The sequence below is a fragment of the Psychrobacter sp. bablab_jr014 genome (genome assembly GCF_016464015.1).
Classification (GTDB): domain Bacteria; phylum Pseudomonadota; class Gammaproteobacteria; order Pseudomonadales; family Moraxellaceae; genus Psychrobacter.
In genome coordinates this window covers 57,672-115,342 of record NZ_JACDXT010000001.1, presented here as the reverse complement: position 1 = coordinate 115,342, position 57,671 = coordinate 57,672, and the positions used below count along the sequence as shown (strand labels likewise).

Genomic DNA, 57,671 nt, shown 5'->3' with positions numbered 1-57,671 from the left:
GCCTATGTGGGCGAGGAGTTTGAGGGCAAGGCGCTGACCAGCCTGATGTCTTTTTATGTGTCAGGCACAGTCTTTGGCGGCTTTATGGGGCGTTTTTTACTGGGGCATATGCACGAATGGATCGGCTGGCGTAATGGCTATTATGTGATGGGTGTGATGACGCTCATCGGTGCGGTATGGGCAGCTAAGACCTTGCCGCAGTCGCGCCGCTTTGTACCCAATGCCAACTTTGCCTCCGCCATACAGACCCTTGGCGCGCATTTAACCAACCGCTATGTGGTGACCGCCTGTTTATTGGGCGCATGCGTGCTGTTTTCACTGGTTGGCTGCTTTACCTTTATCAATTTGCATTTGGCAGAATCTCCTTACTTTTTGAGTACTGGAGCGTTGGCCAATATCTTTGCCGTTTATCTGATTGGTGTGGTCATTACGCCGCTATCGACGCGCTTATTGCAGCGTTTTGGAGCAGCGCGTACCGTGCGAGCTGCGGTGATGATGTCGATGTGCGGCGCACTGATTACGCTCGTGTCGCCGCTGTGGGGCATCGTCGTTGGTTTGACGATTATGTCTTCAGGCGTCTTTATTACGCAGTCGGCGACCATCAGCTATATTGCCGTAAATGTCAAAACAGGACGCTCATTGGCATCAGGTCTGTACTATATGGCGTATTACGCGGGTGGTACGATAGGTGCGTGGGCATGCGGCATAGCGTATGCCGCGGGCGAGTGGGGTTGGACGGTGGCGCTGCTCTTATGCGTGCAAACCTTAGCCTTATTAATCGCAAGTTTTGGCATGATTAAGACCAAACGCGCCCGCTAATGGATTGCTTGTTTTTATTTTATATTCAACACGCCCTATATCAAGACAATAAAGCGCGCTGTCAGCGTATCAGAAGAAGACCTTGGCGAGTATGACAAAGCGCAAACGCGTACGGGCAAGGATGTCTGTATTAGCCGCTTTACTTTGCAGTTACTTTTTCATACCATCAACGTGTTAGTGATTTTTTGCAGGCGCTTGTCTGCTTTTAATCGCTTGACAATGATGTCACTGCGCCCTGCGCTTATACAAGGAAGTTGCCCATGTCTTTAGCCTATATGGCTGCGCCTGATGCGTACGTCTATCCACTACTTATCAAACAGCTGTTAAACCGCGCTAAGACGGTCTCTTTAGACCAAGAAATTATCTACGCGGACAAGCACCGCTTTCGTTACGCCGATTTTTTTGGCCGCATTGCCAAATTGGCGAATGTGCTGGCTGGTCTTAATCTCGAAGCAGGTGATGTGGTCGCGATCATGGATTGGGACAGCCATCGTTATCTTGAATCCTACTTTGCTGTGCCAATGTCGCAATATGTTTTGCAAACCGTCAATATCCGCTTATCTCCAGAAAAAATCCTCTATACCATCAATCATGCCAAGCCCAAAGTTTTACTGCTCAATTCTGAATTTGCGCCGCTGGTCAAAGACTATCAATTTGACAACTCCAGCATCGAGCATATTATTTGGCTCGATGACAATGGCGTGAGTGCAGACAGTGTGTTTGACGCTTCGCAGACGCGCTTGATAGGCGAGTACGAGACGCTACTTGATAACGCCAGCGATAGCTTTGATTTTCCCGATTTTGACGAAAACACCATCGCTACCACTTTTTACACCTCAGGCACGACAGGCGATCCTAAAGGCGTATTTTTTAGCCATCGTCAGTTGGTACTACACACTATGGCGGAGGCCGCGTCGCTCGGTATTCTGCCTGACAAGCAAGGCGTGAGCTATGGTGATGTGTATATGCCTATGACGCCGATGTTTCATGTACACGCATGGGGATTTCCGTTTACTGCCACCATGATGGGACTCAAACAGGTATATCCAGGACGCTATGTCCCCGAGCGTTTGCTCGACTTGATAGTCAACGAAAACGTTAGCATCACCCATTGTGTGCCAACGATCTTACAAATGCTGCTGAAAGAAGCGCAGAGTCAGACTGTGACATTTAATGGCTTAAAAATGATTATTGGTGGCTCGCGCTTGACCGAAGGCTTAGCAAAGACGGCGTTGGCACAAGGCATTGAAGTATACACAGGCTATGGCATGTCTGAGACCGCACCACTGATTAGCTTAAGTGACTTTAGTCTTAATGAAGCAGAGAAAACGGCAGAGGACGACATTAACCGCCGCTGTATGACGGGCAAACCCATTTTAATGGTCGATGCCAAAATCTGGGGAGAGGACTACACGCAGCCACTCATTGGCGAAAACAAAACGGGCGAGCTGGTCTTACGTGCCCCATGGCTCACACAAAGCTATTTTAAAAACGAGGATAAGGGCGCGGAGCTGTGGGCGCATGGTTACATGCACACTCAAGACATCGCCTATATGACCAGTGCAGGTACAATAAAAATCACTGACCGCTTAAAAGATGTGATTAAATCAGGCGGCGAGTGGATTTCTTCTTTAGAGATAGAGACCATTTTGTCTTTACATCCTGCTGTCGCGGACGTATCTGTCATTGGCGTGCGTGATAAAGAGTGGGGCGAGCGTCCCTTGGCATTGGTGGTGCTCAAACCTGACTGCCAAGACACTACCGCCGCAGACATTGCCAAAGTCGCTGAGCAAGCAGTCAGCCGTGGCATCATTCCAAAGTATGGCGTACCCAGTCAGTTTAAATTCGTAGATGAGTTGCCTAAAACCTCGGTCGGCAAGCATGACAAAAAAGTCATGAGAGAGATGTATGGTGATGGCTAATAGCAGCGTTTACTGTGGCTGAGGCTAAGAGATATAGGAGCGTTTATATAAAGACAGAGACTCATTTGTGTACGCATTTGGTAAATAACGTAACAATCGCTCAATTTTGCAAGAAAGTATGCCAAAATATTACTTGAGTGACCATTTGACGGCCTTTTACACGTATTTGGCGTACGCCGATTGTAATGCCATAGAGTATGTAAAAGTATAGACACATTTATCCAAGGAACAATCACAAAAAAGTAGGAAGAAAGTGAATAACCGCTTGATATCCCGCGGATTGTGACGCTTGTTTTTACCTTTATTTAACATGAAAGGAACAAGATAACCATATTGGTAGCATTCCTTACAATATCCCTGTAATGGTTACACAATGGCAAATAAAATCACGATTTAGTAGCGTGACTTTTGGCAGCAAACTTGTTTTAATCTGCTGCATAAGGTGATTGTTTAAAATTCAAGCGAAAAAGGCAGCACCGTTGTTAGTCTTAGACATTTTTTAGTCTTAGACATATTGTTCTATATTTGAGGAGCACGACATGAAATTAGTTAAATTGACCGCTGTATCTGCAGCTGTATTGGTATCTACTGCGGCAATGGCTGCTGAGCCTGTGGCTTATGGCTATAATGAAGATGCGGGCGTTGTTCGTAATACTACTGGTGCTGTTGTTGGTGGTACCAAGACTTTCTTTGATACGGTTACACATCCAGCCGCAGTAAGTGCTGAAGTAGGTACACTAGGTTATGGTGCAAACGTTGCTTGGGGTCTGAACGATAAGACTGAAATCCAAGCAGGTTGGGCAGGTGGCGATGTTGCTGATTTATTTGGCGGCGACTTTGATGCAAACGACGTAAACTACGATGTAGATACAGATTTCAGCAACCCATACTTAGGTGTGCAGCTACGTCCAGCAGCCAACTGGTTCACAGTAGGTGCAGGTATCATTGTTCCTGACAACGATATTACTGCTACTGCTAATGCAGAAGACGCAGGTGAAAATGGTTATTATCCAGTAGACGGCGCCCGCTATTATGTAGGTACGCCAAATGCTGACGCAGATTTTGACTTAACTCGTGGTGATTTAGCTGAAGTTGGCAGTGTAACTGCTGAGTTAGAACACCGTAATAAATTAGCTCCTTATGCTACCATTGGCTTCCGTCCAAACATCACCAATAACTTTGGTGTATTCGGCGAGCTAGGTGCAGCATATCTAGGTAAAACTACTGCTAAAGTGAACGCCAGCGGCGCAGGTGGTGCATTGGCTGAGGAAAAAATTAAGCAAGAATTAGAAGATGAAGACTACCTAGAGTGGATGCCAATCGTTAAATTAGGTGCGACTTACCGCTTCTAATAAGTGACTGGTTGATACCAAGACAGAAAAAGCGACCTAGTGGGTCGCTTTTTTTGTGCGTGATGGTTTTTAAAATTGTGTTAAGCAGTGTTTTGATAAACGATTGCCATACTGGACGTATGCGTGATATGCACAGTATGACTATCTAGTATCAAGCTGATCGGTGCAGTTGGTTTGTTGCTGACAGTAATCAACGCTGCGACCAAATGTGGATAATAGATACCCAAGCCTTGCGCCAGCGTATACTGATGGATTTTAATCAAGCTTTCTTTAATTTGCCACAGCCATTGACTGACCTGTGCACGCTCATTAATCGATAACGCTTGCAGCTGGCGAATATCATCAGCATGATAAAAACGCTGGGCAATGCGCCATTTGACGGCTTGTGTTTCTATATCGATGCCTACTGCGCCCATTTTGGATAATGCCACCGCAACCGAATCACCTGAATGACTAAAACAAACGTAATAGCCTGTGTTTACCAAGCGGTAGGGAAAGCGGCTGTCATTAAGCGTATCAACGATAGCTAAATCGTCCAATAAATAGCGCAGTAATGAACGCACGCCTGCACGTTGTCTTTGACGCTTTTGGCGGACTTGTGTGGGCGCATCTTGTTCGATGGGTAGTATATATTGCCATAAGCACTGAGACAGTGTCTGGCGAGTGTATTTGTCACTTACAAACGGTACTTGCCAATGTATATAGGCTGGAGACGCAACTGGCATGAGCTTTGCGCTGGCGTAATGGGTATGATCATTTAGGCGCGTTACGCTTATAGAAGATAGATCAAAGGGCAGGGCGTTGGCAGTCATAGGCACATGATACAGTCAAAAAGGCATAAAAAAACCCAATCATGGTAGCATGATTGGGTTTTTTTGAGCTGAGTTTTTATAGCGGTTTATAAATGCAAAGCCGCTAATTCAGTCATCACTTGCCAATTAATAAGACAGTTCAGCGCGGCGGTTTTGAGCATAGGCCGCTTCGGTCGTGCCTGTCGCTACAGGACGCTCTTCACCATAGCTAATGGTTTGGATATTGGCAGTCGATACACCTTGGCTGGCAAGATAGTTGGCAACTGAACGCGCACGACGCTCGCCCAATGCCATGTTGTACTCACGACTACCACGCTCATCGGTGTGACCTGCAATCATCACGCCAGCGGCTGGGTTGCTGCGTAGGAGGTTGGCATGTTGGCTAAGAACGGCAACCGCTTCGGCATCAAGCGCGCTACTGTCAAAAGCAAAGTTTACAACAGCTTGTAAGTTGTCTGCCGCAGTGACAACAGCGTTTGGATTATCAACAACTACGGCACCTGCATAGCCAACTTGGCCTGCGGGTACGCCAAGTGGTGCTACCACAACTTCTGACGTTGTGCGCTTGGTTGCACAGCCTGTTGTGATAGCCACAGCAGTAGATAATGCGGTTAACGCAGCGATTTTAGCAATACGTGTAGACATGGTTTTCTCCTGAATTTTAACAGCGGTATGTTTTATAATCTGACTTATAATGAATGCGCTACAATAGCTACTCATATTAAAATCAGTGTTAATTTATGTAAGTAGCATTACTGTAAATAATGTCAAAGTTTGCTGAGTATTACAATATAACTTTGGTAGCAAAAATGACATTTAAATACGTACATAATGCTCAATATTTTTATTAAGGTATATTTTTTCTATCATGCATTTATTATCAGCTATACGCCAGTGCTGCTACATGCTAGGGTAAGGACAAAGACGCAGGTTAAATGCCCGCGTTTTTATTTTTTATCGCCACGTTTTTTATCATAATTATAGGAATGACCATGGCTAATAATGACTCTCAAATCATCGATACTGCTGTACCTGATGCGCCTGCGCACCAGCCTGAACCACAAAAAATATATCTGCGTGACTATGAAGCACCAAAATATACAATCGAAAATGTCGCGCTGGATATTCGTCTGTTTGAAGACGATGCGACGGTCGAAGGACGTCTACAAATCACGCGAGACGTGGCAGGCGAGGTGTCGCTGTACGCAGAAGATATGCACATTGAGGCGCTGTATATTGATGATGCGCGTGTGAATGACAGCGCTTATACGCACAGCGATGGCCGCTTGACGCTGCATGATGCGCCAGCGACATTTGAGCTACGCACAGAGGTGCGTATTTGCCCGCAGACCAACACGATGCTAGAGGGCTTATATAAAGCAGGTACGGGGGACGAGACCATGTTCGTCACTCAATGTGAGCCTGAAGGTTTTCGCAGAATCACGCCGTATCCTGACCGCCCTGACGTATTGTCGGTATTTACCACACGTTTGGAAGCGGACAAGCGCTATCCGACGCTACTTGCCAACGGTAATTTGGTTGAGCAAGGCGAGGTGGCGGACGCGCCTGAGCGCCATTACGCCATCTGGCATGACCCCACGCACAAGCCCAGTTACTTATTCGCCTGCGTGGTGGCGAATCTAGACGTATTGACCGACCATTACACCACGAGCGATGGACGCGAGGTGTTGCTTGAGGTGTATGCCAAGGCGGCAGACATGGATAAATGTCACGTGGGTATGCAAGCGCTCAAAGACGCCATGGCGTGGGATGAAGACAACTACGGCTGTGTTTATGATCTCGACCGTTATATGATTGTGGCGGTCAGTCAGTTTAATATGGGTGCGATGGAAAATAAGGGCTTAAATATCTTTAACACCGCGTGCGTGCTCTCAAGCCCTGAAACCACGACCGATGCACGCAGCTTTAATGTCAAAGCCGTCATCGCGCACGAATATTTTCATAACTGGACGGGCAACCGCATCACCTGCCGCGATTGGTTTCAGCTGTGCTTAAAAGAAGGCTTTACCGTGTTTCGCGACCAGTCGTTTTCTGCCGATCAGCAGTCAGCAGCGGTGCAGCGTATTGACGATGTCGCGACCTTGCGTGCTTACCAGTTTAATGAAGATGCAGGTCCACTGGCGCATCCTGTACGTCCTGAGAGCTTTGTTGAGATTAATAATTTCTACACCACGACAGTATATGAAAAAGGCGCAGAAATCGTGCGTATGCTCGCTAATATGCTGGGTAAAGAAAAATTCCGTCAAGGTACGGATGAATATTTCCGCCGTTACGATGGGCAGGCGGTGACGGTTGAGGACTTTTTATCGGCGCTGAGCGTTGCCGATGAGCGTGTATTGTCGTTTATCGATTGGTATCGTCAGCCAGGCACCCCTGTGGTCTCAGGGCATCAAAATTATGATGCCGAAACGCAAACGCTTGAGATTACCTTGACGCAAAAGACGCGCCATGTAGCTGGTTTTGACGCACCAAAGGCACTACCCATTCCTGTCGCAACGGCTGTGTTTGATAAAGACTCAGGGAAAATCGTCGCCGAAGACATGCTGCTGCTCGATAAAGAGACGCAGACTTATCGCTTTGATAATATCACGGGCGCGCCTGTGGTATCGCTACTGCGCGACTTTAGCGCGCCTGTGCAGCTGAACTTTGACTATCAAGATGCCGACTTGGCGTTCTTATTGACGCATGAGACCAATGGTTTTAACCGCTGGCAGGTGACGCAAATGCTGGTCAATCGCATCTTGCTACAAAACCATGCACCAGCAGTTTATCTAGATGCATTAGCAAACACGCTACCAAACTTAGCAAAAGAAGACGCCATGCTGGCGGCGCGTCTGCTCGATATTCCATCTCCGCGCGAGTTGGCATCGGGCATCAGCACCGATTACGATCCAGATGTGGTCAAAGCCAAGCGCGATGGCTTGTATCAGCAAGTCGCGACGCATTTGGCGGACGTGTGGCAGCCACTTTATGAGTCAATGCCTATCACTGACTATGATGACAGCGCCGAGGCGCGTAGCATGCGTGCGCTGCGTAATGTGGTGTTAGATATGGCATTAACCGCAGGTGTTAATAACGCGGCAGAGTGGACGGTGCAGCAGTATGAGTCGGCGGCCTGTATGACTGAACGCTTTGGCGCGCTCAAGGTCTTGGTGGATCATCAAGTATCAGGCTACGAGGCGCAGCTGCATGACTTTTATGAGCGCTTTAAAGCCGATGACTTGGTCATTGATTTGTGGTTTAGCGCGCAGGCATCGGCAGAGCAAGTCAGTGTTGCTGACATCGAGGCACTGCTCGCGCATCCTGACTTTGATTGGAACACGCCCAACCGTGTGCGCTCAGTCATCAGCGCCTTTACCACCCAGCCTACGGTCTTATGGACGCCTGAAGGCTTGGACTTATACACCCAAGCAGTGGCAAAGCTGGATGAGAGCAACCCTGTGATTGCCTCACGCTTGGTACAAGTGCTGGCTCGTTGGTACACTTTAGTACCGAGTAAACGCGAGATGGCGCAGCGTCATTTGCAAGCGCTTAGAGACAAAGCGCAATCTAAGCACGTGCGTGAAAGCTTGGACAGTGTATTGGGCGCGGCAAACCGCTAATTTTGGTGAAAGGTGATAACTATACGGTGCTGCTGAAACCATAGGGCAGCGCTCTATACTTAACGATACATCCTTATCGTGAAATCGTTTTTTATCAGGCAATAATTGTAAAATCCCAGCCAAAAAAAAGCCCATCGTCTGTGATGGGCTTTTTTGTGTGTTATGCAATTAACGGTTTGGCAATACGTCTTTGATGGTGTCGCGCAAGTTGTTTAGCGCGGCGACCGTGCTTTCCCAGTCAAGGCAGCCATCGGTGATTGATTTGCCGTATTCTAACTTGCTGAGGTCAGCAGTTAAGTCTTGGCGCCCGCCTTTTAGGTGGCTTTCAATCATCAGACCAATGATAGATTTGTTGCCATTGGCGATTTGCTCAGCCACGTTTTGGATGACCATCGGCTGCAAGTATGGGTCTTTGCCTGAGTTGGCATGACTTGAGTCAATCATAATTTTGGTGCTGGTTTTGCCTTTTTCTAGCTCGTTTTCTGCTTGGGCAACCGCCGTTTCATCATAGTTTGGCTTGCCGTTACCGCCGCGTAGTACCACGTGCGCGTATGGGTTGCCTTTTGATTTGATGATAGACACTTGACCGTCTGAAGACAGACCAAGGAAGCTGTGACCTGCTTTGACCGCTTGCATGGCGTTAACCGCAACTGTCATACCGCCATCAGTACCGTTTTTAAAGCCGACTGGGCAAGACAAGCCTGAGCTCATTTCGCGGTGCGTTTGGCTCTCGGTGGTACGCGCGCCAATCGCTGACCAGCTGATTAGATCTTGGATGTACTGCGGCGTATTTGGGTCAAGCGCTTCGGTGGCACAGGGCAGACCTTTTTCATTGAGGTCAATCAATAGCTTACGCGCGGTACGCAGGCCTTTTTCAATATCAAAGCTGTCGTTCATGTCAGGGTCATTAATCAAGCCTTTCCAGCCGACGGTGGTACGCGGCTTTTCAAAATAGACACGCATGACGACAAAGATAGAGTCTTCAATCTCTTTTGCCAATGTGGCTAAGCGGTCGGCATACTCGTGCGCGGCCTTGATGTCATGGATGGAGCAAGGGCCGATAACCACAAAGATACGCTTGTCTTTGCCATCCAAAATGTTTTGGATGGTTTGGCGACCGTGCAATACAGTATTGTATGCTGCGTCGGTGAGTGGTAGCTCTTTTTTTAGCTCGCTTGGGGTAATCAAAGGAATGAATTGTTCAATATTCACGTCATCAATATCTGCATTATGAGTAGCTGGTGTTGTCATGATTATCTGTCGTCTAGCTAATGAATAGGAGTAATCCATTATGCGGACAAAACCTGAGGTTGACAAGCGTTGTCGCAAGTTAATTCCCTGATAACTGGAATGTGAAAAACAAAACTTTGTTATACTTGCGGGTTATTTCCCCTTTATATTGATTGCATCAGACATTAAGAGCCTGCTATGAGTGATTCGACATCCTTGCCCGCTGTGCCAAATGCCGCCACAGCATCCAACCCGCCATTGATTATTGGTATTGTCGCTGGTGAAGTGTCAGGCGACAGCTTGGGCGCAGACTTTATGCGGCAAATGAATGCGCTGCGCGGCGATATCGTGTGGGTCGGTGTTGGCGGTGACAAGATGCGTGCTGAAGGGCTGCACAGTATTTTTCCGCTAGAGCGCCTTGCGGTCATGGGCTTGGTGGAAGTGCTCTCTCAGTTGCCCGATTTGCTCCAAGCGCGCCGTGAGCTGCTGGAGGCATTTGCCAAAGAAAAGATTGATTGGTTCGTTGGCGTAGATGCGCCTGACTTTAACCTGCGCGTAGCAAAAAAGCTCAAGCCCAAAGGCGTGTTTTGCGTGCAATATGTCAGCCCATCTATTTGGGCATGGCGTGAGTCGCGCATTCACGGCATTATGGCAGCGACGCATCTGGTCTTGTGTTTGTTTCCTTTTGAATTACCTGTTTATGAGCGTTACGGACATCCTGCCGTATGTGTGGGGCATCCGCTATTGCATACGCTAGATAAGGCACTGATTGAGACGCCAATGATGAAACAGCGCAGTGCTTTGGTGTGGCATCATGATGGCTTGCAGCAGTATTTTACCCAGCGCTTTGAGGTGGTGAGTCATTTAATCTGCGTGATGCCAGGTTCTCGGCGCAGTGAAATCACCGCAATTTTGCCGCCGATGCTTGAAGGCATTCAAAAACTGCTGATACTTGACCCAGAGCTGTGCTTTATCATTCCGACTGTCGACCAAAACCATCAATATATCGTACAAGATATTGTAGATAGTTATCCAGAGGCGATGCAGCAAGCCATTGTCGTGGTGTACGATGCCTCGCAGCCAAACTTTAGCCAACAGGCGATGGCAGCGGCGGATTTGATATTGTTGGCCTCAGGGACGGCCACGCTTGAAGCGATGTTACTTGAACGCCCGATGGTCGTGATGTATCAGCTGAACAACTTAACGTATCAAATCGCCAAGCGTCTGGTGAAAGTTCCCTATGTGGCGCTGCCTAATATTTTGGCGCAAGACATGATTGTGCCTGAATTGATTCAAGAGGACGCCAATGGCGCAAATATCAGCCGCACCATCAAGCAGCAGCTACAATCACGGGCTTATGAAGAACAGCTGCGTGCGCTTATCGCGACCAAAACCACACTTGAGCAGCAAAGCAACCACAGCCCAGCAGACAGTGTGATTGAGGCGTGGTATCTGCATGAGCATGCGCAGCGTCGCTCAATGTACCAATAACCGCTGTGTTTATGGTAATCCGTATTTCATATCAATGATGAGTAAGAGCCTATTTATGTCAGTCGAAGCGATGATAGAGATTTATGAGCAGATAACGCACGTCATGCATCAAGGTCAGTGCATTAGCCTTGCCGCGCCAATCACATTGACAGGGAAGCTGCATCCGCAGGCGATTGATGCGTTTTTTGTGCAAGAACCAAAAGAGATGCTGCAAATCGGGATAGATGAAGCAGGGCGTGGGCCATTACTGGGCAGTGTGACGGTCGGAGCAGCAATATTACCCGCGTCGTGGTCAGGCTTGATTGAGGAGGGCGTGTTAAACGAGACGCCGCTCAGCATTTTGACCGACTCCAAAAAGCTCAGCGAAAAAAAGCGCGATACGCTGTATCCATTGGTGCAGCAGCACGCACTTGGTTATGTGATTGCAGACGTACCTGCCGCGGTGATTGATCAAGTCAATATCTTGCAGGCGACCATGCTGGGTATGCGTTTGGTGGTTGAGATATTGATTAAATGTATGGCGGGTAATCATGCGCTTAAGAATGCGACGCGCCTACCGATAGTGCAGGCGCTGTTCGATGGCAATCGCTGTCCTGAATGGGATATTGCTGAGTTTGAGCGCATTGGCGTACCCCATGATGCTATCGTTTCTGAAGCATGGGTAAAGGGCGATGCGCGCCACAGCAGTATTGCTGCCGCGAGTATCTTGGCAAAAGTCAGTCGTGATGCGCAGATGTATGCCTTAGCAGAGCAATATCCCCACTATGCCATTGATAAGCATAAAGGCTATCCAACCAAAGCGCATTTAGAAGCCATCGAAACGCGTGGAATATTGGCTGAACATCGGCGCAGTTTTGGGCCGATTAAGCGTTTAGTTGCAACATAATCCACGCGTTAAAACCATCGATAATAATACCGTTTATTCGGAAAAAACTCTTATTTATCATAGGCAAAGAAATTGTATCTTAGGTAATATTTCGTTTTACATGCAAATATTTTGTAGTAATATGGCGACAATATACATTCAGATACACTTTAGCAATAAAGTTAGTGGTTCCCTCTCGTTGTAGCATTGACGACCTACTTCAAAGGACACGATATGATAAATAAACGCTTATCAATGCAATGCCTTACTATTATGCTCGCAGGCTTATCTGCAGCAGAGCTTTAAATTTACGACAGGAAAGGTTGGTTAAGCGTATCCGTGGACCGACCAGTACATAATTCTTGCCTAAGATGGTTTGTAAAATTGTCTTACATTTTATTGTAAGAAACGGCGCTCAATTTTTGGGCGCTGTTTTTTTATTTGCGGCAAGGATGTTTTTGCCAAAATAAAGGTTTGGTCTGATGCGAAAAAAGAGCGAGCTTATAAGTAATGAAATGAAAGCAAACAGTAGTAATGACGGGTAAATAGCGAATAATATTGGTTATTTCGTTAGTTTATGTCAAAGAGTATTATCAAGTGATACCTGTCAAAATACTTAGAATTTTTTATTTTTCTTGTCGCTAAAATACCGCTGTAGACGCCTTTCTGTAATGATATTTTCTAATGTCGTTCGGCTTATGTGGAGTATAATTTAGCAACGTTATGTCACATTATTTAGTGGGCGTACAAGGGGTCTAGTGGGTTGCAATTAGGTGTATTTGGTTTACAATGTCTACCTAGATATATAAATACATAATATTTTGTCACTGCCATGCAACTATTAAGTTAATATTGACGTTTTGTCGCCTTTATTAACTATATTTTACTGCTAGCCTATTATTGACACACCACGTTATTCCTACCTTATGTCGTGTATAACTGTCAGTATATCAGCAGGGTCTGTTTGGCTTTGGTATTTGATGTACATATATAGATATTCAACGCCAGTTGTCATGTCGTAAGGCATGATTTGTAATGAATTATTAAATCAGTGACATGAGAACAAATGATATTGATTTAATGATTTGACCTAGCGACACGATAAGCGCTCGTTTAGGGTCGCGGTAAACATATATTCAATATGCCGCATATTCATAGCGTCATGATAATTGGCTATTATCAACACAGCACTTTGTGTTTTACTGCGTCAAATATACCCAAAAAGGGTATGTTAGATGATGATGGCTTATGACACTCGAATGAGTGAGGAGCGCGTATTATCATGTCTGCCTTAAATTGGTCAGCCGTTGCTTTTATTTTAGCCGCTATCGGCTTGGTCGTCTTTATGCTTGCCGTTCCCCGTCTGTTGGGTGGACGTTCCAAAGGATCACAAAAAGAAGAGATTTTTGAAGCGGGTGTTGCCGGAGCGGGTAATGCCCGTATTCGTTTGTCTGCTAAATTTTATTTGGTGGCCATCTTTTTTGTCATTTTCGACTTAGAGGCCCTCTATCTCTACGCCTATTCCGTCTCTGTTCTTGAGTCAGGCTGGACAGGCTATATTGCCGCTGCCACCTTCATCATTGATTTGCTTATCGGTCTGGTTTACGCCTTGAGTCTGGGCGCGCTTAATTGGGCGCCTGCGGACAAAAGACGCAAAACCCCGCGTTTATCTGCTGCGCCTGCTGGCTTTAATTTGGCAGACATCACCCGCTTTGATGGGGTTGATGAGCTGGTCACTGACCCAACAGGCAAAGTGCCTGCGCAGTCTTCTGGACAAATCAATGTCTCAAACAACATCGAAGCCAATCGTCGTCACTTAGAAAATATTGATCATATCAATACTACAGGCAACATTACGTCTGTAGACTTTGCGCAGCCTGCGGCTTCATCGAACACTAAATTGCGCTAACGCCAAAATCAGGCACGAAAGGTATCAACGATAACGGCTCAGGTCGTGGGTTGTTGCCTTGTGCTGAATATAAAGGTTGTATGTTATGAAATACACATTGACCAAAGCCGATCCTGATGCAGAAACCTATCCTGCACAGACCCGCCAAACCGTAAACGACCCTATCGAAGATGAGGTCAATAAAAATGTGTTTATGGGGCGTCTAGAAGAGATGGTAAATGCCAGTGCCAACTGGGGACGCAAGCATTCGCTATGGCCATTTAACTTCGGTACTTCTTGTTGTTACGTAGAATACGCCACCACCTTGACAGCGGTACACGATTTGTCACGCTTTGGCGCAGAGGTTATTCGTGCTTCCCCACGTCAGGCGGATGTGATGATTGTCGCAGGTACGTGCTTTATTAAAATGGCGCCCGTTATTCAGCGTCTGTACGAGCAAATGCTTGAGCCAAAGTGGGTCATCTCCATGGGCGCGTGTGCCAACTCAGGCGGTATGTACGATATCTATTCGGTCGTGCAAGGCGTGGATAAAATCATTCCTGTCGATGTTTATGTGCCAGGCTGTCCGCCACGCCCTGAGGCCTTGATCCAAGCGTTGATGCTACTGCAAGACTCTATTACTAAAGAGCGTCGACCGTTAGGCATCTATGTCAATGATCAAGGCATCTATCAGCCGCAGATGACGCCTGAGCGTGATCGCAAACAAGCCGATAGAATCGCGGTCAAAAACTTGCGCAGCCCTGACAGTATCGATTAGCACCCGCTCACAATTATAGTACCTTTAGGATTAATGAAGGAAGACATCATTCATGGTCACGGTCGTTGAAAATAAAGATAAGATCAAATCCGTACCAGCAGTCATCACGGAGCTGGAACAAAAATTTGCGGGCAAGTTTGTGGTGCAGCAGACAGTCGACGAGATTCCTACTGTTTGGGTATCGCGTAATGACGTGCTTGATGTGTTGATGTATCTGCGTACATTGCCAAAGCCGTATGTGACTTTGTTTGACTTATCCGCCATTGATGAGCGTTTGCGCCAGCACCGCCAAGGCTTGCCTGACAGTGACTTTACGGTGTTTTATCACTTGATGTCGCTAGAGCGTAACAGCGATGTGCGTATTAAGGTGGCATTAAGCGAAGAATCACTAAGCCTACCCAGCGCCACTAAAATTTGGCCAAACGCCAACTGGTATGAGCGCGAAGTGTGGGACATGTTCGGCATTGTGTTTGATGGTCATCCACATTTGACACGTATTTTGCTGCCCAAATATTGGGAAGGGCATCCGCTGCGTAAAGAGTATCACGCGCGCGCTACTGAATTTACGCCGTACTTTTTGAACACCGCCAAGCAGCAATACGAGCAAGAAAACCTGCGTTTTGTGCCTGAAGAGTGGGGCATGAAACGCTCAGGGCGTGATGAGGACTTTATGTTCCTAAACATCGGTCCTAATCACCCTTCAGCGCACGGTGCGTTCCGTCTTGTATTGCAGCTGGACGGTGAGGAAGTGGTCGATTGTATCCCTGATATTGGCTATCACCATCGCGGCGCTGAAAAGATGGCAGAGCGTCAGACGTGGCACTCATACATTCCCTATACCGACCGTATTGATTACCTCGGCGGGGTGATGAACGAGCTGCCGTATGTGATGGCGGTCGAAAAGCTGGCGGGCATTACCGTGCCTGACCGCGCTCAAACCATCCGCGTGATGATGAGTGAATTTTTCCGTATTACCAATAACTTATTGTATGTCGGTACCTTTATTCAGGATGCCGGTGGTATGACGCCTGTATTCTATATGTTTACCGACCGCCAAAAAGCCTATGACGTGATAGAGGCGGTGACAGGCTATCGCATGCATCCTGCGTGGTTCCGCATCGGTGGCACAGCAGCGGACTTGCCACGCGGCTGGCAGCGTTTGGTGCGCGAGTTCCTTGACTGGATGCCCAAGCGTTTGGATGAATATGTCAAAGCAGCGCTGCAAAACAGCGTATTAAAAGGACGTACCCAAAACGTGGCACAGTACGATGCCAAGCAAGCCCTCGCATGGGGCGTGACAGGCGCAGGTTTACGTGCCACAGGTATTGATTTTGACTTGCGTAAAGCGCGTCCATACATGGGCTATGAAAACTTTGATTTTGAAGTGCCGATTGGTTACAACGGCGATGCCTACGACCGCTGCGTGATCAAGGTTGAAGAGATTCGTCAGTCGCTGCGCATCATCCGTCAGTGTCTTGACCATATGCCGCAAGGTCCGTATAAGGCTGACCATCCGCTGGCTGTACCACCACCCAAAGACCGCACGCTAAACGACATTGAGACTTTGATTAACCACTTCTTATCGGTATCGTGGGGCCCTGTAATGCCCGCTGGCGAGAGCGCGATGATGGTTGAAGCGACCAAAGGCATCAACAGTTATTATGTGACCTCAGATCGCGCCACCATGAGCTATCGCACGCGCATTCGCACCCCGACGTTTGCGCATTTGCAGCAGATGCCATCGGTGATTAATGGCTCGCTGGTATCTGATGCGATTATGTATCTGGCATCGATTGATATCGTCATGGCGGATTGTGACCGCTAAATGCAACATAAAAATTTTGCCTTGCGTCAAGCGTGAGGCAATCACAAAAAGAGTATTCATACCAGTATCGCCAAGAGGCACACCAGACGCCGTCAGGTCACTGATTGCGTGATGAGTGAGGATAACAAAAGATTATGAAGATAGTTTCTGACAAAGCGCCCAAAGTCGATGTCGAGAGCATCCTAACCGCGAGCGAAATTGCCGCCATTCATGAGTACATGCATCATTACCCGCACGCCCGTGCTGCCTCATTAGATGCGCTAAAAATCGTGCAAAAACGTAACGGCTGGGTCAATGATGCCCAAGTCAATGCCGTCGCCAATATGCTCGATATTCCTGTCACTGACGTTGAAGGGGTTGCGACCTTTTTTAACCGCATTTACCGTCAGCCCGTCGGTCGTCATGTGATTTTGATTTGTGATTCGGTGGCCTGTTACCTAACAGGCTATGAGGCACTGTCAGCGCGCCTGCGTACAGAGCTGGGTATTGAGTACGGACAGACGACTGCTGATGGACGCTTTACCTTGTTGCCCATCTGCTGCCTTGGCAACTGTGACAAAGGTCCTGCGGTGTTGATTGACGAGGACACGTACGGTCCTGTACAGCCTGACGATGTCGCCCAACTACTGGAGCTATACGCATGAGATTAACGATTGCTGAGCAAATTGCCAAACGTGGTCAGGGTAAAGCCCCAAGCCAGCTGAACAAGCAGCGCATCCCTATTTATGGCGATAAAGAAACCGCGAACAGTAAGACCAAGCCATTAACATGGCGCTTGGCGCATCATGACGCGGTGCTTGATTTGGCCACTTATGAATCCTTACAAGGGTTTGAAGCGCTAAAAATGGCACTGTCGAAGCCGCCTGAAGAGATTTTAAAAACCATCAAAGATGCGGTGGTCAAAGGGCGCGGCGGTGCAGGTTTCCCAGCGGGTATCAAGTGGTCACTGATGGCGCCACCCGATGGGGGGCCGCGTTACCTTGTTTGTAATGCTGATGAAATGGAGCCAGGCACGTTTAAAGACCGTCTGTTGATGGAGCGTCTGCCGATGCAGCTTATCGAAGGCATGCTGATTTCAGCGTATGTCATCGGTGCAACCGCAGGCTATATCTTTATTCGCGGTGAATATATTTTAGCCGCTGAGCGCTTGATGGCGGCGATTGATGAGCTAAAGGCAAACAATCTGGTCGGCGACAATATTTTAGGCTCAGATTTTAGCTTTGATTTGCACGTACACACAGGTGCTGGGCGTTATATTTGCGGTGAAGAAACAGCATTGATTAACTGCCTAGAAGGTCGCCGCGCAAACCCACGTACCAAGCCGCCATTTCCACAAGTGGCAGGGGCATGGGGTCGCCCAACCGTGGTCAACAACGTCGAAACGCTCAATAACGTGCCCGCCATCGTGTTAAACGGTAGCGAATGGTATCAGAACTTGCCTAAAGACAAAGGCGCAAGCGAAACCCCAGGCACCAAGCTGTTTGGCTGCTCAGGTCTGGTTAATGATCCTGGTCTTTGGGAGTTGCCTTTTGGCTACACCGCACGCGAGATTATCGAAGACTTTGCAGGCGGCATGCAAGAGGGGCGCACGCTCAAAGCATGGTTGCCTGGCGGCGCATCGACCGACTTTTTGACCGCTGAGCATTTAGATGTGGTGATGGATTTTGACCCCATTCAAAAGGCAGGCAGCCGTATGGGCACAGGTTTGATCATGGTCGTCGATGAGGCACAAGACATGGTGCCATTGGTACGCAATCTGGAGATTTTCTTTCAACGTGAGTCGTGTGGCTGGTGTACGCCCTGCCGTGATGGTCTGCCATGGGGGGTCAAGATTTTGACCGCCATCAATGATGGTGAAGGACAAGTCGGCGATGTCGAAAAACTAGAAGGCTTGACCCGCGATTTGTGGATTGGCAAGACTTTTTGCGCTCATGCCCCAGGTGCTATGGAGCCGCTAATGAGTGCGATCAAATATTTCCGCCCTGAGTTTGACCAAAAAATCGTCCAAGGGGTCGGTGAAGATGTCATAGACGCTGCCAGTCAGCAGTCAGCAGCGAAATAAGGAGAGCGGCATGGCAGTCATTCATATTGATGGAAGCACCGTTGAAGTCGATGGCGCGGACAACCTATTACAGGCGTGTCTGTCCCTTGGCATTGATGTGCCGTATTTTTGTTATCATCCCGCGCTCGGTTCAGTCGGCTCATGCCGTCAGTGCGCGGTTAAGCAGTACCAGTCCAAAGAAGATTTAGAAGCAGGTCGCGGCCGCTTGGTCATGTCATGCATGGTCGCGCCGAGCGATGATATGTACATTTCAGTGACCGATGACGAAGCCAAAGCGTTTCGTAAATCTATGGTCGAGCTGCTCATGACCAACCACCCGCACGATTGCCCAACCTGCGAAGAGGGCGGACATTGCCACTTACAAGACATGACCTATATGTCAGGGCACAACCGCCGCCGTTACCGCTTTACCAAGCGCACGCACCACAACCAAGAGCTTGGACCTTTTATCGCGCATGAGATGAACCGCTGCATCGCGTGCTATCGCTGTGTGCGTTTTTATAAAGACTACGCAGGTGGTGAAGATTTGGGCGTGTATGCGTCAAACAACCGCGTGTACTTTGGTCGTGACAAAGACGGACAGTTTGAAAGTGAGTTTTCGGGCAACTTAACCGAAGTCTGCCCAACAGGGGTGTTCACCGATAAGACGCACTCTGACCGCTACAACCGCAAATGGGACATGCAGTATGCGCCGAGCATCTGTCATGGCTGCTCAGTCGGCTGTAACACCTCGGCAGGGGAGCGCTATGGCGAGTTGCGTCGTATCGAAAACCGCTATAACGGCGACGTCAACCGTTACTTCTTATGTGACCGTGGTCGCTTTGGTTATGGTTACGTCAACCGCGCTGACCGCCCAACCCAAGCGCTTGAGCGTATTAATGACAAACACGCCAAAATCAGCATCGACTATGCGCTCGATGAAACCATCAAACGCATTAAAGACAAAAAGGTCATCGGTATTGGCTCACCGCGTGCCAGCCTTGAGACCAACTTTGCCCTAAAAAACCTGGTCGGCTTTGACAACTACTCAACGGGTCTGAACCACCAGCAGCAAACCTTGGTCAATAAATGTATCGAGGTGCTTAGCACGGACGGGATTTATAACCCTACCTTAACCGATATCGAAAAACACGATGCGGTGCTAGTCTTGGGTGAAGACATCACGCAAACGGCGGCACGTGTGGCACTGTCTATCCGCCAGTCGGCAAAAAATGAAGCGGTAAAAATGGCGGCGGCGACCAAAACTCAGCCGTGGCTTGCTGAGCCTGTGCAGCGTATCAGCCAAGGCGCAAAAAGCCCTGTTTATATCATCGACGTGGCACAAACCAAGCTTGATGACATCAGCAAAGTCAGCTGTGTGGCGACGCCTGAAGACATCGCACAATTGGGCTTTAAAGTTGCCGAAGCGATTGATAGCTTGCCCGAAGTACGCGCTGAGCTGAGCGCGCCAAGTGATGACCATGACGACCCCATGTACGCGCTTGCCCAGCAAATCGCGTATGATTTGATTGGCGCAGACAAGCCACTGGTGGTCTCAGGCAGCAGCCTATATTCGGTCGCGGTTATTGAAGCGGCGGCGCAAATTACCCAAGCGCTAAGCGCCAAACGTACCGCCATCCAAGACCACGAGCATGAGCATATCGAAGCGCACAATGCGCGTGTCCGTGCCGCGCAAGCGGCAGCCGATGAGCAAGCGGGCGATGCGCTTGAGGACGACCAAGAGCTGGCGGCAAAACCTGACAAACCTGAAACAGGCACCAACAAAGACGCGCAAGATGACCTTGAGCGTGAGCCTGCGGACGCGCTAGAGCTGCTAGAGGAAAATACCGATTACGCAAGAGTGGCGGGTATTTACCTCGCGGTTCCTGATGCCAACAGCATCGGTGTGTCGCTGCTCGGCGGTAAATCGGTAGAAGAACTGCTGGCGAATGACTTTGATGTCGTCGTGGTCGCTGAAAATCAGCTGACCGATGTGATGACTGAAGACAAGCTGGCGCAGCTGCTCAGTGACAAGACCGTGATTGCGCTGGATCATCAGCTGCTCGATTGGCACAGCCATGCCGATATCGTATTGCCAGCGGCAAGCTTTGCTGAAGCGGACGGCACGCTCGTCTCTGCCGAAGGTCGCGCCCAGCGCTTTTTCCAAGTCTATGACAACCGCTACTATCATCCGATGAGCGGTATTAAAGAAGGCTGGCGCTGGCTGCATGCGGTACACAGCAACCTCGAAGGCAAGCCTGTGGACTGGACGCAGCTTGATGATGTGATTAATGCCTTGATTGCTACGCATCCCAAACTTGCGGATATCAAAAACGCCGCGCCTGATGCTGACTACCGTATTACGGGGCTAAAAATTGCCCGTGAGCCGCGCCGTTATTCAGGTCGTACTGCCATGCGTGCGCCCATTTCGGTACACGAGCCGATGCAGCCTAAGGATTTGGACACCAGCTTAACCTTCTCTATGGAAGGCTATAGTGGCGACAAAACCCCAAGCGCGATGATTCCGTTCGCGCAGTCGGCAGGCTGGAACTCGCCACAAGCATGGAACAAATACCAAGACAAGGTCGGTGGTCATCTTAAAAATGGCGATGCAGGCGTACGTCTGTTCGACAGCTTACCACGTCTTGCACCGCGTCAGTATGTCGCGCCTGAAAGTCGCCATATGCCAAGCACCGATATGGCACATCATCAAGCCAAGCTCGTGCCGCTGTACAATCTGTACGCCAGCTCGCCAATGGCATCACGCAGTCCACTGGTTGCAACGCAAATGATTGCGCCGATGTGGTATATCGCACAAGACGATGCGCAGGCGTGGGGCGTTGTGGCGGGAGACTATCTGATGATTACCGTTGATGGTACCGACGTGACCTTGCCCGTTAGCATCGTGCCGTATTTGGCAGAGGGCTGTATTGGCTATCTGTCAGGACAAGTGCCGATTTTGAACAGTCAGCTGCCAGCGTCGGTACAAAAAGTTGCGGCGCCTGTGACCACCACAGGGCTGATGCATGATGACGCTGAGCGCTTGGCTCAAGACACACGTGCTGCCAGCACCGCACAGGAGATGTGATATGCAAGTGACCCGTATTATCCCTGAGGTGCCAAGCTTTTTGGCAAACACGTTAAGCCAAGACACCTGGTCGATTTTATTTATGGTCGGGCAGTCGATTGTTATCTTTTTGGCGGTGGTTATTGTCGCCGCCTTAATGATTGTTTATGAACGCCGTATGTTGGCATTGTGGCAAGACCGCTATGGTCCAAACCGTGTTGGCCCCTTTGGTTCGCTACAGCTGGTCGCCGATATGCTTAAAATCTTCTTTAAAGAAGACTGGACGCCTAATTTTACCGATAAGTTTATCTTTACCTTAGCGCCTGCGGTGGCGATGTTTACCGCGCTTGCCTCTTTTGCCATCATTCCTGTATCGCCGACCCTTGGCGTGGCAGATTGGGACATTGGCATTTTGTTCTTCTTTGCGATGGCAGGTATCGCGGTATACGCGGTGATGTTCGGTGGCTGGGCGTCAGCGAACAAATTCTCGCTACTTGGTGGCTTACGTTCTGCGGCGCAAACCATCAGTTACGAGGTCTTTTTGGGCTTGTCCTTGATGGGCGTGGTGGCGTTGACAGGCTCATTTAACCTACGCGCGATTGTCGAAGCACAAGCGGATGGCTGGTATATCATTCCGCAATTTTTGGGATTTTTGACCTTTGTGGTGGCAGGGGTTGCGGTAACGCACCGTCATCCTTTTGACCAACCCGAAGCCGAGCAAGAGCTTGCCGAAGGGTATCATGTCGAGTATTCGGGCATGAAGTTTGGTATGTTCTTTATCGGTGAGTATGTCAACGTGGTGCTAATTTCTTCGCTGATGACGTGTCTGTTTTTTGGCGGCTGGCTGGCACCGTTTAACCTTGATATTCCGTTTATTCCACCTGCGTTTTGGTTCATGATAAAGACGTTATTTTTTATGACCATGTTTGTTCTAGCGCGTGGCTCGCTCATGCGCCCACGCTATGATCAGGTGATGAATTTTGGCTGGAAAGTGTGCTTGCCTGTGACTTTAATCAACCTGCTGGCGACAGCGGCGGTGATGTTAATGATGGCGTAGTGCCTAGTGCATGAGACCTAAGAATAAAAAACGGCTCATTGGCGAGCGCGTTTGTTGTGATAAAAGCGAACTTCATTGAGTGAGCATTGCAAAATACGCAAAGGAAAGTTCCATGTTAGCACCTTTTTTTACGAGCATAAAAAAGACCGTCGTTGGTATTTTTACCATTGTCCGTAGTATGTGGATGGTCAACAGTCATGCGCTCAGACCGCGTGATACCATTTTGTATCCTGAGCAGCCCGTACCTGTGCCGCCGCGCTTTCGTGGACGCATTGTCCTGACGCGTGACCCTGATGGGGACGAGCGCTGCGTGGCGTGTAACCTGTGTGCGGTCGCCTGTCCTGTCGGCTGTATCTCGCTGCAAAAGGCAGAACGTGACGATGGGCGCTGGTATCCTGAGTTTTTCCGTATCAACTTTTCGCGTTGCATCTTTTGCGGGATGTGCGAAGAGGCGTGTCCGACGACTGCCATTCAGCTGACTCCTGATTTTGAGCTGGGCGAGTATGTGCGCCAAAACTTAGTCTATGAAAAAGAGCATCTGCTCATCTCAGGGCCGGGTAAATATCCCAACTATAATTACTATCGCGTGACGGGTATGGCGGTGGCAGACAAGCCAAAAGGCGCTGCCCAAAACGAAGCTGCCCCTGTGGATCTACGGAGCTTACTGCCATGATGGAGTTTTTGAACAATCCCGATTTGGTGGGTTTTTATTCGCTTGCCGCGGTGGCGATTTTTGCCAGCCTGCGTGTGGTGATTCACGCCAATCCTGTACACGCTATTTTGTCGATGATTGTGTCGCTGTTAGCCGTAGCGGGTATCTTCTTTGTTTTAGGGGCGCCCTTTGCTGGTGCGCTTGAGATTGTGGTCTACGCGGGCGCGATTTTGGTGCTGTTCGTCTTTGTGATCATGATGCTAAACCTTGGCATGGACAGCGATGCGCGTGAAGAGCGCTGGCTGGATGCCAAGACGTGGGCAGTACCGACAGGACTTACCATTATTATCGCCATCGTACTGTACGCCATGATTGGGCTGCAGCCGAATGAGGCGGCGATGATTGGTGGCACGACAGTATCGGCAAAAGCGGTCGGTGTGTCGCTGTTTGGGCAATATGTGATGATTGTCGAAGTGGCAGCGCTCTTATTATTAGCAGCACTGGTTGCGGCCTATCACTTGGGCAAAAAGTCGTTGGATGATGCCATTGACTATGATAAGCCCGCCAAGGCGCCAAAGCCGTATGAGTACGAGTTGGTCGACCCCAAAGATTATGTGGGCAAATCGCGTAAGGCACAAAAGGAGTCTGAGTGATGGTACAAGCAGTAAATGCAGTAGAGCCTTTTGCGCATGAGGTGGCGGGCTATGTGCCACCGATGGCGGATACGGTAGCAGTACTGGGTTCGATTCCGATGACGCACGGTCTGATACTGGCAGGGATTTTGTTTGCTATCGGGCTATGCGGTGTCATGGTACGCCGCAATTTTTTATTCATGCTGATGAGCCTTGAGATTATGATGAATGCGGCAGCGCTGGCGTTCGTTGTGGCGGGCAGTCGCTGGGCAGACCCTGATGGACAGATTATGTTTATCTTTATTTTGACCTTAGCAGCGGCTGAGGCCTCGATCGGTCTTGCCATATTGTTGCAGTTTTATCATAAGCGCGGGCATTTAGATGTCGATAGCGCCAATGAGATGAAAGGATGATGTCATGAGTTTATTACCATTCACCTTTATATTTCCGCTCATTGGCTTTTTGATTTTAGCCTTTATGCGTGACCGCTTGTCACAGATGGCAGCGACTGTGGTTGGGGTGGGCAGTATGCTACTCTCGGCACTCACGGCGGCGTTTGTCAGCTTTACTTTTTTAACCACTTATCCTGCGGGCGAGGTGGTACAGCTGCCGCTATGGACGTGGTTTCAGGTCGGCGATTTTGCGCCTGGTTTTAGCCTCAGCTTTGATGGTCTTGCCTTGACCATGACGGGTGTTATTACGGGCGTGGGCTTTTTAATTCATTTGTTCGCGTCATGGTATATGGATGGCGAAACAGGCTTTGCCCGCTTTTTTAGCTACATGAACCTGTTCGTTGCCAGTATGCTTTTGCTGGTCTTGGGCGACAACTTATTACTGCTGTACCTCGGCTGGGAAGGCGTGGGTATCTGCTCTTATTTGCTGATTGGTTTTTATTATCATGAGCGCGCCAATGGGCGTGCGGCAATCAAGGCATTTACGGTTACGCGTGTGGGCGATGTGTTCTTGGCCTTTGGTTTATTCTTATTGTTCCGCGAGTTTGGTACGTTAAACATTCAAGACATTATCACCCGTGCGCCAGAGGTGTTTACGGTCAATAACCCAACGATGGTATTGACCACGATGATGTTGGTCGGCGGCGCGATGGGTAAGTCGGCGCAGATTCCGCTACATACGTGGCTGGCGGATGCGATGGCAGGTCCGACGCCTGTATCGGCATTGATTCACGCGGCGACGATGGTCACGGCAGGCGTGTACTTAATTGCACGTATGCATCCTTTGTTCTTATTAACGCCTGGTGTGCTGCTGTATTGGGTCGGCGCTGTGGGTGCGATTACGCTGATTGTCGCGGGTTTTTGTGCGCTGGCGCAAACGGACATCAAGCGTATTTTGGCATACTCGACCATGAGTCAGATTGGCTATATGTTTTTGGCGCTCGGCGTCGGTGCATGGCAAGGCGCGGTGTTCCATTTGATGAGCCACGCGTTCTTTAAGGCACTGCTGTTCTTAGCCTCAGGTGCGGTGATTTTATCTGTTCATCATGAGCAAAATATTTTTAAGATGGGCGGCTTGCGTCACAAGATTCCGCTGGTCTTTTGGTGCTTTGTCATTGGTGGCGGGGCACTTGCGGCGATTCCGTGGGTGACGGTCGGCTTTTATTCTAAAGAAGCCATCTTGTGGGAAGTCTATGCCACAGGGCATCAGTATCTGTTCTATATGGGCGTGTTCGGGGCGTTTTTAACCGCGCTATACACGTTCCGTATGATTTGGATTGTGTTCTTTGGTGAAGAAAAGACACACGCGCACAAATTGTCAGGCGTGTCGTACTGGTTGCCACTGAGCGTGCTGCTCGTGCTATCAACGGCGGTGGGTGCGTGGATTACGCCACCACTACAAGGCGTCTTGCCTGAAAGTGTTGGGCACATGATGGAGCTGGCAGGCGAGGCGCATGGCAAGCATACGGCAGAGATTATCGCGATGTCGGCGATGGGTATTGGTTTGCTGATTGCAGTCGTACTGTATGTGCTGGACAAGGGACGTATGCTGACGCGCTTCAAAGCATCACGTGTGGGCAATGCCTTGTATCAATGGTGCTATCACGGTTTAGGCTTTGATGCCTTGTACGATGTGGTGTTTGTGAAGCCCTTTTTGCTCATCGGGCGCTTGCTTAAATCTGACCCTGTTGATAAGACGTGGAACATTTTGCCCATGCTGGTGTCGGCGGGGAATAAGGCATTGTCTGCGACGCAGACGGGCTCACTTCGAGGTTATGCAGCAAGCTTTGGCTTGGGTATGGCTGTGCTGTTGGTGCTGGTAATGATGACGGTGGTATAACATGATGGAGTTTCAACAAAATTGGATGCTGCCAGCATTGATTGCAATACCTTTTATTGCCGGATTGCTGTGTTGGGTGGTAGAGCGGTTTAATAAGCGCTTGCCGCGCTGGATTGCGCTTATTGGTATGATGCTGACCTTTGCATTGACGCTGGTACTGTGGCAGTCAGGGCAGTTTGCTGGTATGAGTGAGCAAGCCATTGGCGCTCAAGCGGCCACGCCGTGGACAGCACAGTTTGTTTTGCCTTGGATACCTGATTTCGGTATCAGCTTTCATCTAGCGATGGACGGTATGTCGCTATTAATGATTGGCTTGACAGGATTGCTCGGTGTGGCAGCGGTGGCATGTTCTTGGAATGAGATTCAGCGCCGTGTGGGCTTTTTCCATTTAAACTTGCTGTGGAGCTTGGGCGGCGTTATCGGGGTGTTTCTTGCCATCGATATGTTCTTATTCTTCTTCTTTTGGGAGATGATGCTGGTTCCGATTTACTTCTTGATTGCCCTTTGGGGTCATGATGTGGTCGGCGGCAAAACCAAAGAATATGCGGCGACCAAGTTCTTTATTTATACCCAAGCCTCAGGTTTGATTATGCTCGTCGGCATCTTGATGCTGGTACTGATTAATTATAACTATAGAGGCGCGGTCAGCTTTAACTACAATGATTTGCTCGGTACGCCACTTGGCGGCTGGGAATATCCCATCATGCTGTGCTTCTTTATCGGTTTTGCGGTCAAGTTGCCTGTGATGCCGTTTCATGGCTGGCTGCCTGACGCGCATGCGCAAGCCCCAACCGCAGGTTCGGTGGACTTGGCAGGGGTGTTGATTAAGACGGCCGCTTATGGCTTGATTCGTTTTGTATTGCCATTATTTCCTGCCGCATCACAAGAGTTTGCGCCGATTGCGATTACTTTGGGTACGATTGGTATTTTTTACGGTGCGTGGCTTGCCTTTATGCAGACCGATATGAAGCGTCTGCTGGCGTATACCAGTATTTCGCACATGGGCTTTGTGGTACTCGCCATCTATGTCGGCTCGCTGCTCAGCTTACAAGGCTTGATGATTCAGATGCTGGCACATGGTTTAAGCTCGGCGGCACTATTCATCATGGCAGGTCAGATTTATGAGCGTCTACATACGCGTGATTTGACCTTGATGGGCGGTATGTGGGGTCAGTTCCGCTACTATGCGCCTGTGCTGATGTTCTTCTGTGCTGCGCTCCTTGGTATTCCAGGCACAGGTAACTTTATTGGCGAGTTTATGATTTTGCTCGGCTCGTTTGCCGCTTATCCTACGTTTGTCGTATTGGCGACGATCAGTTTGGTCTTGGCAGGTCTGTATTCACTGATTTTGATTTATCGTGCCTTATTTGGACAAAACAACATTAAACAAGTGGCGTTTCAAGCGACCAAGCAGCATGGATTGCCAGAGCGCCGTCTTAAAGATTTGGGCAAGCGCGAGCTGTCATTGCTGTTGCTTCTTGCGGCGGGCTTGATTTGGCTCGGTCTATACCCACAGCCTATATTGGATACGTCCAGCCATGCGATGCAGTGGATTAGTAATGCTTATGTTTATAGCGATGGCGGTTCAATCAATACGCAACTGCTTGATGCAATGGAGGCTCGTTAGGTCATGAATGAATTTGTAATGAGTGATTTGATGGGGCTAATGCCTTACGCACCTGTGATTGTGGTGGTATTGACGATACTGCTGGTCATGATTGCCATCACCGTAAAACGCTCGCACACCGTTACCGCGACAGTGACCATGGTGGGCTTAAACGTCAGTTTGGTACTGTTGGCGCTACAGATTTTTGGGGTGTTTGGTGTTAGTACGGCCGCGCCAACCATTGACCAGCTGTTTGTGGTGGACAACTTTGCCCGCTTTAACATGCTGATTGTGCTCGTGTGTGCGCTCGCGTGCTCCACCTTATCGTATGCTTATTTAAGTAACCTAAAAGACAATAAAGACGAGCTGTATTTGCTGATGCTGCTGTCAACCGCAGGCGCGCTACTGATGGTCTGCGCGCAGCACATGGCGGCGTTCTTTATGAGCCTTGAGCTGTTGTCTGTACCGCTATACGGTATGCTTGCCTACACTTACTTGCGTGAGCGCTCGCTGGAGTCGGGGCTCAAGTATCTGGTACTCTCTGCTACCGCATCGGCGACGCTCTTGATGGGTATGGCATTTATCTATGCGGAAGTGGGCTCACTGGCGTTCCGTTCTATCAGTGCGGTCTTGCCGCAGTTGTTCGGCTCGCCAATCCTCATCTTGGGTGCGGCGCTGATGCTGTTTGGTATCGCGTTTAAACTGTCGGCCGCGCCATTTCATGCGTGGACGCCTGATGTATACGAGGGTGCGCCCGCGCCAGTGGCGACTTATCTGGCTTCGGTGTCTAAAGTTGCGACCATTGCCTTGGCGATTCGCTTTTTATTGGACACTGCGCTGCTTGCCTTGCCAAGCGTGCAGATTGTCTTGATTGTCATGGCGTGCTTGTCTGTCTTGGTCGGTAACTTATTGGCTGTACGTCAAAACAATGTGAAACGCATCCTTGGTTATTCATCGATTGCGCACATGGGGTATGTACTGATTGTTATCGTCAGTGCGACCGCTGCAGCGACCACGGTCGGCAGTATGTATATGGCAGTATATGCTTTTACCTCTATCGGTGCGTTTGGCGTGGTGACCTTGATATCGAGTCCTTATCGAAATTCAGGCGAGGCAGACGACTTGGTGCATTATCAAGGACTGTTTTGGCGTCGTCCGATTTTGACGGCGGTCATGACCATCATGATGCTCTCACTGGCGGGTGTACCGCTGACTGCAGGTCTAATTACCAAGCTGTTTGCTATCCTAACGGTAGTACAAACAGGGGGCTGGTTCTTAGCAGGTATGATTATCTTAGGTAGTGCCATCGGTCTGTACTACTACTTGCGCGTGATGCTAACCTTATTTAAGCGTCCCAAAGCCCACATCGAGTTTGATGTCAATAAAGCATGGGCGGGACGTATGGGCGGTATCATGGTGCTGGCAGTGACGGCGATGGTCTTGTACTTTGGTATTTTGCCTGCCAAGATGATTGAATGGTCAACCTTAGCAGCGATTTGGTAAGCTTACGCGCCAACGCAGTCACGACTGCGATACGCTGAGACAGCCCAAGATGCGCCAGTTTATGATAAGCTTGGCGCATCTTTTTTATATGCTGTTTTTATCTTACCGCGATTCATTCTTATCCTGATTAAAGACAATATGCTATGAGCGAAAATAATATCCAAACCGTCAAGGTGCTGAGCAAAACCACTTGGACGCCCAATTTGTTTAGCTTTACGGTCACCCGTCCTACCAGCTTTAAATTTACTGCAGGGCAGTTTGTGCGCTTGGGCGTCAACCCGACGCAGCTTTGCTACCACCAAGATAGTGGCGAGCACGTCGAAGACGAAGCGGTCTTTCGTGCTTATTCCATTGTGTCGTCACCCTTTGACGAGGTGCTGGAATTCTTTTCTATCGTCATTCCTGATGGCGCGTTTACCTCGCAGTTGCAGCATTTAGAAGTCGGCGATACCCTTTTATTAAATACCACGCCGTTTGGCTTTTTGACTCTAGCACGCTATCAAGCGCCTTTGCCCAAAGACTTGTGGCTGCTCGCGACAGGTACGGGCGTTGCGCCGTTTTTGTCGATGCTTCAAGACTTAAAAACGTGGGAAGACTACGAGCATATCGTATTGGCATACAGTGCGCGTAGCGAAGCCGAGCTGGCGTATGTGGACAAAATCAAAACCTTGGAAGACGACTTTGGCAGTTTGGTAGATAGCCCTGCCAAACTGATATTTGTGCCCATCATCACCCGTGAGACGCATGACGGTGTACTCAATGAGCGCTTGCCCAAGCTGTTATTGGACGGTACATTACAAGCGCATGTGGGTTTGCCGCTGGCGACTGAGCATAGCCATGTGATGCTGTGCGGCAACCCTGAGATGGTGGACGACACCAAAGAGGCGTTAAAGTCATTGGGGCTGGTGATGAATCGCCGCGGTGAAGGCAATATTGCGGTCGAAAACTATTGGTAAGCTAATGCTGGCGACAGTCTTTCTTTAGTCGTAAATGATTTTGTGTATAAAAAAGCCCCCAAACATTGTGGTTTGGAGGCTTTTTTATACTGGGTGTTATGGTTCGTTTTTTATTGCCTTACGCTTAGGTTGTTGCGCTCGGTTCGGTGGCATCATCTATAGGATTAATGGGTCCTTGCATCAGCTCTGGCTCGTCTTCATCGCCTAAGATGTCTTCGCCGCGTCCGCTGCCAATGAGGTCGCGGTAGTTGACTTGGGTCTTTAATATTAGCTGCTCTTCTTCGACTTCGCCATAGTTGACTTGTACTTTGTGCAGCGCGCTCATGATTTTTTTGTTGTTTTTTAGCCAGCGATGGATGTCTAAATAAATGATATCGTCTTTAGCACGGGCAATATTAATATAGGTCAAAATCACGCCCAGCGGGTCTTTTTTTAGTACCTTATGATAAAACCAAACCGCAAGCTTAATACCTTGACGCTTCACAAAAGACTCACAGCGCAGATTGAGCACGTCAGTGTAGGTCAGTTGCCCAAAGACAAAACGCTGGACGTTACGATCCAGTTGGGCATGGACGAGGCTGAAGTTGCTCGCCACTTCGACATAGATACCCGCGACATTGATGGTACAAAACAGGCGAAACCATTCATCATGCAGCTCAACACGCAGCTCTAAAATAGAGGCGACATTGTCAGTGACGAATTTTTGCAAGGCGTCATTGACATATTTTTGCGCGACTGGCAGACGCATTTCGTCTTCGAATTTATCAGTCGTCTTGCTGTATAGCTTTCTGACATTTTGAGCGACATTTTTCCAGATATCGGCAAACGATTCATTCAAACGATCGCCAAGATGTTCCGCAAAGTCATCAGTAGTATCAAAGTCACTCAAGTGATTCATCCTTATGCTAAATAATATACAGTAAGCAGCATCAACAATCGTGCCTATCGCCCATAGCTGTTTATGTAGGGGTGCGCTGTTGCTCTGACAAGGCAGCTGCCATATGCGTTGTTATTTTATGGGGCAGTTATAGCTGTGATTGTGTCGTCAATCAGTATATAACAAAGTACCAGCGTAACAAACCATCGACCTCTTGGGTAGCGAATATCCGAAACCATACAAACCACCCTACCAAATATACACGAACACTAAGCATAATAAGCAGTTGATACGCTCAATAGTGCCATTGGTCATGCCCATGGTGATACTATTAGCGCACATGTTATGATACGCACCAAGAAAAAGCAGACGAGCGGCAGCAGAGTACTGCTCTGTGTTACTAAGACGACGCTAAGAAAGATGACAATAACCCATCATGCGCACAGCGTATGATGCTGATAAGAACACAAAAGACAGAAAAGGGCGGCTATGGAATTTTTAGGATACAGCATTGATATTGGCACGTTGGCGGATAACGCATTGGTCTTATTGACCAAAGTTGTGCTGGCAATCATCATTTTTGTGGTCGGGCAGTGGCTCGCCAAAAAGGTCATTAAAGTCGTAGATCGTTTGATGACCCGCAGTCGTTTGGACGCAACCGTTGCCAGCTTTTTAGGCCGTATTTTATATGGTTTGCTGATGGTGGTTGTGGTGCTTGCCGCGTTAAATAACGTCGGTGTACAGACCACGTCTGTCGTTGCTATCTTAGGTGGTGCAGCGGTTGCGATTGGTCTGTCATTAAAAGACCAATTATCTAACTTTGCCGCAGGCATTATGATTGTGGTATTCCGTCCGTTTGTGCGTGGTGACTATGTGCAGATTCAGGGCTACACGGGTACAGTGACTGAGATTACCTTAGTCAATACGCACATCACGACCGTGAACAATCACGCTATTGTTATCCCAAATGGCGACATTACCACTTCAGCGACCACCAACTATACCATGCTGCCCAATCGCCGTGTGGACATCACTATCGGCATTGGCTATGATGCGGATATTAAAACGGCCAAGCAGTTAATGTTAAAGCTGGCAGATGAAAATCCTGTTGCCTTTAAAGACCCTGCACCGATTGTGCGTGTGACCAATTTGGGTGACAACTCAGTCGACTTGACCTTAAACGTCTGGACAACCAACGACGACTGGTGGTCGATGCAGTGTGCGCTGTTAGAAGAATTCAAATACGCACTTGATAGCGAACACATTGAGATTCCATTCCCGCAGCGCAGCTTGCATGTTAAAGGGCTAGACACGTTAGTTAGCAGTATGAGTGCTGCAAACAAGCTGCCGTCACCAACGCCTGATGACAATGCGCCAAACCTTGCCAAGGGTAACGATGCTGCTGTCAATGCCGCTTCTGCCAGTGAAGCCAATCAAGATAAGTAAATGCATTTATTAAAATAAAATTTAAAATAGTTATATAAAAAAGGACGCGCTAAATATATGAGCGCGTCCTTTTTTATGCTTACTCTTCGTCAGCAAGATACGGATTGGGCAAGCCATGTTGCGCCAAAATCGCAATCTCAAAGCCTTCCATTTCGGCTTGCTCAGCCGCGCCCAATTCATGGTCAAAGCCAAACAGATGCAATAGACCATGCACAAACAAATGACTGATGTGCTGCTCAAGGGTTTTGTGCTGCTCTTTGGCTTGCTGGACAACCACCTCATGACAGACAATCAGTTCACCCAGTGGTATCTCAGGCATCATGGGCAAGACATCGGCGGGCAAGTCGCTTGGGTAAGATAAAATATTGGTTGCGTAATCTTTGCCGCGTGCCTCAAGGTTAATGGCGCGTCCCTCGGTCGGGCTCGTAACATACATATCGACCGTTTTGTCCCTATCCTGCCATGTGTCTGCGTCTATCTGTGCAAAATAAGGCAGTACCAAACCTTGCTGCATCTGCGCGCTGATATAGCCTAATGTGCTATCAAATAACGATTGCAAGCGCTCGGGCGCGTAATGGTTGGCAAGTGCCTCGTCCATACCCTCAGCAAAGCTGATATAGACGCCTGAATCTGCACTATCTTCTGTGTACTCTTGGGCATTGTCGTTCATATCGTGTCCTTATGATTGCGTGTATTGCCATAAAAAAGACCAGATAGCGTATCTGGTCTTTTTTTTGCGGCTTAACATAAAAGCTGATTTATTCAGCGTCGCTTTTAACGCGGGCGGCTTCTTGTTCTCGTAGGCGCTCTTGCTTGCGGCGCTCTTTAAGGATTTCTTGCTCTTCATCAAACACGTCGTACGCTTCGACGATTTTTTGTACCAGCTGGTGACGTACCACGTCTTTTGAGCCAAACTTGGTGATGTGAATCTCTTCAATACCACTCAAAATGTCTAAAGCTTGCGCGAGACCTGATTTGTGTCCGCGAGGCAAATCGACCTGTGTGATGTCGCCTGTGATGACCGCACGTGAGCCAAAGCCCAAACGGGTTAGGAACATTTTCATTTGTTCAGGCGTGGTGTTTTGCGCTTCATCCAAAATCACAAACGAGTTGTTAAGTGTGCGTCCGCGCATATAGGCTAGGGGTGCAACTTCGATGATTTGGCGCTCAATCATTTTGCCGACCTTTTCAAAGCCGAGCATTTCATACAGCGCATCATAAAGAGGGCGCAGATACGGGTCGATTTTCTGGGTCAAGTCACCAGGCAAGAAGCCCAACTTTTCACCCGCTTCGACCGCAGGACGTACCAGCAAGATACGTTCAATCTCATTGCGCTCCATCATATCGACCGCGCACGCCACGGCAAGGTAAGTCTTACCTGTACCTGCAGGGCCAATACCGAATGAAACATCTGAGGTTAAGACATTTTTGACATAGCGCTGCTGATTGCCGCCTCGCGGAATGATACGACCTTTGCGCGTACGCAAGCTAATCGGTGTAAAGTCATTGGGCGCGTCGTCATCATGCTCGCTGTCGTCAGTCTCGTCTTCTTCGTCCTCATCACGCGCGATGCTCGACTGGATGATGAGGTGCAGTTCTTCAGGGCTGATGTCTTTGGTTTTCTGGTTTTGGGCTTCGTCAGCCATTTTGTATAAGACGCGCTCGGCGTGCTCGACAGCGGTGATGTCCCCTGTCAACAAAAAGTCGCCTTGGCGCTGATTTATTTTAATGTCTAAACGGTCTTGTAAGTATTTGATGTGGTTATTATATTCACCGAGCACGGTCTTGAGCTGTGCTGGCGTGAGTGATTCAAACGTTACATGGCGGCTCATAGTGTCAGTCAAGCGAATATCCTTGTATTGGTTGCCCATATGCAGCGCATATTGGACGATATATAAAAAACATATCAGCAATACGTATTGTTAATACGGTAGCACAGGCTGCAAGTTGCTTAATGATGCAGCGGGTGTACGTCTTTCATTATGGTTGATAGTTTTTAAAATTCAAGTAATAAGCGCGCATTCACGTCCGCGTTTTTGTATGCCGATTGCAATCGCTGTCCGTGCGGGTAGGCGCGGCGCAGGTCGGTTGTATCAGTAAGCTGAGCAATTTATAGTAAAGCCAAAATAAAAATGATATAGCGTTAAAAACACACTCGATTAAAGGCTATTTTCCTTCGATTAAAGGCTATTTTCCTTGCTTGCTGTGACTTCGTCTTTTGATGCTGCAAAAAATAGCCTTTAATCTCGCCGTACCATTTTTAACTTGATTTGACTATATTTACCCAACGCGGGTCTATATAAAATAACAGACGTCCGCACAGATTTTTGGGCGATTTGTGATACTCTATTTGCTGCAAAAACAACACGCGGACGCTATTGCCGCTTAATAATAATATCATTGCGTTGGTACCGAGTATGCGCGTTTATCGCCGCTTTAGAGTATCAACCATCGGCATCGTGAGGTGAGAGATGGAGAGTGTCAACAACAAAACAGCCGCCCAAGACCATGACCAGACGGCGATACCGCAAGTGCTGATTGTTGGTGGTGGGCATGTGGGGCTGTCGTTTGCACTGCTGCTCGCGCATAATGGTATAACCAGCACCTTGCTGGAAAAAGCACGCTATCCTGATATCAGCCCCGATGCTGACCCCAAGCGCAGTCATTATTTGGACAGCCGCAATACTGCCTTGTCCCGCCGCACGGTGCAGATTTATCAAGAAATCGGGCTGTGGTCAGCGCTACAAAGCCATGCCTGCCGCATCGACTCGGTACAGATTAGCGAGCAGGGGAGCTTTGGCGCGGCGAGTTTAAATAAAGACGAAGAGCAGGTCGAATCGTTCGGTCAAGTGATGGAAAACGCATGGCTCGGGCGTGAGCTGCTGCTCGCTGCGAAAGCCTCGCCACTCATTACCTTAATTGATGGCGCGTCAGTACAAGAGGTCAGCGAGACAGACGACCAGCAGGTCAGTGTCGGCTATACCTTAACTGATAACGGCGCTGACGATGCCGCCATGCATACCGCAACAGCGCGATTGCTCGTGGCTTGCGATGGGCGCGACTCCAGCGTGCGTCCACTGCTCGGTATCAGCACCGTCACTTATGATTATCAACAAACCGCCATCGTTGGTGTGGTCGAGACGGACAAAGGGCATGAGCATGCAGCGATTGAGCGCTTTAGCCCCGCAGGACCTTTGGCAGTATTGCCCCTGACGGACGCTGATGGCAATGGCAATGATGCGCAGCAACAAGGACACCGCCGCTCGGTGGTGTGGATTTGCCCCAAAGGCGAAGAAGAACAATATCTGAATGACGACGCGCACTTTTTGCAAACCTTGCAGGAGGCCTTTGGACAGCGGGCAGGCACGTTTATCGCTGCAGGTCGTCGCGGCGCGTATCCTTTGACCCGCGTGCTGGCACAGCGTCAGGTTCAAGGGCGCTGCGTGATTATGGGCAATGCCGCGCACACCTTGCACCCTGTGGCAGGACAAGGCTTTAACCTATGTATGCGTGACGCGCACGTATTGGCAAAAATGCTCAAGCATCAGGCGACACACGGCGGCGATATCGGCAATGCCAACCTATTAAAGCGCTATGAGACGGCGCGCCAGCGTGACCAAAAGCGCGTGATTCGGTTTTGTGATGCGGTGGTACATGGCTTTACCCATCCCAATCCGCTGGTAAAATTTGTGCGTAATGGCGCGCTGATTGCCTTTGATAAGTTACCAAATATCAAGCCCTTAGTCGCCAATTATGCGATGGGTTTGAAGGCTTAAATGACAACAATAAAGAATAAAGGAACGGTTATGAAGCACGACCATACCCTCATTATCGGCGGCGGTATCGTGGGCGCAAGCCTTGCATTAACACTTGCGCAAGCGAAATGCCCTGTTACCTTGATTGACGCACGTTCCTTACGCACGGATGCCGACTGGCAGCGTGCCTTGGACAAGCGCGATGCGCGCGTATATGCGCTGAGCCTTGCCAGTATTGAGCTGTTTAAACAGATTGGCGTTTGGCAGCAAATTATCGCTTCCGAGCGCAAAGCCGACTATACCCAAATGCACGTCTGGCAGCGGGATGGCATGGGCGAATTGCTGTTCCAAGATGACATCGCGCCACAACCCTTGCTCGGCAGCATGGTCGAGCCTGCGGTCATCGAACACGCCTTATGGCAGCGCTTGCAAGATGAGGATGTGCGTGACTATGTGACTTTGCAATATGGGCAAAAGGTGCAGCAGCTTGAGCATGTGGGCGAGGAGACAGGCTACCGCGTGCAGCTGGCTGACGGTACAGAAATAGTGGGGAAGTTGCTTATCGGTGCAGATGGACGCGGCTCGATGGTGCGCCAGCAGGCGGGTATTGCTCTTGATACTTTGGACTATAAACAGACTGCCATTTGCTGCGCGATTCAGACCGAAAAACCGCATCAGCAAACCGCCCGCCAAGCCATGCTGCCTACAGGCACACTGGCGCTATTGCCGCTTGCCGACATCACAGACGCGGACAAAGCCCACCCGCAGCATTGGCAATCTATCGTCTGGACGTTGCCCAAACACCGTGCCCAAGAATTGCTAAACGAGACACCACGCCAGCTGGCAGACGCACTTGCGGCGGCGTGCGGCTATGAGCTGGGCAAGATTGAGGCGATTGAGTCCATCGCCAGCTTTGACTTAAACGCTCAGCAGGCCAAGTCTTATGTCAAACACAACCTTGCCTTAATCGGTGATGCCGCGCACGGTGTCCACCCGTTGGCAGGACAAGGCTTAAACTTAGGCATGCTTGATGTTAAAGCCCTAAGCGAGCAATTATTATCCGATTATGAGCGTAGCGGCTATTGCACATGGGGTGCGTACAGCAGTCTGCGTGCGTATGAGCGCCGCCGCCGTCCGCACAACAGCCTGATGATGCACAGCTTTTCGGCACTCAACTGGCTGTTTGCAGGTAGCCTTGCGTCCTCAAAACCTGTGCAGCAGCTGCGCCATATCGGCATGTACCGCGTCAGTAAAATCAAACCGCTGATGCGCTTATTTGCCAAGCAGGCGAGCGGCTTGTAAATCTTACAGCCATAACTTTTTATCAGTAAAGAGCACACCCGTATGCGTATCCCCAAGTATTGGGCAGAGTACAAACAGCGATTTCAAGCCGTGCGTGAAGGCGGTGATAACAAGCGGCAAGTCACCATCAAGCGCTATGGCTGGTCGGATGACAGTCAGGCAGCGGCGCAGGCGCATGCCAAAACGCGGGTCAGTGACGCGTACCAGTGCTGGCAGGCGGGAACGGACATTTTGCGCCGTGAGCGTGATGAAGAGTACAACGCACAAAACGGTATTCCTATCCGTGAGCCGATACTCTTTGAGCAAACGTGGCAACATACAACAGGCGACCGCCTGAGCAAAAACCATGATAGCGACACACGACTGATGGTCACCCGCAACCGCTATGGCGCTCAGGTCGCCAATGTGAATAATATTGCCATTATTGATGTAGATAATGCCGACTTGTTAAGTCAGCGTTATCCCAATATTTATGATACCAAGCGCGCTACGGGCATTATGGAAAGCGCTGGTGCAGCGGACAGCCCGTCAGCGATTAAAAAACAAATGTGGTTTATGGTCGTGGTGGCGATTGCGCTGGCGAGCATCATTGCCGCTCAGTCGCTGTCATGGCTGTGGCTGCTTGGCTATTTATTTCTCGCTGTGGCGATACTGTGGCGACAAGCCAGCAAGGAAGAGGCTGAGCAGCAGCAGCGTCAGCAAGCGCATTTGGACTCGCTCCAGCCCTATATGACTGAGCGGCTACAGCAGTATGTCAAAGAGCAGTCTACCGCATGCTTGCGACTGTACCAAACGCCCGCAGGCTTTCGCATTATTGTCATGCACGATACTTTTTTACCGAGCGATAATGCGGTAACGGCATTGTTCCAACACCTGCATGCCGACAGCAACTATGTGCATCTGTGCCAAGCGCAGCACTGTTTTCGCGCCCGCCTGACTGCTAAGCCTTGGCGTATGGCAGAAGTCACGCAAACAGGCGAGCTGGATAAAACGCCGCCAGCCAGTCCCCAATGGCTTTCTCATGATGCGGACAATAATAGCGACATGGACGACCATGCGGACAATAGGCAGGCACGCGCACAATGGCTCAGCACGTATGACACTTTTGCGATCCGTTACCGCGCTTGTCGTTATATAGACACTATCTGTGGTCAAGACGCTAATTCTGATACGCCTGAGGCGATTGCACAGTTTATCGACTGGCATGATGAGACGTGTCGGGTGATGACAGACTTGCCACTGGCGTGATATTGACAATAAGCGCGATATGTTTGCATTTTCAAAAACAAACTGATATTCATGCACGGTATCGCACCTGAACGCATTCGCATGTATAACTGTGCAGACAGGTACTTGGTGACAGACAATGCCTTTACAGATGCGCATTCCAAAGCATTGGGTATCAATACTATCGAGGAAAAGCAGCGGCGTGTCATACTCATAGCAGGCGATGACGTACATGACTTGCAAAACTTTAAGTATAAATCTGCTGAGCAGTTATACGGCGAGTGTGCCCGCCAATGCGATGTGTTCGAATAGCGCCCGCACCAGTAAAGAAAGCGGAGCTCCGTTACTTGTTATCGTCACTCAGCCAAACGCCGCAAACACCACCATCAGCACAGGCGAGACAATATTAATAATAAAGCCAAAGCTGATGGCAAGGGGCACGACCGTCAAGCCGCCTGATTGCTGAATGACAGGCAAGGTAAAGTCCAAGCTGGTCGCACCGCCCAGACCCACCGCCGCTGAGGGGTACTGGCGCATCACCATCGGAATAAATAGCAGGGCGAAAAACTCACGGATTAAGTCGTTAAACAGCGCCACGCTGCCCCAGACGGCGCCATAGGCATCGGTCATCACAATCGCCGAGAGTGAATACCAGCCAAACCCTGAGGCGAGCGCCAGTCCTTGTGTCCACGACACCTCACGAAAGAGCATAGCAAAGCCCAGCCCGCCCACGAGTACCGCCAGCGTAAAAATCACGCTGATTTCTACGCCGCGCCGATTGAGCATCACTTCTTTTAGGGTAATGCCTGAGCCTTTGAGTCCAATACCTACGAGCAAAATCAGCAGCATTAACAGCACGGTCATGGCATTCTCTGGCGGCAGATAAGCGGTCGGCAAAAAATGCCCAATCACAAAGCCAATCACCACGCACACCACCTGTATTAGGCTGCCACGGATACTGATGCGGTGCTGACTGCCTTTTTCGGCATTGTTTTTACTGCGCCACGGCTTAAAGCGGTCAAACCATAAGAGCGCCACCAGTCCTGTACCCACTGTCAAAATTGACAGCACCGCCACGTATAGGGCAATGTCGCCAAGCTGACTGCTCAGCCCATGCACCTGTGACAACTCAATACCAATCAAGGTCAAAATGACAAACACCAAATACGACAGCGCTTTGTCTGCTGTTTGCGCCATACGCGGGGTGACAGGAATCGCAAAGCCAATGAATAAGGGCATTAGGACAAGGAGAAGGGTAATAAAGCTTTGCATGGGTCGGCTCGTTGGTGGCGCAAACCCATGATTCTAGCACAGTAGGCTTGGTATGCCGCGATAATGTAGGCAACATTTGTGCCCAATCAGTCACAACCACTGCGCTAAGCGTGATTTATTATTGTTAAAGCATTTTTTAACACGCAGGACACAGCGCGTAACTTGCGGGCATGGCTGCTATTTGTCGCAGCGGTTGATAAGACAAGCTGCTGTCCACATTTGGTGCGATAGGTGCAATGACACTGACCGCTGCCTTATCATGGGTCATTGGAAAATCTGAACGCATGTGTCCGCCGCGGCTTTCACAGCGTAGCCGTGCTGATTGCAGCATCAGCGCCGCTAAAGACAGCTGCCGCTGGATACGCTGGTAAGCAATCTGTTCAGATATGCTTGGGTTGGAGGTGTTGTCTATCCCTTGCTGGACGTCATTTTGCCAAGAATGCACTTGCTGCAAGGCTTCGCGTAAGCCTGCTTCTGTACGCGTGATGCCCATGTTGCTGCTCATCAGGGGTTTAAGCGCACCTGCTACATCAGCGACTGCTTTGGGCAAGTGGCTGTCTGTAAAGCGAGTATTTGTGTTTTGATGGTCGCTGCTTTGCTTAGCCTTGTTCTTCTTAGCCTTGCTTTTCTTAACAACAGTATCGGGTAGGGCCATGGGCAAAACATTATCCACGCTTGGTGCTTGCCAGAGCGTTTGATTAGCCAGATATTGCGGCAAATGCGCGGCGATATTGCGACCGACGACCACGCATTCGAGCAAGGAGTTACTCGCCAAACGGTTTGCGCCATGCAGCCCCGTATAAGCGACTTCCCCAGCGGCATACAGCCCTTGCACATCGGTCATGCCATCAGCGTCCGCGACCACACCGCCACAGCTATAATGCGCAGTCGGCGCGACAGGAATGGGGGCGCGCGTCATGTCGATGCTGTGCGTGAGTAGCGTCTGATAAATCTGCGGGAAATGCGCGGTAATAAATTCGGCGGGCAAGTGGCTGATGTTTAAATGCACGTAGCCTAAGCCATTGTTTTGAATTTCGGTCGCGATGGCGCGGGCGACGATATCACGCGGCGCCAGCTCAGCGCGGGCATCATAGTCGAGCATAAAACGCTTGCCTGTCTTTGGGCAGTATAAATGCGCGCCTTCCCCGCGTAAGGCTTCGGAGATTAAAAAACTACTACCCGCCAGTGCAAGCCCTGTGGGGTGAAACTGCACAAACTCCAAGTTTGCCAAGCGGCAACCTGCCTGCCATGCCATCATCACGCCATCACCGACACACACATCAGGGGCGCTGGCACGCGCAAACATCTGCCCCAAACCGCCGCTGGCAAGTATCACCGCCGCGCTGTGTATGGTGATAACCGTATCACTGTCGCTGGCGTAGATGTGCGCCCCACAGCAGCGTGTGCCCGCTGGCGTGTCTGTGGTGAGTAAAGACAAGGCTTCGTGATAGGGTAATAAGGTAATATTATCCGCCGCTTGCGCCTTGGCAATCAAGGTCTGCATGACGTAGCGCCCAGTCGCGTCCTCAGCATGTGCCACACGGCGGCAGCCATGCCCGCCTTCTTTGGTTAAGTGTAGCGCGTTGCTGCCTGTCTCATCGGTGCTCATAGGCTCTTGGGTAAAGGGCACGCCTTGCGCGCACAGCCATTCAATCGCCGTTTGCCCCGCGCTTAAGATGCGCTGCGTGTTGTCTGCATCGCACAATGCCGCGCCCGCAATCAGCGTATCCGTCACATGCGCATGTACGCTGTCATTTTTATCCAGACTTGCCGCGATGCCGCCTTGCGCGTAGTGGCTGGAACATGCCTCCAGCGCCGATTTGCTCAGCACGGTGATGTTGAGGTGCTCAGGCAATGACAATGCTGCGCTCAGTCCAGCCAAACCAGCACCGATAATCAACACATCCGTATGTTGCATGGCGTCCACAGATATCGCAGGTACGGTAGTGTTGGCCTCTATCGTGTTGGTTGGCTTGGACATGTTAGGCTGCTCCGACATGGGTAAATAGCGCGCGGTCTTGGACGATATCGCCGCTTGCCGTTACGTTCTTTTGCTTGGTTTGGGCAAAGTCCAGCATGCGCTGTAATGGTTTTTTGGCGGCTTCGGCAAGCTCAGGCGTTAAGACAATTTCGCCGCTTTTATTTAACAAACACTGCTCAATCGCTTGTAAGCCATTCATTGCCATCCACGGACAAAACGCGCAGCTCTTACAGCTGGCGCTTTCGCCTGCAGTCGGCGCGGCTAGGAACTGCTTGTGCGGTGAGCGTTTTTTCATCTCGTGCAAGATGCCAAGGTCGGTGGCTACAATAAAGGTATCGACGTCCATCTCATAGGTGGCTTTTAATAGCTTGCTGGTTGAGCCGACCACATCGGCAAGCGCTACCACACTGTCAGGCGACTCAGGGTGTACCAAGACTTTGGCATTAGGGTGCTCGGCTTTTAATTGCTCAAGCTCAGTCGCCTTAAACTCATTGTGTACCAGACACGAGCCTTGCCACAGCAGCATGTCCGCGCCCGTTTCTTTGGCGATGTAGCTGCCCAAATGACGGTCAGGTCCCCAAATGATGCGTTTGCCTTGCTCGTGCAGGTGGGTCACGATGTCCAGCCCAACCGAAGAGGTCACGACCCAATCGGCGCGTGCTTTGACCGCCGCGCTGGTGTTGGCGTAGACCACCACGGTGCGCTCAGGGTGTGCGTCGCAAAAGGCGGCAAACTCATCAGCAGGGCAGCCCAAATCGAGTGAACACTCTGCTTCCAAATCAGGCATCAGCACGGTTTTTTCCATGCTTAAAATCTTTGCCGACTCACCCATAAAGCGTACGCCCGCGACGATCAGGGTTTGTGCGCTGTGCGCTTGACCAAATCGTGCCATTTCTAGCGAATCACCCACACAGCCGCCTGTGGCGAGCGCCAACTCTTGGATAAAGGGGTCAACGTAATAATGGGCGACCAGCACTGCATTGTGCTCTTTGAGCAAGCGTTTGATGTTCGCCTCAACAATTAGACGCTCCGAGCGTGGCAGCTCAGCAGGGATTTTTGCCTTGGCATATTCGATATCGAGCGCATGTACGCGCTTGTTGTTGTCGCTTAGCTTGGGCGCATCATAAGGAAAGTCGGTCATAGCAGCCTCGTTGTCTGTCGTTGTGCTTATAATTATGCTCTTTTTGAGTATAAATACAAGGGGTTTTTATATCCAAATATAAATTAATGACCGACGCGCGCTGTAAAATCGCTACATCTGATGATGACAAGGGCAGCATCTGTAACGGCATTCACGCTATACTTGTGAGCATTATAAAAAGTAAGCACGGCCGGCAGACGCATCTGCCTTAGCTGCCGTGCCCGTAATAAATACAAATACTCCAAACCCATTTGATTTTAAGGTAACTTTGATTGCTTATGACATTGTCCTATTCTCATGCCCACAAAGAAGGCAGCGGCACGACCGAAGTGGTCGCCGTACTGATAGCCATTACTGAGCACAGCGCCCGCGTATTGACTGTAGACCAAGGCAAATTGTTGCCCAATGGCCCTTTGATGCCGCTGCATCGCTCCTTGCAGGCAGGGGTGCGCCAATGGGTTGAGGAGCAAACCCAGCAGCCGCTTGGTTATCTTGAGCAGCTGTATACCTTTGTGGATACCAACCGCCGCAATATTGAAGGGCACGCGCTGGTATATGTCAGTTATTTGGGTTTGGTACAAGAAAGCGAAACCGTGCACCAGCAAAGCCAAGCCTTATGGCGCGACTGGTACGACTATTTTCCATGGGAAAATCATCTGGACGGCGTGCCTGAAATGATTGGCGCGCTGATTGTGCCTGCCTTACTGGCATGGGCGAATGAGGCGGATGACGCTACGACCATGCAGCGCCGTCAGCAGCGGATCTGTTTGTGTTGGGGCGTGGGCGATACGCTCAGCGCCGACGCTATCGCTGATATCCATGCAGGACGCTATGAGGATTACGGCTGGGCGGCAGAGCATACGCTACTGCGTTACGAGATGCTGTACGAGGCGGGCTTGATACCCGAAGCGCCCAACTATCAGCCCAGCAAACTGCCTGCCGAGTGGTCACAGATTATAGGCACACCCATGTATTATGACCATCGGCGCGTAATTGCCACCGCCATCTCGCGTTTGCGGGCGAAGATTGAATATCAGCCGCTGATTTTTGGCTTGATGCCTGAGGTCTTTACCTTATCGCAGTTGCAACAAAGCGTTGAAGCCTTATCTGGTATGCGATTACACAAACAAAATTTTCGCCGTCTGTTAGACACCCAAAACCTCGTGAAGCCCACAGGAAAAAGCAGCAGCGCCCAGCGCGGACGCCCTGCCAAGCTGTACCGTTTTTGCCATGATATTGAATTGCAAAGTCTACTGATGGACAGCAAATTACCCAAACGTAAATAAACCTTGAGTAGGTATATCATGTAAAGGCTTGCCTAAGCGGTCATAGTACGTTATATTTATGCTCAATTTGAGTTTAAATAATGCTAACAATGACTTGTTATAAGTACAAAGTCAGTGGCGCTATTAAACATGCTTAATGACAGTCAAAAGGGGCAAGCGATGAGTCAGACCCAAGCAGCATTGGACGATGTGATATTAACGCCGTTTGTTGAGCAGGCGCTTATTGAAGATTTGGGGCGTCGTGGCGACATCACCTCGCAGGCGACTATTCCTGCCGATATGCAGGCAAAGCTACATATTCGCGCGCGTCAAGCAGGCGTGGTGTGCGGTTTGGACTTGGCGCGTTTGGCGTTTTTATTGGTCGATAAGGCGATTGATTTTCAGGCAGTGGTGAGCGACGGCATAAGCGTGGAGGCGGGCACCGTGCTGGCAACGGTCGAAGGCAATGCACGTCACCTGCTCACCGCCGAGCGTACTGCGCTGAACTTTATGACCCATTTGAGCGGTATTGCTACTGATACGCGCCGTATTGTCGATAGTGTCGCTGAGTATCCCGCCAACATCACCTGCACGCGCAAGACCATTCCAGGGCTGCGACTCTTACAAAAGTACGCCGTACGCTGCGGCGGCGGGCGCAATCATCGTATGGGTTTGGACGATGCGATTTTAATCAAAGACAATCACATTGCCATCGTGGGCGATATTGCTACCGCCATCACGCAGGCGCGCGCGCATGCAGGACACCTTGTGCCGATTGAGGTAGAAGTCGATACGCTCGAGCAATTAGCCGCCGCGCTGGATGCAGGAGCAACGTTGGTACTGCTTGACAACATGTCGCCTGAGACGCTGAAAAAAGCCATCACCATGTGCCAAGGTCGCGCCCAAACTGAAGCATCAGGCGGCATCACCCCTGAGACCGTGCAGGCAGTCGCAAAAACAGGCGTGGACTTTATTGCTATGGGTTATCTGACACACAGCAGCACCGCGCTGGATATTGGCCTTGATTTTGTGACGGCTTAAAGGGTCTGAACATACGCTACAATGGAGTGGCTACTTTTATTTATACCGTCGTATAGGAATATTTGTAGGTATACTAGGGCGTGTTGACCATTAGACCATGGCACTGACAGCGACTATTTTTTAGGCGATTCGAGGTTAAAAATAATAAGTTTAGTCATTCTAAGCGCTTATTTTTAACGATGAAGCGGCAAAAAAGAGTCCTGTCCCTGCGGGCTGATGCTAAAATTGCCCCATACTGTGTTACAAATCTCGCTAAGGCATCTGAATTATCGTCGCTTTGTGCCTTGTCTGGAACAATTTTAGCAATCAGCAGTGCCTATTTGCGAATGTTCAACACGCCCTATTTTAAGTCTATGATTTATTGATATTTTTGCAATAATTTTGGTATCTTAAATGATATGTCGCGTCTACCCATATCTGTGCTTAAGAAATCAAACATGGGGCGCTCTTGACCTTGGTAGGATGCTACGGCAGGCGGCACAAGACAGATAAGCGCGTTTATTATCCTGTACAGGCTGATATTATGAAGGATTTTACTCCCCTATCCGAGACCCACAAAGAACAACTACTGGTTAAACTGTGTAGTCGGTTTGACGATGCTATTTTTATTCTTGATGCCGATTTGCGCTATATGTGGGTGAATGCAGCGTATGAAGTGATGGTTGGCTACAGCGAGACCTTTTTGGTTGGTCGTCCTTTAGGGATTTATGCGCGTAAGTTTTTGGGTCAGCGAGAGCAGCGCATTTTAAAAGATATTGCTTATCGATTGGACGAGTACGGCTACTACCAAAACAACTTATCGCTGACCACCCGCTATGGTCAGACGCTCGATTGTCATATTACCTTTCGGCGTATTGAGCTGTCAGATGGCTATTATCATATTGGCATGGTCAAAGACACCTGTCCGAATACAGAGACGCTTGAGCGTGTTTCACATTTAAGCAACTATGACCAACTAACGCAGTTGCCCAACCGTAAAGTGTTTTTAAGCCAAACCAGCGATTTATTATTAGACAGCTACCGCGAAGTGGTGATTGTACGGATTAATATTGATCATTATCGCATGCTCGCCAACACTTTGGGACAAGAGCATGCTGATACGTTGGTACAGCAGTTTGCCAAGCGTGTGACCGATTTGCAATTAAAAAACATGCATATCTTTTCGCACTTTGGTAGCGATGATTTTGCCATGCTGTTTGAGTTTATTGACGCCAATTTAGTACGTAATGAGCTGGACAGCTTGATGCAGATGTGTGAGCGTCCGTTTGTCACCAATAAACACCCCATTTACCTCAAGATTTCTGTAGGCATCAGCTATGCGCCCGAAAACAGCAAGCAAATGCATGATTTGCTGCAATATGCCGAAAAAGCGATGCAATATGTCAAGCAACAAGGCGGCGATGATATTTATTGGTACAATCCGCAGCTCGATTTGGACAATGACCAGCGTTTACAGCTCGAAGCCGAGCTGCGCGGCGCGATTCAAGACGCGCAGTTTGTGCCTCATTACCAGCCTAAGATTGAATTGAGTACTGGAATGATTGTCGGCTTTGAGGCGTTGGTGCGCTGGCAGCATCCAACCCGAGGCCTTCTTAAACCCGTTCATTTTATTGAAGCCATTATTAAGCACAAGCTGTCATTTGACCTGTTTTTGCAGATGGCAGAACAGATTGCGCAGCAGCTAAACACATGGCTGGGTATGGGATTTTGTCAACATATTTGTATTAATGCTGAGGCCGCAGAGTTTAGTCAACCCAACTTTTATGAATTTATCAGTGGTCTTATTACACAATACCGTATTTATCCTGAGCAACTGCATATTGAGATGACCGAATCATCGCTAATGCTTCGGCACAGCAACGTCCAGTACCAGCTGATGAAAATAAAAAACTTGGGCGTCAAGCTGGCATTGGATGACTTTGGTACAGGATATGCCTCACTCAGCTATTTACAAGAGTATGACTTTGACTTTATAAAAATAGATAAAAGCTTTATATCAAAAATCATCTCTGACCCGACTCAAAGTGCGATTGTTAAAGCCATTTTGGACTTGGCCAAAGCATTAGAAATGGGTGTGGTTGCAGAAGGCATTGAAATGCGCGAACAGGCCGAGCTACTAAATAATATGGGCTGCCAATATGCGCAAGGCTATTGGTTTGGCAGGCCGATGTCTGCAGAGACAGCAACCCAACTTCTGATAGACCAACACGCCGCGGATGACGCGGCAAACTGACCGCGCTCCTCATTATTTTAAAGCCTTTATGTTTTATAGTCAGTTCAATACTGGCTTACACAAAAAAAGCCCAACACTACTTTTTATCGTAGTATTGGGCTTTTTACATATCGCGGTTATCGATTAAAACGAGGTACGGCGATAGTTGCGGTATTCAGGCAACCAAAAGTTTGCCTTAATACGGCGGAGCAAGTTTTCTTCCGTATCATGTAGCGCAAGCTTGTCTTCAACGGCTTGCACAGCCACAGCATAAGCGATTTTTTCGCTGATTTCGCGAATCACATTGATCGGTGGCAAGATCGCACCAGGTGCTTTTTCATATTCCATAGAAATGTCTGCCAGCGCTTGGCTCGCCGCCATCAGCATATTGTCGCTAATGCCTGTGGCGCCCGCTGCTAACGCGCCAAGACCAATGCCAGGGAAGATGTAGCTGTTATTACACTGAGACACTTCATACGACTGACCATTACATGTCGTATTCGGGAATGGGCTACCTGTCGCAATGATGGCTTTGCCACGACTCCAATTCATAATCTCTTGCGGGGTTGCTTCTACGCGTGACGTTGGGTTTGATAGTGGCAATACGATTGGGTGCTCAGTATTCGCGCACAGTGCTTCGACGACTTCTTGGGTAAACAGACCTTTTTGGCCACTGACACCGAACAGTACCGTAACGCCGCCTTGCTTAACCACTTGTGCCAAGCCCAGTTTGTTGCTCTTGTCCCAATGCGCAATCGCTGATTCTTTTTGTACTAAAGGCACTTGGAACTTTTGTAGCTCTGTCATGCTATCAGTAAGTAGACCATAGCGATCCACCATGAACACTTGGCTACGCGCTTGCGCTTCTGTTAAACCTTCACGTTGCATTTGGCGCACGATATGCTCAGCAATACCACAACCTGCCGAACCTGCTCCTAAAAAGGCAATTTTTTGCTCGCTTAATTTTTGACCTTTATTTTGGCAAGCGGCAATCAATGTACCGACCGATACCGCCGCCGTACCTTGAATGTCATCATTAAAGCAGCACAGCTGGTCGCGGTATTTTTCTAATAGCGGTGTGGCGTTGGCCTGCGCAAAGTCTTCAAACTGTAGCAAAGCATCTGGCCAGCGGCGTTTGATGGCTTGAATGAACAAGTCTACAAATTCGTCATACTCTTCACCAGAGATACGCGGGTTGCGCCAGCCCATATACATAGGATCATCAATCAGCTGCTGGTTGTTGGTGCCGACATCAAGCAAGATAGGTAAGCAATACGCTGGGCTGATACCACCACAAGCAGTATACAAAGACAACTTACCAATCGGAATACCCATGCCGCCGATACCTTGGTCGCCCAAGCCTAGAATACGCTCGCCATCCGTCACAACGATGACCTTAACGTTTTGTTTGGTGGCGTTGTGTAAGATGTCATCGATTTGATGACGCTCAGGATAAGAGATGAACAACCCACGTTTGCGACGATAAATTTGTGAGAATTTTTCACATGCCTGCCCCACGGTTGGGGTATAGATGAGCGGCATGATTTCTTCGATGTGCTGTTCAACCAAATGGTAAAACAAGGTTTCGTTGGTGTCTTGGATATTACGCAAGTAGATATGCTTGTCCATATCATTCGTAAATGAGCGCAGCTGATGATAAGCGCGCAAAGATTGCTCTTCGATCGTCTCAATGTTATGGGGTAATAGACCCGTCAGATTAAAGCTATTACGCTCTTCTGCGGTAAAGGCACTTCCTTTATTAAGTAAAGGCGTCTCTAAAAGAGCAGGGCCAGCAACAGGGATATATAAGGGACGCTTATGTGACATAATAAAATCTTCTTATTAAGGGCGTGAGGTTAGAAACTCTTGTGCTGGTGCATTATACATAGCATCGGCTCAAACTTAACAATAGGTAACAAAATTATTTCACCGCATTATGGCTCATAATGTGATAAGAAAACAGACCTTATGCTAAAGATGCTCTTGTTTGGATATCTTATTACACTGATTTTTGGAATTTTAGCGAACTTTAGTATACTAAAATATATTAATACGCTATATTTTGTCTTGACTGTTCAGCTTATTTTGATGAACAGGTATTTTACACTCATTCAAAAGACTCATTGTGTATCGATACATACTGCTTTATGCCCAAATAGTAAGCAAAATTTCTCTTTTTCTAGTATTTTTTTGTTTTCTTTGCAAGAAAAAAACTCATGCCTGCCATACTATTTTTCCTTTGTTCTGTTGACTCTTGATAGTTAGTATCATATTTCACTTATAGAATATATCTTTACTATTTCAGAATTTTAATTTGCGGACGAAGGAACGGTCTGCATCTTCTGTATTTTTTATTTGGTTGGCACCAATCTATATTTTGATAAAGTGGACAATGGAGTGTCTATACTTGCCTTTTTAGTGCCAGACGCTCTGCCCTCTTTGAACATCTATAGGTTGCATTGATAGTTATTGGAGGGAGTCATGAAAAGTATTTGGCAGTGGTATACCGGTATGTCGTTTATGGTAAAAATGACAGGTGGTTTTTTAATTGGTATTTTACTTGGTGTTGTCTTAGGTGATTACAGCAGCTTCTTAGCACCACTTGGCAGTTTGTTCTTAAACTTATTAAAAATGATTGTTATCCCCTTGGTCGTCTTTTCTTTGATGGTCGCTGTCAATCACTCAAACCCCAAAGAGCTTGGGCGCATTGGCTTAAAAATCTTCCCCTTTTACCTGTTATCAACAGGTGTCGCTGTCGTTATCGGTATCTTGTTGGCAAAAATCACCAATCCTGGTGCGGGGTTTTCTCTGCCAACCGAGGTGGTCATGGACACGCCTGCCCGCCCTTCTTTTATTGACACACTGCTCGGTATGGTGCCCAGCAATATTTTTAGTGCCTTTGCCAATGGCGATATCTTAGCCGTTGTCTTTGTATCGGTAGTCTTTGGTTTGGCCATTTTGTTCATGCGACATTCAACCGATAAAAAACAACAAGAGATGGGTGAGTTTTTATTCAAGCTTTTAGAGGCAGGGAACGAGGTGGTCTCTAAAGTTTTGAGCGGTATTCTGGTGTATGCGCCTATCGGTGTGCTTGGGATTACAGCCAATACCTTTGGTACTCAAGGTTTTGATACCGCCATCGCCTTGGGTAAATTTATCGGGACGTCTTATCTTGGCGTACTGGTATTGGTCGGCGTCGCCTTTCCTATCATGATGAAACTTTTCGGCATTAAAGTCATTCAGTTTTATAAAGACATCAAAGAAGCAGCCTTCACATCCTTTGTGACCAGCAGCAGCATCGGAACGCTACCTGTCACTATCAAATGCGCAGAAAAAGCGGGAATCGGTGAGCGCGTTGCCAAACTGACTCTGCCTATCGGCGCCACTATCAATATGAATGGTACGGCCATACGTTTTGGTGTTGCGGTTATTTTTGCGGCAGAGATTATGGGTATGACCTTGTCCACGCCAGAGCTTGCGACTATCGTCATCATTGGTACTATGGCTGCTGTGGGTACGGCTGGCGTACCTGGCGCAGGCTTGATTGGTATGTCCATCGTATTTACGCAAGCTGGCTTGCCCATTGAGATTGTGGCACTGACAGCAGGTATTAATATTTTGGTCGATATGATTTTTACCTTTGGTAATGTTGTGGGTGATTTGGTCGGTGCCAAGATTGTTGATCAAAGCGAAAAACACAAAGATGCGCCAGTCGATGCCGAGGAGTCTTTGGTGCTCAATGAGGCTTAGCCATACTCCGACAAATCTATGCTTCATAAAAAAACCAGCCCGAATATAAGGCTGGTTTTTTTTCAATACTTTTAATATCAGCTATAACGTAGCGAGCGAAAACGCGTAAGCATAAATATCATGAGGATCAATGCAATGGCTGCGACCGCCGCGCCAACAAAGCCCACGCTCGATAGCGCAATATGAGTCACCGCATAGCCGCCGAGTAGCGCGCCTGTGCCAATGCCCAGATTAATAATGCCTGAGAACATCGACATCACCACATCTTGTGCGCTCACATCAATCATGATGACCTTGGCTTGAATACACAGCATCAACAGCATCAGCGCTGTGCCCCAAATGAGTGTCACTGCGGATAATCCCCACGTTGACGATATCACAGGTAATAGTAGCAGCATCGACACCAGCATCAGCACGATAGAACCAAGCATCAGGCGCGTACTACCACGCTCACCAAAGCGGCTAAATATTACACTACCGATGATGCCCGCACCGCCAAACAGCAATAGGACAAAGGTTGCAAAGTTTTCACTAATATTGCCAATCTCGCGCATAAAGGGTTCGATATACGAATACGCAGCGTAATGCGCGGTGAACACCACAAAGCAAAACAGATACAGGCAAACGAGTAATGGATTTTTAAGCAGCTCAGGGACTTTTTTCACTGACCCATCAAACATACTTGGCATGGTCGGGAGTAGCTTAAACTGTAAAATAAATACCAAAAACGCAATGCCGCCAATACTGCCAAAGGTTGCTCGCCAGCCAAACCATTGCCCAATCAGTCGCCCTAATGGCACGCCCAAAACCATCGCCAATGAGGTTCCTGTGGCAAGGACACTGAGTGCCAAAGCCTTTTTGCCATCAGGAGCGACGCGCAGCGCAATCGCTGCCGTAATCGACCAAAATATCGCATGCGACAGCGCGATGCCCACGCGGCTAATCAGCAATATCTGAAAGTTCCACGCAAATACCGATAAAATGTGGCTGGCAATAAATACCACAAACAAGCCCAGCAGCAAACGTTTGCGCTCAAGCTTGCCCGTCATCAGCATCAGCGGTAATGACATCGCCGCCACAATCCACGCATAAAGTGTCAGCATCCATCCCGTCTGCGCCGTCGTAATCGAAAAATCGCGTGCAATGTCACTGAGCAGCGCCACAGGGACAAACTCTGTGGTATTGACCACAAAGGCGCTGATGCCCATCAGAAATACACGGATATACTGTACATTGCGGGTATCGTTACCCGTCTTAATATCATGTGTCATAAAGCCCAACAAAAAAAGTGCCCACAGGCACGGTGGTGTAAGCCTGATCATTATTATCAAAACTCACAAATTAGACAGCGCAGTAATAAAAAAATAAGCACTGTAAATATCAGTGCTTATTCATACCTATCCATTCAGACGATGTATTACCTATCGGTGCGCAAGCATCGCCCTGCTTACACATGATCCGACACGCTTGAGATATGCCCGCTTATCAATACATAAGCTGCATCCTTGTATGCATACGCTGTCCCCTATTTATTGACGCTCAGTTTGCAATACAAAGCGGCAGTTGTCCATCATAATGCGATGATAGCTTGCCACAATCGTTACTTTTCTTAATCTTTTATAAATGTTCGCAAACTCTAGCTGCTCTATGATAGAACTCATAAGGCAGAATCGATAATCGTACCTGCACACCCACCCGTCACCCTAACACCATAATGCTTAAGGACAACCCATGAAAAAATTACTCGCCACCTCAATCATCGCTGTATCTAGCATGCTCACCATCAACGCCTGTACCAATGTCGGTGCAGCAACCGATACCACAGCCTCTGCCACCCCTATGCCTGCTCATAAAGATGGCATGGGCATGGGTATGCGTGGCGATATGGCAAAGCTGAATCTTACCGATGCACAAAAAGCGCAAATCAAAGCCATCTATCAGCAAAATCGTGGCGACAAAGATGAGCGCGGTACACGTATGAATGAGTGGCAACAAAAACGCGAACAGGTACAAGCGCTCGTGAATAGCAAAACCTTAAATACCGCTCAGCTGAATCAATTGGCAGATGCAGAAGCCGCACAAGCCAAAGCACGTTTTGTTAAGTACGTACAGACCGAACACGCCATCGCTCAAGTATTGACTAAAGAGCAACGCGATAAGCTTGCCGAGATGCGTAAAGAGCGCCCTGAAAAAGGCATGCATGATATGCGCCATCCTGGTAAAAAAGATGGCAACATGAAGCCGCCCATACCTAATAGCGATTACTAATCTTAGTATCAATAAGATTAAAGCAAGGTCATAAGGGCGTGTTGCAAGTTTTTTTAAAATTATTTGCATAAGAGGGTTGACAGTAAAATCAAACCGCGTATAATACGCCCTCATCAGCTGACAACAGAAACAAAGATTGGCTGGTACATCAAGCGGGATTAGCTCAGTGGTAGAGCACAACCTTGCCAAGGTTGGGGTCGAGAGTTCGAATCTCTTATCCCGCTCCAAACATTTAAAAAGCCTCACTTAATAGTGAGGCTTTTTTTTGTCCATTTTTCGGGGTTTGTCGCGGTTTTGAGAGTAAGTTATTACCGCTGGTAGGTGGTAAATATGAATGAAGATTCTGAAGGTTTTTTTAGTCAGCGAACATTTAATATATTTTTCTTTGGAGTATTTGTTTTTATCATGGCTATGATGCTTAAAGAGAAATTAGAAACACCAGATAATTATTTAGAAGATGTTAAAAAAAGTGAGATTGTTGCTAGAGAACAGCTTGCACCACCTTTAAAGAAAGTATTTGTAGACGCATTGATATCTGAAGGTCAAGCAAATAGAGGTAGTAATAGATTAAGCTATGGAATGACATTTAAAAATAATAATGGTATAACCGACGATGATATAAATAAAATTGGGGAGAATAGTTGGATACAATATAGAAAAGAATCTCAAAAGGAGAGATTATACTTTTTCTGCAAAGACAAATATGGGTTGGAAGTCACAGAAGATGGAAAGTATATCTCTGCCATAATAGATTACGACAAAGCCTCACCATGCTGGAATTTTGAAGAAACTCTAAAGAATGATTTATATCACTTGGTTGAGTAATCATTAAATAAAGGCTTATTTATTCTAATAAAACCGATATTTTTATTCAAACTAGAAGCTACGATATGCTATGTATTGTAGCTTTTTTATGTTTCCTATACGAACAATCAAATAAATGCAGGCGGCACCACTACCCTATACGTCGGCAACGACGTAAACATTAAAGGCGGGGTAATTAATACAGGTCGCGCCCAAGGAGTTATTGGTGGCGACGTCAACATAGAGTCATTACAAGATACGGCCACCTACGATAGCAAACAAAAGAACATGGGCTTTAGTGCTGATATTGACCTATACAAAGGCAAAAGCTCTAGCCTATCGGTCAATGGCGGCAAGACGAACCTTCATGCCGACTATCAAGCAGTCGGTGAACAGTCAGGCATCTTTACAGGTGATGGGGGCTTCGATATTGCCGCGAACGGTAAGACGACTTTGATTGGCGGCGCAATCACCACCACCAAAGCTGCTCGTGATGCTGGGCTTAACAACTATGAAAGTCTTGGTGGTATAGAGACGCAAGACATTAATAACACAACCAGCTATGACGGTGATGCCATCCAAGTCGGTGTTAGTCTTGGTAATACTACAGGTAAGCCACAAGCCAATATGAATGGTTTAGGTTATGGCACAGATAGCGACAGTGACAGCAGTGTGACGCGCGCTGGTATTACAGGTATTGCAGGCAGTCAAGACATCACGACAGACAACCGCGCAGAGTATGCAGGCATCCTTGAGAACAGCTTTGATGCTGGCCGAGTGAATGAGGAGCTTGGGGCGCAGACGCAGATAACGCAGGAGTTTGGGAAAGAAGCACCGAAGGCAGTTGGGGATTATGCAAGTAAAAAAGAAGAAACGCTTATACTTAATGGTGACGTAGAGGAAGCTAGGAAATGGGCAGAAGGTGGCGCTTATCGTGTTGCTTTGCATACACTAGTTGGTGCTATTGCAACTGGTAGCGTTGATGGTGCCTTAGCTAGTGGAACGACGGCAGTCTCTATTCCTGCGGTCAGAAGATATCTAGATAATCAAGGCGTTGATGAAACGGCCCGTGATGTACTCTTATTAGGTTTGTCAGCGGCAGCTGGTGCAGTCATTGGTGGAGATACTGCTGGTACCGCAACCAGCTATAGTCAAACAGATAACAATTATCTTAGACATAATGATATTCTAGCTCTTGGAGAGCAGATAAATAAGGCACTTGCAAATGGTAATGACAAAGAAGTTGCAAGGCTATTTATGAAGCCATTATAGACTCATGGGCTTTAAATGATATTTTATAAAACAAAAATATGGTCATTTTTTACTTAATATTACATTATATCTCCAACTTTCAATCTCAAATAGCACGCCTTAATCTTAGAAGTATTCGCTAGATATTTTTCCTTGTAGTTTACCTTGTCTAATTTTTTACCTCCCACCTTAATAAATTTATTTTAATTGACAAAATTCAAAAGCTTTAACCCACTTAATACAATTCCTATACTTACCATTATTTATTCCGATAAAATTCGATGGTAGATCAGTTTAATATCAACTATAAATTAGTAAAATTTTAAGAAATGTAGTCATTGATATCAGTCATATAAATTTTTTAGTAGAAAAAACTTAATAATTAAAGCGTATTTTTTGCTGCCACAGTATACCTTAAGGATTTAATGACGCATATTGGAATATAATTAAAACGCTCGGATTACTTTTGACAACAACCGTTTAATGTATTTGATTAATAACGTTTTTCAGTGTTAACAGATGACATAACACATATAAAGCATTTATCATATGATTTATTTACATTAATAACATTATTATTAATGAATTATCAAAATCTATTGAAACTTAACAAAAATATCTTAGTCGGTATATGCATTAATGTTAGGATTCGTTTGAAGTAATAATGAGCTTTCTACGTTCAATATTATACTCAATGATCTGTTTTAATTTTATCAAGGATACTAAAATGAAGACTATAATCTCTAACCATGCACTTAAAAACAAACTATGGATCGCGTTACTGGTCGGCGCTGTAGGACTTAGCGCTTGCAGTAACGAAGTGGAAGAGACGCCAGATAGTACGGTGGACACGACTGAAGCTACGGCTGTTGGTACAGAACCGGCTAATACTGAAGTAGAGAAAGATATTACTATGAGTGAAACAACTACAACGACGAATATAGATACGACAGGTACAGACAGCCCTATGGATCCAGCTGGGACAGCCACTACTGATGAAATGACTGATGGCTCAGTAATCGGTGACTCAACAATGGTAGACGAAGATAATACGAGTTTCAATCAAGATCCCGTAGAAAGCACTCAGTAGAATGTAAATGCTATATATAGCCAGTTCAAAATAAAATTGTTATGGCTCAGGAAAATTTCATAAAACAATTTGGATAAGTCGTTTTTTAACCAGCCTTGGTATAGAAACTTTATTTGTGCCCATTTCTTCTTTCACTTGAGCGCGGATCTCTTCTTGCTTTCGGGCGGAACAGTATTTTATTCTATCCTCGCTCATATCCATGACAATTGCGCATTTTACTTTAAGACTTAGAGTAGGGTTTATTTGCCCTAGCCCTAGAGTCGGTTCACTTCTTATATTGTTAGTTGTAGCTATCTATGGTGTACCAATAGGCGTGTGACTGTGGATGACTATCCTACACCAGATACCAAAAACACCTCACGACTTATCATTAAGTCATGAGGTGTTTTTAATGAATTGCAATATACTTTTTTACGACTCCGACTTCGGCTTTAACGCCTCAGTAATGTCAGCCAGTAGCGGCGGAACATCGTATTTATCTGTCATGACCTCCAGCATCACGAGCTTATCTGTCGCTTTCGCCGCTTGTTCAAAGGCAGATTTTAGCTCGCCTGCGGTGCTCGCCTTAAGCACCAGTA

Annotated in this window: 46 protein-coding genes, 1 tRNA gene and 1 pseudogene (2 of these 48 cut by a window edge); 35 read left to right on the top strand and 13 right to left on the bottom strand. The window is 48.3% G+C overall.

Translation table 11 applies throughout. The features are described from left to right. From JIE71_RS00425 to JIE71_RS00415, 3 genes are all read left to right on the top strand, one after another. Positions 1-819: the 3' portion of an MFS transporter gene (locus tag JIE71_RS00425; protein WP_266095938.1), read on the top strand. 312 nt of this gene lie to the left of the window's left edge; the window shows 819 of its 1,131 coding nt (coding positions 313-1,131); the start codon falls outside the window, past its left edge; it ends in the stop codon at positions 817-819. Positions 820-1,079: 260 nt separating this feature from the next. Further along, on the top strand, positions 1,080-2,741 hold the full coding sequence (locus JIE71_RS00420; protein WP_199506750.1) for a fatty acid--CoA ligase: 1,662 nt from the start codon (positions 1,080-1,082) through the stop codon (positions 2,739-2,741). 539 nt (positions 2,742-3,280) lie between these two features. Continuing rightward, positions 3,281-4,093: a hypothetical protein gene (locus tag JIE71_RS00415; protein WP_199506749.1), complete on the top strand. Its 813-nt coding sequence runs from the start codon at positions 3,281-3,283 to the stop codon at positions 4,091-4,093. 80 nt (positions 4,094-4,173) lie between these two features. On the opposite strand, the gene JIE71_RS00410 is transcribed toward JIE71_RS00415, so the two are convergent. Further along, entirely contained in the window at positions 4,174-4,818 is a 645-nt protein-coding gene (locus JIE71_RS00410; RefSeq protein WP_199506748.1) for a 4'-phosphopantetheinyl transferase family protein, read from the bottom strand. Positions 4,819-5,031: 213 nt separating this feature from the next. Then, positions 5,032-5,550: a peptidoglycan-associated lipoprotein Pal gene (gene pal, locus JIE71_RS00405; RefSeq protein ID WP_199506747.1), complete on the bottom strand. Its 519-nt coding sequence runs from the start codon at positions 5,548-5,550 to the stop codon at positions 5,032-5,034. Between the two features lie 341 nt (positions 5,551-5,891). Here pal and pepN point away from each other — a divergent pair, with 341 nt between their 5' ends. Then, the gene (gene pepN / locus JIE71_RS00400) at positions 5,892-8,528 is read left to right on the top strand and encodes an aminopeptidase N (protein ID WP_199506746.1); all 2,637 of its coding nucleotides are present in this window, start codon (positions 5,892-5,894) and stop codon (positions 8,526-8,528) included. A gap of 168 nt (positions 8,529-8,696) precedes the next feature. On the opposite strand, the gene JIE71_RS00395 is transcribed toward pepN, so the two are convergent. Next, entirely contained in the window at positions 8,697-9,779 is a 1,083-nt protein-coding gene (locus tag JIE71_RS00395) for a 3-deoxy-7-phosphoheptulonate synthase (RefSeq protein WP_199506745.1), read from the bottom strand. A 177-nt stretch (positions 9,780-9,956) separates the two neighbouring features. Here JIE71_RS00395 and lpxB point away from each other — a divergent pair, with 177 nt between their 5' ends. The 16 genes from lpxB to JIE71_RS00315 all read left to right on the top strand — a co-directional run bounded on the left by lpxB (position 9,957) and on the right by JIE71_RS00315 (position 30,411). Then, the gene (gene lpxB / locus JIE71_RS00390) at positions 9,957-11,249 is read left to right on the top strand and encodes a lipid-A-disaccharide synthase (RefSeq protein ID WP_199506744.1); all 1,293 of its coding nucleotides are present in this window, start codon (positions 9,957-9,959) and stop codon (positions 11,247-11,249) included. Positions 11,250-11,304: 55 nt separating this feature from the next. Continuing rightward, on the top strand, positions 11,305-12,135 hold the full coding sequence (locus JIE71_RS00385) for a ribonuclease HII (protein WP_199506743.1): 831 nt from the start codon (positions 11,305-11,307) through the stop codon (positions 12,133-12,135). Between the two features lie 1,261 nt (positions 12,136-13,396). Continuing rightward, the gene (gene ndhC, locus JIE71_RS00380) at positions 13,397-14,023 is read left to right on the top strand and encodes an NADH-quinone oxidoreductase subunit A (protein WP_199506742.1); all 627 of its coding nucleotides are present in this window, start codon (positions 13,397-13,399) and stop codon (positions 14,021-14,023) included. A gap of 85 nt (positions 14,024-14,108) precedes the next feature. Further along, complete coding sequence (locus JIE71_RS00375; protein WP_199506741.1) at positions 14,109-14,780, top strand: NuoB/complex I 20 kDa subunit family protein; 672 nt, start codon at positions 14,109-14,111, stop codon at positions 14,778-14,780. Positions 14,781-14,832: 52 nt separating this feature from the next. Then, positions 14,833-16,605 carry an NADH-quinone oxidoreductase subunit C/D gene (gene nuoC / locus JIE71_RS00370; protein ID WP_199506740.1) on the top strand — a complete coding sequence of 591 codons (1,773 nt, stop codon included), beginning with the start codon at positions 14,833-14,835 and terminating at the stop codon, positions 16,603-16,605. Positions 16,606-16,739: 134 nt separating this feature from the next. Continuing rightward, positions 16,740-17,249: an NADH-quinone oxidoreductase subunit NuoE gene (gene nuoE, locus JIE71_RS00365; protein ID WP_199506739.1), complete on the top strand. Its 510-nt coding sequence runs from the start codon at positions 16,740-16,742 to the stop codon at positions 17,247-17,249. Continuing rightward, on the top strand, positions 17,246-18,667 hold the full coding sequence (gene nuoF / locus JIE71_RS00360; protein ID WP_323126897.1) for an NADH-quinone oxidoreductase subunit NuoF: 1,422 nt from the start codon (positions 17,246-17,248) through the stop codon (positions 18,665-18,667). The genes nuoE and nuoF overlap by 4 nt, the downstream gene beginning before the upstream one ends. A 10-nt stretch (positions 18,668-18,677) precedes the next feature. Then, entirely contained in the window at positions 18,678-21,734 is a 3,057-nt protein-coding gene (gene nuoG / locus JIE71_RS00355) for an NADH-quinone oxidoreductase subunit NuoG (protein WP_199506738.1), read from the top strand. Position 21,735: 1 nt separating this feature from the next. Continuing rightward, positions 21,736-22,770, top strand: a complete 1,035-nt coding sequence (gene nuoH, locus JIE71_RS00350; protein WP_199506737.1) for an NADH-quinone oxidoreductase subunit NuoH — start codon at positions 21,736-21,738, stop codon at positions 22,768-22,770. 112 nt (positions 22,771-22,882) lie between these two features. After that, on the top strand, positions 22,883-23,443 hold the full coding sequence (gene nuoI, locus JIE71_RS00345) for an NADH-quinone oxidoreductase subunit NuoI (protein ID WP_199506736.1): 561 nt from the start codon (positions 22,883-22,885) through the stop codon (positions 23,441-23,443). Continuing rightward, on the top strand, positions 23,440-24,075 hold the full coding sequence (gene nuoJ, locus JIE71_RS00340; protein ID WP_199506735.1) for an NADH-quinone oxidoreductase subunit J: 636 nt from the start codon (positions 23,440-23,442) through the stop codon (positions 24,073-24,075). Before nuoI ends, nuoJ begins: the two co-directional genes overlap by 4 nt. A gap of 83 nt (positions 24,076-24,158) precedes the next feature. Further along, entirely contained in the window at positions 24,159-24,467 is a 309-nt protein-coding gene (gene nuoK, locus JIE71_RS00335; protein WP_199506790.1) for an NADH-quinone oxidoreductase subunit NuoK, read from the top strand. Positions 24,468-24,471: 4 nt separating this feature from the next. Next, a complete protein-coding gene (gene nuoL, locus JIE71_RS00330; protein WP_199506734.1) occupies positions 24,472-26,346 on the top strand; it encodes an NADH-quinone oxidoreductase subunit L in 1,875 nt (624 codons plus the stop codon). A 4-nt stretch (positions 26,347-26,350) separates the two neighbouring features. Next, the gene (nuoM, locus tag JIE71_RS00325) at positions 26,351-27,973 is read left to right on the top strand and encodes an NADH-quinone oxidoreductase subunit M (RefSeq protein ID WP_199506789.1); all 1,623 of its coding nucleotides are present in this window, start codon (positions 26,351-26,353) and stop codon (positions 27,971-27,973) included. 3 nt (positions 27,974-27,976) lie between these two features. Beyond that, complete coding sequence (locus tag JIE71_RS00320) at positions 27,977-29,455, top strand: NADH-quinone oxidoreductase subunit N (protein ID WP_199506733.1); 1,479 nt, start codon at positions 27,977-27,979, stop codon at positions 29,453-29,455. Positions 29,456-29,598: 143 nt separating this feature from the next. Further along, positions 29,599-30,411 carry a ferredoxin--NADP reductase gene (locus tag JIE71_RS00315; RefSeq protein WP_199506732.1) on the top strand — a complete coding sequence of 271 codons (813 nt, stop codon included), beginning with the start codon at positions 29,599-29,601 and terminating at the stop codon, positions 30,409-30,411. A gap of 124 nt (positions 30,412-30,535) precedes the next feature. Here the strand turns inward: JIE71_RS00315 and JIE71_RS00310 are convergent, their stop codons facing one another. Next, complete coding sequence (locus JIE71_RS00310; protein WP_199506731.1) at positions 30,536-31,309, bottom strand: hypothetical protein; 774 nt, start codon at positions 31,307-31,309, stop codon at positions 30,536-30,538. A gap of 468 nt (positions 31,310-31,777) precedes the next feature. On the opposite strand from JIE71_RS00310, the gene JIE71_RS00305 reads away from it, so the two are divergent. Beyond that, the gene (locus JIE71_RS00305) at positions 31,778-32,734 is read left to right on the top strand and encodes a mechanosensitive ion channel family protein (protein WP_199506730.1); all 957 of its coding nucleotides are present in this window, start codon (positions 31,778-31,780) and stop codon (positions 32,732-32,734) included. Positions 32,735-32,813: 79 nt separating this feature from the next. Here the strand turns inward: JIE71_RS00305 and ybeY are convergent, their stop codons facing one another. Continuing rightward, positions 32,814-33,404 carry an rRNA maturation RNase YbeY gene (ybeY, locus tag JIE71_RS00300; protein WP_228284474.1) on the bottom strand — a complete coding sequence of 197 codons (591 nt, stop codon included), beginning with the start codon at positions 33,402-33,404 and terminating at the stop codon, positions 32,814-32,816. An 88-nt stretch (positions 33,405-33,492) separates the two neighbouring features. Beyond that, positions 33,493-34,566: a PhoH family protein gene (locus JIE71_RS00295; protein ID WP_199506787.1), complete on the bottom strand. Its 1,074-nt coding sequence runs from the start codon at positions 34,564-34,566 to the stop codon at positions 33,493-33,495. Positions 34,567-35,205: 639 nt separating this feature from the next. Here JIE71_RS00295 and JIE71_RS00290 point away from each other — a divergent pair. From JIE71_RS00290 to JIE71_RS00275, 4 genes are read left to right on the top strand one after another with little or no spacing between them, the layout of a single operon-like run. Next, the gene (locus tag JIE71_RS00290; RefSeq protein ID WP_199506729.1) at positions 35,206-36,510 is read left to right on the top strand and encodes an FAD-dependent monooxygenase; all 1,305 of its coding nucleotides are present in this window, start codon (positions 35,206-35,208) and stop codon (positions 36,508-36,510) included. Between the two features lie 30 nt (positions 36,511-36,540). After that, positions 36,541-37,791, top strand: a complete 1,251-nt coding sequence (locus JIE71_RS00285; RefSeq protein WP_199506728.1) for a UbiH/UbiF/VisC/COQ6 family ubiquinone biosynthesis hydroxylase — start codon at positions 36,541-36,543, stop codon at positions 37,789-37,791. A 42-nt stretch (positions 37,792-37,833) separates the two neighbouring features. Further along, a complete protein-coding gene (locus JIE71_RS00280; protein WP_199506727.1) occupies positions 37,834-39,039 on the top strand; it encodes a hypothetical protein in 1,206 nt (401 codons plus the stop codon). A 51-nt stretch (positions 39,040-39,090) separates the two neighbouring features. Beyond that, positions 39,091-39,330: a hypothetical protein gene (locus JIE71_RS00275; protein ID WP_199506726.1), complete on the top strand. Its 240-nt coding sequence runs from the start codon at positions 39,091-39,093 to the stop codon at positions 39,328-39,330. Between the two features lie 48 nt (positions 39,331-39,378). On the opposite strand, the gene JIE71_RS00270 is transcribed toward JIE71_RS00275, so the two are convergent. The 3 genes from JIE71_RS00270 to nadA form a co-directional block, all read right to left on the bottom strand. Next, on the bottom strand, positions 39,379-40,290 hold the full coding sequence (locus tag JIE71_RS00270) for a lysine exporter LysO family protein (protein WP_199506725.1): 912 nt from the start codon (positions 40,288-40,290) through the stop codon (positions 39,379-39,381). Positions 40,291-40,426: 136 nt separating this feature from the next. Further along, positions 40,427-42,271, bottom strand: coding sequence for an L-aspartate oxidase (gene nadB, locus JIE71_RS00265; protein WP_199506724.1), 1,845 nt, complete (start codon positions 42,269-42,271; stop codon positions 40,427-40,429). 1 nt (position 42,272) lies between these two features. Then, positions 42,273-43,412: a quinolinate synthase NadA gene (gene nadA / locus JIE71_RS00260; protein ID WP_199506723.1), complete on the bottom strand. Its 1,140-nt coding sequence runs from the start codon at positions 43,410-43,412 to the stop codon at positions 42,273-42,275. A gap of 278 nt (positions 43,413-43,690) precedes the next feature. Between nadA and JIE71_RS00255 the strand changes: the two genes are divergently transcribed. The 3 genes from JIE71_RS00255 (at position 43,691) to JIE71_RS00245 (ending at position 47,951) form a co-directional block, all read left to right on the top strand. Next, entirely contained in the window at positions 43,691-44,698 is a 1,008-nt protein-coding gene (locus JIE71_RS00255; protein ID WP_199506722.1) for an NUDIX hydrolase, read from the top strand. A 159-nt stretch (positions 44,699-44,857) separates the two neighbouring features. Further along, entirely contained in the window at positions 44,858-45,718 is an 861-nt protein-coding gene (nadC, locus tag JIE71_RS00250) for a carboxylating nicotinate-nucleotide diphosphorylase (protein ID WP_199506721.1), read from the top strand. A 523-nt stretch (positions 45,719-46,241) separates the two neighbouring features. After that, positions 46,242-47,951 (top strand): putative bifunctional diguanylate cyclase/phosphodiesterase, encoded by a 1,710-nt coding sequence (locus JIE71_RS00245; protein ID WP_199506720.1) that lies wholly within the window; start codon positions 46,242-46,244, stop codon positions 47,949-47,951. A gap of 123 nt (positions 47,952-48,074) precedes the next feature. Here JIE71_RS00245 and JIE71_RS00240 read toward each other — a convergent pair whose 3' ends face one another. Continuing rightward, positions 48,075-49,757: an NAD-dependent malic enzyme gene (locus tag JIE71_RS00240; protein ID WP_199506719.1), complete on the bottom strand. Its 1,683-nt coding sequence runs from the start codon at positions 49,755-49,757 to the stop codon at positions 48,075-48,077. Between the two features lie 654 nt (positions 49,758-50,411). Between JIE71_RS00240 and JIE71_RS00235 the strand changes: the two genes are divergently transcribed. After that, positions 50,412-51,680, top strand: coding sequence for a dicarboxylate/amino acid:cation symporter (locus tag JIE71_RS00235; RefSeq protein ID WP_199506718.1), 1,269 nt, complete (start codon positions 50,412-50,414; stop codon positions 51,678-51,680). Positions 51,681-51,757: 77 nt separating this feature from the next. On the opposite strand, the gene JIE71_RS00230 is transcribed toward JIE71_RS00235, so the two are convergent. Further along, positions 51,758-52,951, bottom strand: a complete 1,194-nt coding sequence (locus tag JIE71_RS00230) for a sugar transporter (protein WP_199506717.1) — start codon at positions 52,949-52,951, stop codon at positions 51,758-51,760. 258 nt (positions 52,952-53,209) lie between these two features. Then, a complete protein-coding gene (locus JIE71_RS12475; protein ID WP_266095937.1) occupies positions 53,210-53,341 on the bottom strand; it encodes a hypothetical protein in 132 nt (43 codons plus the stop codon). Between the two features lie 70 nt (positions 53,342-53,411). Here JIE71_RS12475 and JIE71_RS00225 point away from each other — a divergent pair, with 70 nt between their 5' ends. The 6 genes and pseudogenes from JIE71_RS00225 to JIE71_RS00205 all read left to right on the top strand — a co-directional run bounded on the left by JIE71_RS00225 (position 53,412) and on the right by JIE71_RS00205 (position 57,093). Beyond that, entirely contained in the window at positions 53,412-53,948 is a 537-nt protein-coding gene (locus tag JIE71_RS00225; protein WP_199506716.1) for a Spy/CpxP family protein refolding chaperone, read from the top strand. Positions 53,949-54,100: 152 nt separating this feature from the next. Beyond that, positions 54,101-54,175 (top strand) — tRNA-Gly (locus JIE71_RS00220). Between the two features lie 103 nt (positions 54,176-54,278). Continuing rightward, positions 54,279-54,773 carry a hypothetical protein gene (locus JIE71_RS00215; RefSeq protein ID WP_199506715.1) on the top strand — a complete coding sequence of 165 codons (495 nt, stop codon included), beginning with the start codon at positions 54,279-54,281 and terminating at the stop codon, positions 54,771-54,773. Positions 54,774-54,875: 102 nt separating this feature from the next. After that, positions 54,876-55,028 (top strand): annotated as a pseudogene (locus tag JIE71_RS12535) (hemagglutinin repeat-containing protein); the annotation flags it as partial. Between the two features lie 12 nt (positions 55,029-55,040). Then, positions 55,041-56,024, top strand: a complete 984-nt coding sequence (locus JIE71_RS00210; protein WP_228284473.1) for a hypothetical protein — start codon at positions 55,041-55,043, stop codon at positions 56,022-56,024. 706 nt (positions 56,025-56,730) lie between these two features. Next, positions 56,731-57,093, top strand: coding sequence for a hypothetical protein (locus JIE71_RS00205; RefSeq protein ID WP_199506714.1), 363 nt, complete (start codon positions 56,731-56,733; stop codon positions 57,091-57,093). A gap of 411 nt (positions 57,094-57,504) precedes the next feature. Here the strand turns inward: JIE71_RS00205 and JIE71_RS00200 are convergent, their stop codons facing one another. Further along, positions 57,505-57,671 carry the 3' end of an alpha-keto acid decarboxylase family protein gene (locus tag JIE71_RS00200; RefSeq protein WP_199506713.1) on the bottom strand. It continues 1,507 nt past the right edge of the window, so the window shows 167 of its 1,674 coding nt (coding positions 1,508-1,674); its start codon lies off the right edge, out of view — the gene reads right to left on this strand; its stop codon occupies positions 57,505-57,507.

Excerpts from the sequence above, each read along its gene's own strand:
- JIE71_RS00420 (WP_199506750.1), top strand. The coding sequence starts at position 1,080 with ATGTCTTTAGCCTATATGGCTGCGCCTGATGCGTACGTCTATCCACTA.
- JIE71_RS00415 (WP_199506749.1), top strand. The coding sequence starts at position 3,281 with ATGAAATTAGTTAAATTGACCGCTGTATCTGCAGCTGTATTGGTATCT.
- JIE71_RS00410 (WP_199506748.1), bottom strand. The coding sequence starts at position 4,818 with ATGCCAGTTGCGTCTCCAGCCTATATACATTGGCAAGTACCGTTTGTA.
- pal (WP_199506747.1), bottom strand. The coding sequence starts at position 5,550 with ATGTCTACACGTATTGCTAAAATCGCTGCGTTAACCGCATTATCTACT.
- pepN (WP_199506746.1), top strand. The coding sequence starts at position 5,892 with ATGACCATGGCTAATAATGACTCTCAAATCATCGATACTGCTGTACCT.
- JIE71_RS00395 (WP_199506745.1), bottom strand. The coding sequence starts at position 9,779 with ATGACAACACCAGCTACTCATAATGCAGATATTGATGACGTGAATATT.
- lpxB (WP_199506744.1), top strand. The coding sequence starts at position 9,957 with ATGAGTGATTCGACATCCTTGCCCGCTGTGCCAAATGCCGCCACAGCA.
- JIE71_RS00385 (WP_199506743.1), top strand. The coding sequence starts at position 11,305 with ATGTCAGTCGAAGCGATGATAGAGATTTATGAGCAGATAACGCACGTC.
- ndhC (WP_199506742.1), top strand. The coding sequence starts at position 13,397 with ATGTCTGCCTTAAATTGGTCAGCCGTTGCTTTTATTTTAGCCGCTATC.
- JIE71_RS00375 (WP_199506741.1), top strand. The coding sequence starts at position 14,109 with ATGAAATACACATTGACCAAAGCCGATCCTGATGCAGAAACCTATCCT.
- nuoC (WP_199506740.1), top strand. The coding sequence starts at position 14,833 with ATGGTCACGGTCGTTGAAAATAAAGATAAGATCAAATCCGTACCAGCA.
- nuoE (WP_199506739.1), top strand. The coding sequence starts at position 16,740 with ATGAAGATAGTTTCTGACAAAGCGCCCAAAGTCGATGTCGAGAGCATC.
- nuoF (WP_323126897.1), top strand. The coding sequence starts at position 17,246 with ATGAGATTAACGATTGCTGAGCAAATTGCCAAACGTGGTCAGGGTAAA.
- nuoG (WP_199506738.1), top strand. The coding sequence starts at position 18,678 with ATGGCAGTCATTCATATTGATGGAAGCACCGTTGAAGTCGATGGCGCG.
- nuoH (WP_199506737.1), top strand. The coding sequence starts at position 21,736 with ATGCAAGTGACCCGTATTATCCCTGAGGTGCCAAGCTTTTTGGCAAAC.
- nuoI (WP_199506736.1), top strand. The coding sequence starts at position 22,883 with ATGTTAGCACCTTTTTTTACGAGCATAAAAAAGACCGTCGTTGGTATT.
- nuoJ (WP_199506735.1), top strand. The coding sequence starts at position 23,440 with ATGATGGAGTTTTTGAACAATCCCGATTTGGTGGGTTTTTATTCGCTT.
- nuoL (WP_199506734.1), top strand. The coding sequence starts at position 24,472 with ATGAGTTTATTACCATTCACCTTTATATTTCCGCTCATTGGCTTTTTG.
- nuoM (WP_199506789.1), top strand. The coding sequence starts at position 26,351 with ATGGAGTTTCAACAAAATTGGATGCTGCCAGCATTGATTGCAATACCT.
- JIE71_RS00320 (WP_199506733.1), top strand. The coding sequence starts at position 27,977 with ATGAATGAATTTGTAATGAGTGATTTGATGGGGCTAATGCCTTACGCA.
- JIE71_RS00315 (WP_199506732.1), top strand. The coding sequence starts at position 29,599 with ATGAGCGAAAATAATATCCAAACCGTCAAGGTGCTGAGCAAAACCACT.
- JIE71_RS00310 (WP_199506731.1), bottom strand. The coding sequence starts at position 31,309 with ATGAATCACTTGAGTGACTTTGATACTACTGATGACTTTGCGGAACAT.
- JIE71_RS00305 (WP_199506730.1), top strand. The coding sequence starts at position 31,778 with ATGGAATTTTTAGGATACAGCATTGATATTGGCACGTTGGCGGATAAC.
- ybeY (WP_228284474.1), bottom strand. The coding sequence starts at position 33,404 with ATGAACGACAATGCCCAAGAGTACACAGAAGATAGTGCAGATTCAGGC.
- JIE71_RS00295 (WP_199506787.1), bottom strand. The coding sequence starts at position 34,566 with ATGAGCCGCCATGTAACGTTTGAATCACTCACGCCAGCACAGCTCAAG.
- JIE71_RS00290 (WP_199506729.1), top strand. The coding sequence starts at position 35,206 with ATGGAGAGTGTCAACAACAAAACAGCCGCCCAAGACCATGACCAGACG.
- JIE71_RS00285 (WP_199506728.1), top strand. The coding sequence starts at position 36,541 with ATGAAGCACGACCATACCCTCATTATCGGCGGCGGTATCGTGGGCGCA.
- JIE71_RS00280 (WP_199506727.1), top strand. The coding sequence starts at position 37,834 with ATGCGTATCCCCAAGTATTGGGCAGAGTACAAACAGCGATTTCAAGCC.
- JIE71_RS00275 (WP_199506726.1), top strand. The coding sequence starts at position 39,091 with ATGCACGGTATCGCACCTGAACGCATTCGCATGTATAACTGTGCAGAC.
- JIE71_RS00270 (WP_199506725.1), bottom strand. The coding sequence starts at position 40,290 with ATGCAAAGCTTTATTACCCTTCTCCTTGTCCTAATGCCCTTATTCATT.
- nadB (WP_199506724.1), bottom strand. The coding sequence starts at position 42,271 with ATGTCCAAGCCAACCAACACGATAGAGGCCAACACTACCGTACCTGCG.
- nadA (WP_199506723.1), bottom strand. The coding sequence starts at position 43,412 with ATGACCGACTTTCCTTATGATGCGCCCAAGCTAAGCGACAACAACAAG.
- JIE71_RS00255 (WP_199506722.1), top strand. The coding sequence starts at position 43,691 with ATGACATTGTCCTATTCTCATGCCCACAAAGAAGGCAGCGGCACGACC.
- nadC (WP_199506721.1), top strand. The coding sequence starts at position 44,858 with ATGAGTCAGACCCAAGCAGCATTGGACGATGTGATATTAACGCCGTTT.
- JIE71_RS00245 (WP_199506720.1), top strand. The coding sequence starts at position 46,242 with ATGAAGGATTTTACTCCCCTATCCGAGACCCACAAAGAACAACTACTG.
- JIE71_RS00240 (WP_199506719.1), bottom strand. The coding sequence starts at position 49,757 with ATGTCACATAAGCGTCCCTTATATATCCCTGTTGCTGGCCCTGCTCTT.
- JIE71_RS00235 (WP_199506718.1), top strand. The coding sequence starts at position 50,412 with ATGAAAAGTATTTGGCAGTGGTATACCGGTATGTCGTTTATGGTAAAA.
- JIE71_RS00230 (WP_199506717.1), bottom strand. The coding sequence starts at position 52,951 with ATGACACATGATATTAAGACGGGTAACGATACCCGCAATGTACAGTAT.
- JIE71_RS12475 (WP_266095937.1), bottom strand. The coding sequence starts at position 53,341 with ATGAGTTCTATCATAGAGCAGCTAGAGTTTGCGAACATTTATAAAAGA.
- JIE71_RS00225 (WP_199506716.1), top strand. The coding sequence starts at position 53,412 with ATGAAAAAATTACTCGCCACCTCAATCATCGCTGTATCTAGCATGCTC.
- JIE71_RS00215 (WP_199506715.1), top strand. The coding sequence starts at position 54,279 with ATGAATGAAGATTCTGAAGGTTTTTTTAGTCAGCGAACATTTAATATA.
- JIE71_RS00210 (WP_228284473.1), top strand. The coding sequence starts at position 55,041 with ATGGGCTTTAGTGCTGATATTGACCTATACAAAGGCAAAAGCTCTAGC.
- JIE71_RS00205 (WP_199506714.1), top strand. The coding sequence starts at position 56,731 with ATGAAGACTATAATCTCTAACCATGCACTTAAAAACAAACTATGGATC.